38 protein-coding genes, 1 tRNA gene and 1 pseudogene are annotated in these 40,485 nt (G+C 36.3%); 20 read left to right on the forward strand and 20 right to left on the reverse strand.

All coding sequences use genetic code 11. The annotated features are described in order from the left end of the window. On the forward strand, positions 1 to 185 hold a 185-nt coding region (locus M983_RS17435), incomplete at its 5' end, for a hypothetical protein (protein WP_210433252.1). Further along, positions 158 to 361, forward strand: a complete 204-nt coding sequence (locus tag M983_RS18005; RefSeq protein WP_483826422.1) for a phage tail fiber protein — start codon at positions 158 to 160, stop codon at positions 359 to 361. The genes M983_RS17435 and M983_RS18005, both read left to right, overlap by 28 nt. A gap of 145 nt (positions 362 to 506) precedes the next feature. Here M983_RS18005 and M983_RS14650 read toward each other — a convergent pair whose 3' ends face one another. Continuing rightward, positions 507 to 1,178, reverse strand: coding sequence for a hypothetical protein (locus tag M983_RS14650; RefSeq protein ID WP_066752533.1), 672 nt, complete (start codon positions 1,176 to 1,178; stop codon positions 507 to 509). A 1,203-nt stretch (positions 1,179 to 2,381) separates the two neighbouring features. Continuing rightward, positions 2,382 to 3,254, reverse strand: a complete 873-nt coding sequence (locus M983_RS14655; protein WP_066752536.1) for a LysR family transcriptional regulator — start codon at positions 3,252 to 3,254, stop codon at positions 2,382 to 2,384. A 173-nt stretch (positions 3,255 to 3,427) separates the two neighbouring features. Here M983_RS14655 and M983_RS14660 point away from each other — a divergent pair, with 173 nt between their 5' ends. Beyond that, positions 3,428 to 4,525 (forward strand): NADH:flavin oxidoreductase, encoded by a 1,098-nt coding sequence (locus tag M983_RS14660; protein WP_066752539.1) that lies wholly within the window; start codon positions 3,428 to 3,430, stop codon positions 4,523 to 4,525. A 288-nt stretch (positions 4,526 to 4,813) separates the two neighbouring features. Here the strand turns inward: M983_RS14660 and M983_RS14665 are convergent, their stop codons facing one another. Further along, a complete protein-coding gene (locus M983_RS14665) occupies positions 4,814 to 5,812 on the reverse strand; it encodes a zinc-dependent alcohol dehydrogenase family protein (protein WP_066752541.1) in 999 nt (332 codons plus the stop codon). Between the two features lie 138 nt (positions 5,813 to 5,950). On the opposite strand from M983_RS14665, the pseudogene M983_RS17935 reads away from it, so the two are divergent. Continuing rightward, a pseudogene (locus M983_RS17935) lies at positions 5,951 to 6,130 on the forward strand (helix-turn-helix domain-containing protein); the annotation flags it as partial. A 63-nt stretch (positions 6,131 to 6,193) separates the two neighbouring features. Beyond that, the gene (locus tag M983_RS14670) at positions 6,194 to 6,850 is read left to right on the forward strand and encodes a substrate binding domain-containing protein (protein WP_245684051.1); all 657 of its coding nucleotides are present in this window, start codon (positions 6,194 to 6,196) and stop codon (positions 6,848 to 6,850) included. A 154-nt stretch (positions 6,851 to 7,004) separates the two neighbouring features. Here the strand turns inward: M983_RS14670 and M983_RS14675 are convergent, their stop codons facing one another. The 5 genes from M983_RS14675 to M983_RS14695 all read right to left on the reverse strand — a co-directional run bounded on the left by M983_RS14675 (position 7,005) and on the right by M983_RS14695 (position 10,315). After that, positions 7,005 to 7,541: a P-loop nucleotide/nucleoside kinase family protein gene (locus tag M983_RS14675; RefSeq protein ID WP_066752543.1), complete on the reverse strand. Its 537-nt coding sequence runs from the start codon at positions 7,539 to 7,541 to the stop codon at positions 7,005 to 7,007. A 218-nt stretch (positions 7,542 to 7,759) separates the two neighbouring features. Beyond that, positions 7,760 to 7,993 carry a DNA polymerase III subunit theta gene (locus tag M983_RS14680; RefSeq protein WP_066752545.1) on the reverse strand — a complete coding sequence of 78 codons (234 nt, stop codon included), beginning with the start codon at positions 7,991 to 7,993 and terminating at the stop codon, positions 7,760 to 7,762. Between the two features lie 166 nt (positions 7,994 to 8,159). After that, positions 8,160 to 8,236: transfer RNA gene (locus tag M983_RS14685), tRNA-Pro, on the reverse strand. An 87-nt stretch (positions 8,237 to 8,323) separates the two neighbouring features. After that, positions 8,324 to 10,063, reverse strand: coding sequence for an LPS biosynthesis-modulating metalloenzyme YejM (gene yejM / locus M983_RS14690; RefSeq protein WP_066752547.1), 1,740 nt, complete (start codon positions 10,061 to 10,063; stop codon positions 8,324 to 8,326). A 24-nt stretch (positions 10,064 to 10,087) separates the two neighbouring features. Further along, positions 10,088 to 10,315, reverse strand: a complete 228-nt coding sequence (locus M983_RS14695; protein ID WP_066752550.1) for a YejL family protein — start codon at positions 10,313 to 10,315, stop codon at positions 10,088 to 10,090. A 163-nt stretch (positions 10,316 to 10,478) separates the two neighbouring features. Between M983_RS14695 and yejK the strand changes: the two genes are divergently transcribed. Further along, positions 10,479 to 11,483: a nucleoid-associated protein YejK gene (yejK, locus tag M983_RS14700; protein WP_066752553.1), complete on the forward strand. Its 1,005-nt coding sequence runs from the start codon at positions 10,479 to 10,481 to the stop codon at positions 11,481 to 11,483. 83 nt (positions 11,484 to 11,566) lie between these two features. On the opposite strand, the gene rplY is transcribed toward yejK, so the two are convergent. Together rplY and radD are read right to left on the reverse strand one after the other, a co-directional pair. Next, the gene (rplY, locus tag M983_RS14705; RefSeq protein WP_066752556.1) at positions 11,567 to 11,851 is read right to left on the reverse strand and encodes a 50S ribosomal protein L25; all 285 of its coding nucleotides are present in this window, start codon (positions 11,849 to 11,851) and stop codon (positions 11,567 to 11,569) included. Between the two features lie 141 nt (positions 11,852 to 11,992). After that, positions 11,993 to 13,756: a DNA repair helicase RadD gene (gene radD, locus M983_RS14710; RefSeq protein ID WP_066752559.1), complete on the reverse strand. Its 1,764-nt coding sequence runs from the start codon at positions 13,754 to 13,756 to the stop codon at positions 11,993 to 11,995. 194 nt (positions 13,757 to 13,950) lie between these two features. Here radD and rsuA point away from each other — a divergent pair, with 194 nt between their 5' ends. The 3 genes from rsuA (at position 13,951) to M983_RS14725 (ending at position 16,719) form a co-directional block, all read left to right on the forward strand. Then, on the forward strand, positions 13,951 to 14,655 hold the full coding sequence (gene rsuA / locus M983_RS14715; protein WP_066752562.1) for a 16S rRNA pseudouridine(516) synthase RsuA: 705 nt from the start codon (positions 13,951 to 13,953) through the stop codon (positions 14,653 to 14,655). 36 nt (positions 14,656 to 14,691) lie between these two features. Further along, positions 14,692 to 15,876: a Bcr/CflA family multidrug efflux MFS transporter gene (locus M983_RS14720; RefSeq protein WP_066752565.1), complete on the forward strand. Its 1,185-nt coding sequence runs from the start codon at positions 14,692 to 14,694 to the stop codon at positions 15,874 to 15,876. A 495-nt stretch (positions 15,877 to 16,371) separates the two neighbouring features. Beyond that, entirely contained in the window at positions 16,372 to 16,719 is a 348-nt protein-coding gene (locus tag M983_RS14725; protein WP_066752568.1) for a YejG family protein, read from the forward strand. A gap of 76 nt (positions 16,720 to 16,795) precedes the next feature. Here M983_RS14725 and M983_RS14730 read toward each other — a convergent pair whose 3' ends face one another. The 3 genes from M983_RS14730 to M983_RS14740 all read right to left on the reverse strand — a co-directional run bounded on the left by M983_RS14730 (position 16,796) and on the right by M983_RS14740 (position 19,337). Beyond that, the gene (locus tag M983_RS14730) at positions 16,796 to 17,335 is read right to left on the reverse strand and encodes an AAA family ATPase (RefSeq protein ID WP_066752571.1); all 540 of its coding nucleotides are present in this window, start codon (positions 17,333 to 17,335) and stop codon (positions 16,796 to 16,798) included. Between the two features lie 300 nt (positions 17,336 to 17,635). After that, a complete protein-coding gene (gene mepS / locus M983_RS14735; RefSeq protein ID WP_066752574.1) occupies positions 17,636 to 18,250 on the reverse strand; it encodes a bifunctional murein DD-endopeptidase/murein LD-carboxypeptidase in 615 nt (204 codons plus the stop codon). A 373-nt stretch (positions 18,251 to 18,623) separates the two neighbouring features. Further along, positions 18,624 to 19,337 (reverse strand): phosphatase PAP2 family protein, encoded by a 714-nt coding sequence (locus M983_RS14740; RefSeq protein WP_066752577.1) that lies wholly within the window; start codon positions 19,335 to 19,337, stop codon positions 18,624 to 18,626. A gap of 360 nt (positions 19,338 to 19,697) precedes the next feature. Here M983_RS14740 and M983_RS14745 point away from each other — a divergent pair, with 360 nt between their 5' ends. Together M983_RS14745 and M983_RS14750 are read left to right on the forward strand one after the other, a co-directional pair. After that, a complete protein-coding gene (locus M983_RS14745) occupies positions 19,698 to 20,009 on the forward strand; it encodes a hypothetical protein (RefSeq protein ID WP_066752580.1) in 312 nt (103 codons plus the stop codon). 240 nt (positions 20,010 to 20,249) lie between these two features. After that, a complete protein-coding gene (locus M983_RS14750) occupies positions 20,250 to 20,576 on the forward strand; it encodes a hypothetical protein (protein WP_066752582.1) in 327 nt (108 codons plus the stop codon). Between the two features lie 168 nt (positions 20,577 to 20,744). On the opposite strand, the gene yeiP is transcribed toward M983_RS14750, so the two are convergent. The 5 genes from yeiP to M983_RS14775 form a co-directional block, all read right to left on the reverse strand. Further along, complete coding sequence (gene yeiP, locus M983_RS14755) at positions 20,745 to 21,317, reverse strand: elongation factor P-like protein YeiP (RefSeq protein ID WP_066752584.1); 573 nt, start codon at positions 21,315 to 21,317, stop codon at positions 20,745 to 20,747. A 146-nt stretch (positions 21,318 to 21,463) separates the two neighbouring features. Then, on the reverse strand, positions 21,464 to 22,705 hold the full coding sequence (gene mtr / locus M983_RS14760) for a tryptophan permease (protein ID WP_066752586.1): 1,242 nt from the start codon (positions 22,703 to 22,705) through the stop codon (positions 21,464 to 21,466). A 259-nt stretch (positions 22,706 to 22,964) separates the two neighbouring features. Beyond that, on the reverse strand, positions 22,965 to 23,384 hold the full coding sequence (locus M983_RS14765; protein ID WP_066752589.1) for an NUDIX domain-containing protein: 420 nt from the start codon (positions 23,382 to 23,384) through the stop codon (positions 22,965 to 22,967). 88 nt (positions 23,385 to 23,472) lie between these two features. Beyond that, positions 23,473 to 24,318, reverse strand: coding sequence for a deoxyribonuclease IV (nfo, locus tag M983_RS14770; protein ID WP_066752591.1), 846 nt, complete (start codon positions 24,316 to 24,318; stop codon positions 23,473 to 23,475). Positions 24,319 to 24,505: 187 nt separating this feature from the next. Then, positions 24,506 to 25,591: a YeiH family protein gene (locus tag M983_RS14775; RefSeq protein WP_245684050.1), complete on the reverse strand. Its 1,086-nt coding sequence runs from the start codon at positions 25,589 to 25,591 to the stop codon at positions 24,506 to 24,508. 192 nt (positions 25,592 to 25,783) lie between these two features. Between M983_RS14775 and yieE the strand changes: the two genes are divergently transcribed. From yieE to M983_RS14805, 7 genes are all read left to right on the forward strand, one after another. Further along, positions 25,784 to 26,677, forward strand: a complete 894-nt coding sequence (gene yieE / locus M983_RS14780) for a DNA-binding transcriptional regulator YeiE (RefSeq protein WP_066752595.1) — start codon at positions 25,784 to 25,786, stop codon at positions 26,675 to 26,677. A gap of 119 nt (positions 26,678 to 26,796) precedes the next feature. Further along, complete coding sequence (locus M983_RS14785) at positions 26,797 to 28,284, forward strand: amino acid permease (protein ID WP_066752598.1); 1,488 nt, start codon at positions 26,797 to 26,799, stop codon at positions 28,282 to 28,284. A 569-nt stretch (positions 28,285 to 28,853) separates the two neighbouring features. After that, positions 28,854 to 29,861 carry a FecCD family ABC transporter permease gene (locus tag M983_RS14790; protein ID WP_425415199.1) on the forward strand — a complete coding sequence of 336 codons (1,008 nt, stop codon included), beginning with the start codon at positions 28,854 to 28,856 and terminating at the stop codon, positions 29,859 to 29,861. Next, a complete protein-coding gene (locus tag M983_RS14795) occupies positions 29,861 to 30,649 on the forward strand; it encodes an ABC transporter ATP-binding protein (RefSeq protein ID WP_066752604.1) in 789 nt (262 codons plus the stop codon). The genes M983_RS14790 and M983_RS14795 overlap by 1 nt, the downstream gene beginning before the upstream one ends. Before the next feature lie 159 nt (positions 30,650 to 30,808). Continuing rightward, complete coding sequence (locus M983_RS14800; RefSeq protein ID WP_066752606.1) at positions 30,809 to 32,791, forward strand: ligand-gated channel protein; 1,983 nt, start codon at positions 30,809 to 30,811, stop codon at positions 32,789 to 32,791. Positions 32,792 to 33,356: 565 nt separating this feature from the next. After that, a complete protein-coding gene (locus M983_RS17940) occupies positions 33,357 to 33,566 on the forward strand; it encodes a hypothetical protein (RefSeq protein WP_074388182.1) in 210 nt (69 codons plus the stop codon). Then, a complete protein-coding gene (locus M983_RS14805; protein WP_066752609.1) occupies positions 33,556 to 34,932 on the forward strand; it encodes an APC family permease in 1,377 nt (458 codons plus the stop codon). Before M983_RS17940 ends, M983_RS14805 begins: the two co-directional genes overlap by 11 nt. A 143-nt stretch (positions 34,933 to 35,075) precedes the next feature. Here M983_RS14805 and M983_RS14810 read toward each other — a convergent pair whose 3' ends face one another. Then, positions 35,076 to 36,731: an alpha-keto acid decarboxylase family protein gene (locus M983_RS14810; protein WP_066752611.1), complete on the reverse strand. Its 1,656-nt coding sequence runs from the start codon at positions 36,729 to 36,731 to the stop codon at positions 35,076 to 35,078. Between the two features lie 149 nt (positions 36,732 to 36,880). Between M983_RS14810 and M983_RS14815 the strand changes: the two genes are divergently transcribed. Continuing rightward, complete coding sequence (locus M983_RS14815) at positions 36,881 to 37,768, forward strand: LysR substrate-binding domain-containing protein (protein ID WP_066752613.1); 888 nt, start codon at positions 36,881 to 36,883, stop codon at positions 37,766 to 37,768. 228 nt (positions 37,769 to 37,996) lie between these two features. Continuing rightward, on the forward strand, positions 37,997 to 39,757 hold the full coding sequence (dld, locus tag M983_RS14820; RefSeq protein ID WP_066752615.1) for a D-lactate dehydrogenase: 1,761 nt from the start codon (positions 37,997 to 37,999) through the stop codon (positions 39,755 to 39,757). 73 nt (positions 39,758 to 39,830) lie between these two features. Here dld and M983_RS14825 read toward each other — a convergent pair. Next, a partial coding sequence (locus M983_RS14825) for a DUF4917 family protein (RefSeq protein WP_157091975.1) occupies positions 39,831 to 40,485 on the reverse strand: 655 nt, incomplete at its 5' end.

Below are 40,485 nucleotides of genomic sequence, written 5' to 3' on the forward strand. Positions count from 1 at the left end.
AGCCTTGTTATAGTGACATGAGTTCATATACGGCATGGATAAATTTATGGGGTTCAAGTAATACAACGGTAGACAGTAACGGATTTATTAAGCGAGCCTCTCCATTATCAACATCAGCCCTGATGGCACATATACCACTAATTTCGCGCGTAATGATATTGAGGGTTACAGCGACGGTGATTTAATCGATATCCCTGATGATCGTTTTATTTCCGTGCGTGTACAGATGCCAGAGCAATCAATCTATAACGTGAGAATGCGCGAGATGGAAGAAGTGCAGAAAGCGGAAGATGAACGCAGACAAAAAGAAGAAGATATGAAAGGGCAATTCGGGTTAAGTGAAAATGACGAATTATTTTGATAATCAGGATACCAATAAGATATCAGAAATTGCTTAAATCGGGGCCGTTTTTTAATGTGGACGATGGTTAGGATATAAGATAAAAGTGATTTAAGCTTTCTAACCATCAAGAGTAACAAATATATCTGATAGGGATAAAATTTAATTATAATTCATCATGTGATCCATTATTAATATCAGGATCTAGAGATAATGGTGGTATTGGATTTAGATTTGGAGCGGTAGAAAAAATTGAATTTGTTACTTCATTAGTCTGATTATATGCTCTATAAGTATAGGTTTGGTAATTTACAACAGAAATAACACCTGCTTCAATTAAAGATAAAGGAACAATAATTTCTGTAACTTCTTCGTAGAGAGGTCCTTGATAGAGGTATCCTGCATTTCCAAGAGATTGTATCAAAGGCTCATTTTCAGGAAGATTAATACCAATTACACTTAGAGCCATCCTTACAAGTTGCGCTTTTACGTCCTCAGTAATACTACCATCAGATAACTCCGCTCCTTCCATTCGAATAATTCCGTTAGGAATAATTCCATTATCACCCTGACTAAAATCAATGTAAACAGCATTAACATATGCAGTTCCACTACCATTTGTATCTTGTACTACATCTGTCAGATACCCTTGTGCAATATCTAACTCTGGTGCAACATAATACCCAGACCAATCAGTTATAGGTTGACCATTATTAGCATTTCCGGTGAAAACAACCATCTCACGTTGCATAGGTGAATTACTCGTAGCTTTATAGCCTAAAAAGATACTAGTGCCTTCTGCTTGATTCCACGTTTCTATTGTAGCTGTTATTGGCATGTTCCCTCCTAAATACATAAGAATAATTAAGTATAATGTATTAAAATAATGAGGAATTTTACTCTTGATACTTACAGTTTAGGAGTAAAAAATATACTCTGTAAAGCTAAGCCTGTTATTTATTGCCTAGTAATAAATGTACATTTTCCCCATTGATGATGCTTAAGTAATGATTAAAGTCTAGGTGGTTCTGTGTCAGATTTCCACTCAATGAATCATAAAGCCATCTTTGTGTAATAAATTTATTTATTATTTTCGTTATAAAGCGCTATTGTTTGATTGAACATAAAATGGTGAGTTCCATTGAAGAAAATTCTCACTCATCCCAGCTGACCATTTGGTCTTTGTCACAAAGGGGAGGTGAGAAATAATCAGGATGTGGTTGATAGCTATCTTAGATAGTTGAGCTTTCAAAAGTACCTTAAGTCAATAAATAATTTTCGATACTATTTATCTACAACATAGCAGATGATTACCGAACCTCAGTTACTGTATCGGTCAAAATTTAAGTAACATAGTGTTCAGATTTAATAATAATGGCAACTTCCGTTTCACTCTCAAGGTAAACTACTAAATTAGTCATATCCCATGAGAAGGTAATTATCTTAAATTTGAGCTAATAAATTAACCAACTATAGCGTACTCACCTTCAATAAAATCTTCTCCGTCATTTTCGTATTTCACAAGATGACATTTGCCAGGTAAACTATATCGACTAACGACACAGCGAACACCGTGAGAACTACTTGATCCTTGATGTTTGTTTTGTCTTCATTTGTAGCTGGACGCTTTTTCTAGAAAACCATCTTTTACTGTGCTATCTAACATGAGAATACGTGAAATGGAAGAAGCGCAGAAAGTAGAATAGGAACGTAGACAAAAAGAAGAGGTGATGAAAGCGCAATTCGGGTTAGGTGAAAATGATGTATTGTTATAGATATTAACTGTACTGGCTCAAAATTAGAACTTATGCTGTTATAGCATTGAACTATATATGAGTCAGTAGTCTGCTTTATGCCAGAAGCGGACGATGAGCCTAACTCGATGATATGAATTTGGATAAAGTGGGATAATCATCTATATAATGTCTCAAAATGTTAGAATGGTTCAACGTTATCTGGATTTTAATTAATACTTTTTGGTGTCGTTATCATGGGCGTTTAATACGTTTCACCCACCACCTCTTTTATATTCTATTTATGTTTAGCCTAAAGATGATTTCAGATTTTCTATAAATGCATTTACACGCATTGGAATATATTGGTTCGTGGGAAGTAAAGCCCAGATGGATAGATATTGAGGTAGGACATCTGACAAACTGACTTCCACAAGCTTTCCTTCAGCTATCTCTTTTTTTACATCCCATAAAGTTAGCTGTGCTAGTCCCATTCCTTGTATACAAAGTTCTCTGACACCTTCCACACTGCTAGAGCTAAAACGCCCGTCAACAGTCATACTGGTAATGTGCCCCAATGATTCAAACGACCACTGTATAACATTCGCCAATCGTAGACAGTTGTGAAAGGATAGATCGTGCAATACCTCTGGCGTACCAAATTTTCTGAGATAATCTGGAGAGGCGCAAACTATCCTTGGATTATCTGAAAGCTTTCGAGCAATCAAACTGGAATCGCGTAAGGGGGCCACGCGAATAGCTACATCGATACCTTGGCCAACGATATCAACAACGTCTTCAGTCAGTTGTAAATTAATACGTAAGCCCGGATTGTTATTGAGCAGTGACGGTACAAGGGGCAAAATATAGCGCTGGCCAAACCCCGATGGCGCAGTGACTCTCAGTAAACCTGATACTCCCTTTGTATCCGATGAAAATAATGACTTGGCTCCTTTTTCTGTTTCGATAAGTGATCGAGCGTAGGGCAAAAACTCAGAGCCTTCTTGCGTCAGTGAGACTGAACGCGTAGTTCTTTGCATTAAACGAGTTCCAAGTTCCTGCTCTAGACTGGTAAGCCGGCGAGAGACGGCCATTGGCGAAATATCTAATCGTCTAGCAGCTTGTGCCAGACTGTTTGTTTCTGTTATCACGAGGAATAGATGAACATCGTTCAGGTTCATATGATTTTCCTAATTTTCTGCTAAATAATAATTGGCTTGCAACAATGAAATGAATATCTTTATTGCCATTATAACGAATATCGATATACAAGCTTATCATCTTGATACATTTATGCTTTATTTTGCTTATATTATATTTACTCTTGAATTTAATTATTTATCAGGAGAAACTAGTGAGTTCATCATCTCTGTTTAACGAATACCATATTGGTAATCTTCTACTTAAGAATCGTCTACTTGTTGCCCCAATGACCCGCGTGACTGCTTCGGAGGATGGGGTTGCCAGTCCGCGAATGAAGGCTTACTACGAAGATTTTGCTCGGGGTGGATTTGCCTTAATTATGACTGAAGGTATCTATATCGACAAAGCTTGGTCTCAAACTTATGCTTTTCAAGCGGGACTGGCTAATCGCGAGCAGGCCACTGCATGGCATACTATCTCCGATGCTGTACATCAGCAGGGTGGGCTCATCTTTGCTCAGCTTCAACATTCAGGCGCGCTGTCACAGGGTAATTATTATCTAGACGGAACGGTTGCTCCCTCTGCTGTTCGTCCGGTTGGAAAACAGTTACCATTCTATCGAGGTGAAGGAGAATATCCTATTCCGCACGAACTGTCCGAGGAAGAAATTCAGATAATTATTGAGAATTTTGCTGAAGCCGCTTCCCGTGCTGTTTGTGAAGCCGGTTTTGATGGTATTGAGATTCACGGTGCCAATGGATATCTCCTGGATCAGTTTTTTACCGATTATACCAATCACCGAAAGGATAAATGGGGGGGAGATATCGCTGACCGTCTCAGCCTCAGCTTGGCAGTTATCAGTGCAGTGCGTAAGCGAGTAGGAAAAAAAGTGCCTGTAGGGATCCGTATATCTCAGGGTAAAGTTAATGATTTTTATCATAAATGGGAGAATGGGGAAGATGATGCACGCATCGTTTTCTCGATGCTTGCTGAATCAGGTGTAGATTTTATCCATCTGACCGAATATGAGGCTTGGAAGCCTGCATTTGAGGGGAACCCACAGTCTCTGGTTGCCCTAGCCAGAAAATATGCGCCAGAGATGACTATTATTGCCAATGGTAGCCTTCATGATGTCAGTCGTGCTGAAGCCATTATACATTCTGGTGCTGATCTTATCTCTTTAGGGCGAGGGGCTCTTGCTAACCATGACTGGCCGAAGCGAGTCTGTAAAGGCTTGGACACCCAGGAATTTGACAGTTCTATTTTGGGCCCGATTGCTGACATTAAGGATTCAGAAATACTGGCATGAAGAGTGAATGGACATGCTGAAGGATTTTAGAAAAGAAAACTATATCTAGCCAGAAACATTTGTCAGTTTAAATTGTTTATTTAATAAAAAGGAGCCAGTCAGGCTCCTTTAGTCATGGTTGTCTATCTGTACAGCAGAATAATATTAGCGTTGATAGAGAATGTATCAAGGTATTCAATTGCATAATATTAGATCCGCTGAGTTTATAAAAAGATCAAACTCAGAATATGTTTTCCTCTGAAAGATTGTAGAAATTAGATAGACCTTAATTTTTACGAAATGAACTGATCAGTCTACGTCAATGACAATTTTGATAGCAGCACTAGTGTCTTCAACGGTTTTATGTGCTTCTAGAGCTGTATCGAGAGTAAAGTGACGCGCATCGACTACGGGTTTAATTTTTCCATCTTCGATAAAGCGGGTGAGCATGGTCAGAACTTCTCCGTGATGGGCGCGTTTTTCACCTGACAGCATCCGCAATAGCACAAAAACGGCAGAAAGTGTGGCACTTCTCAGGGATGAGGTAGTGATATCGTATTCACCAAAGGCACCACAGCTAGTGATATGCCCATAGTGCCTGACTGCGCCCAGAACTGAAGATAGCGCATCACCGCCAACGGTGTCGTAGATAATATCAAAACCTTTACCGTCTGTGTGCTCTTCAACATATTGTTCAACTGTCTGTTCACGATAGTTAATAGGCGTTGCACCTAACTGACGTACCAGATCACATTTTTCTCCTGAAGCAGTAGCATAAACATTGGCACCGAAGGCACGGGCCAGCTGAATAACCATATGACCCACTCCACCAGCACCTCCGTTGACCAGAACTCGATCGCCTTCACGAACATCAGCATGATCAACAAGCCCTTCCCAGGCAGTCAGGAAAACAAGTGGCAGTGCAGCTGCTTCACGCATGGTCAGATTTGTAGGTTTAATGGCAATCAGTTTTTCATCGACCGCTGCAAATTGTGCCAAAGAGCCCTGCAAGCCACGAACCCCACCAGTCAATCCATAGACTTCATCACCCGATTTGAATGCTGTAACTCCTTCACCTGTACTGATCACGATGCCAGCCATATCTGTACCTAGAATTGCCGGAAGCTCAGGCATGGCGTAAGGTGCCACTGCGGTTCTAATTTTAGTATCAATGGGATTTACACCGCTAGCTTTGATACGAACAAGAACCTGGCCAGGGCCTATGACAGGTCGCTGAATCTCAGTTTTCCTAAACGTCTGAACTTCATAGCTTTCAAGTAATAGCGCCGTCATTTTTGACTCTAACATAATATTTATCTCTTTGTTATTTACTGTTAAGAAAGGTTAGCAATGTATTTTGAAGATGAAAATGAAACTATGAGGATTTTAAAATTCCATTAAATGGAATAATATTATTGGATTTTTTGCTTTGCGGAAAAATGAATGATGCTAAACCAATTTGAATTGATAAAAATATTTTGTGCCACAGCTGAATCCCGAAGCTTCAGAGAGGCTGCTACCTTACTCGGAAAATCGCCACAATCCATCACACGCGCAATTAAAAAGCTAGAAGAACTTCGAGGGGAGATACTCTTCTACCGGAGCACTCGGAATATTCAAATAACACAAGAAGGAGAAGCTCTTGCACAGGAAGCTGGCACGCTTTTGAAGAGTATAGAACACCTCGTAATGTGTAAAAATCAGTCAGATGAATCACGTGTTTCAGGCCACATAAGCCTGACAATGCCTGCGTCATTCGGACGTCGCTGTGTCGTACCCGCGCTGAATATATTTCGTCAACTTTATCCTGATATCACGGTAACCTGCATTTTGACAGATTCTCATAGTGATGTCGTTGACGAAAAAATTGATATAGGTCTACGGACTGGGTTTTTAAGAGATAATCGTTTTGTTGCAAGGAAAATAAGAGATGTCAGGTTCTATATACTCGGTACGCCAGAACTGATTAATCGCACGGGAAGGCCGGTTGAGATTGCACATCTTAATCAAATGCCGGTCGTGGCACTACTCGATAACTGTTCTGGGCGCTTTTGGCCATGGACGTTTGATAACGAAAAACCGTTTATACCTGTATCACCTCGTTTCGTAACAGACGATCTTGATGTGTATTGTGATGTAGTGATTAATAGCGCGGGATTTGGTCAACTTGCTGATTATCTGGCTCTTCCTTTGATAAAAAAAGGGCTAGCACTTCCAGTAATGCAGGAGAAAAACCCCTCCACATGGGGACTTTATATCTATCGTCCCCAGAGAGGTCCTGTACCATCACGAATTCGTCTATTATTTGATTATCTTGTAGAAACATTACAGGTAGAAAATTTATGAAAAATGAGGAAATGGGATACTAATGATTAGCTGTAAAATGACTGGGCAAAATTGATGGTTAGACTTCTCGGTTACATTATTGATGTCAGCTCTTTACTCAAATCAGCCTCTTGAGTTTTGTTTACAGGTAGTTTAGTGCTAGAAGCGGACGTTACTAACTCCCTCCGTTTAAGGACTTTTCAAGTGGCGGGCATTGGGAAAGAACGTCAATGATCCACGAGACACATTCATCACGGGATAAACTGTATGAGTCTAAAATAAGGTGTTCTCTGTTCCATGGTTCATAATCTAATTCTGTGACACGCTTCCAGTCAGGCAAGGTTAATCCCTCGACTTCAGACACTCTGGTTTCAACTCGTTTACGATGCTCAATGATATCGGAACATATGATCTCAATTTCTAAAAAACCAGTTCTTGTGGATAAAGCTATTGCTCGATAGGCATCACGGGTTAACGCCAATGGATTCACTGAGTCAGCAACTACTGTTGCCCCTAATTGCAGGTTCTCCTTGGCAAGTGAGTAAGCGACAAAATAACCAGCAGGCCCCATTTCTCGATTATCTTCATCGGCTTTGCGTATGGCTTGCTCAATCGTGTCGATTCGCAAGTAAAGAGCATTTAATTGCTTTGCCAAAGCCTGAGCGATAGTGCTTTTCCCGCTTCCAGGCAAACCACTGAAGATGATTAGCATAACCTGTCCTTTAAATAATGAAATCTAACAGTATTGAAATACTTTGGATCCTGAATTATTGGGTTTCCTGAGCCTATTATGACAAGCGATATGACAAGAGTCGAAGAGTATTACTGTTCGTGTTAATACTTGGCGTGTCCGCACATCGCTCAAAGTGGACTGCTAAATTAGTTATATCCCATGAGAAGGTAGTTATCTTAAATTTGAGCTAATACTAATCACTCTGCCTTCAAATACTGCACCGAATTTGCATCAGGCAACTTCTTACTTCTCTCTCGATAAAACGCTAATCGTTCATTAAAGTACGCTCTCAAATATTCTGGCTGTTGTCTTTCTATTTCTATGACAACAACCGGCATGTTGAGGCGTTCTTTATATGCAATATCACTTGCTGATAGATCAACGTTAATCTTGTCTTTTTCTTCTTGCGTCAGTTCAGCGAGGTTGTTCATTTTATAAGTTTTATTAATGAATTTGAAGTGAATTATAGCATAGAAATAGGACGAAACTGAGCTTTAACAGGGGTAAATCTGATGGGAGTTTTACACCAGTTTTACACCACACAAATTTCAGGCACAAAAAAACCAACCATAAGTGGTTGGTTTTCTTAAATATTGTTGGTCGGCATGATAGGATTTGAACCTACGACCCCCGACACCCCATGACGGTGCGCTACCAGGCTGCGCTACATGCCGTTTATGCATCGTATATTACTGTTTTTCGCTACTAAAGCAACCCTTTTAGGCCTCAAGTGTTCTATTTTTGTACATTCCTATCAAGCACTAACGCTCAATAAAACGTTTTTGTTCTGCGAAAATCTGTAAAAGTAATTTTAAGTCAGGTTTTGCTGCATCTATCTCTTTACCAGATTTATCAAATAACGCATATCTTCCGTGTTTATCTATCAGCAAGGTATTATCTTGCAAAAAGACGATAAAAGTATCGTTATCACCAGTGAAAATCCAAGGGTGTCTACGATTATTAGCAAATAGGTCTTCACCTTGAGAATAGCTATCAGCAGGGCTAGTAACATGCAACACTCGTTGCATTAATGTTGTCATGATATCTTGATGACTTGTCATTTTATCAATCACTTGTGGTGCCATATTTGGCCAGTGAATAATAAGAGGGACCTCTGATTGATCTAAATTAAAGGTCTTTTTATCAAGCAACCATTGATTATTTTTGCTATCTGTATTTTCTTGATGATAGCTTGACGTAACAACAACAACAGTATTATCCAGTAAATTAGATTCTTTCAACGTATTGAAAATAGTTTCTAACTGGGCATTTAATTGTGCCCGTTCTGGTGCTTTATTAGGCTCTGCATTGATTTGTAAGAATGAGAACCAAGGCATTGATGCTTGATTATTTTTGAGTAACCAATTGCGCCAATTAGTTATAGTTGCTTCATTACTATCACGAAGGGATGTTGACACTGAAAAATCAGACAACACTGCCTGTTTAAATAATGGGCTTTGAAAGCCATTGACTGAAAATAATGCTAATTGATAATTACGATAACTTAGTGCATCAAAAAGCGCAGAGTTCTTTCTGCTGCTTAATACGCTATCTAAATATGAAGGTGATATACCGTAAAATAAGCCAAATAAAGCCGCATCATTATTAATACCAGAAGAATAATGATGAGAAAAGCTGACATTATTATTAGCAAATTGCTGCAAGCTTGGAAGGTCTTGCATTGCTTCATTACCTAACCCATCAACAACGATCATCAGTAAATTATAAGATGATGCCTCTTTATAATAACTTAACGGTGAAAGAGGGTAAGTTATACTTTGTGCTGTTGGATTACCTTCACGAAGCACACGTTGTTCGTATTCAGATTCATTAATAAAACCATGACGCTCTAAAAATTTACGTGCTGTCATTGGATAGGATAGCGGTAAATTGGCTCGTTGCATGGTAATAGGGCGATAGAAATTAGCATCAGCCCATATCGACATGGAATGTGAAAGTATAAAGCAGGTAATAAATACACTCGCTAAAGGTTTACCCCAGCGTTGACGATTTAAACTGCGTAATTTTTGCCAACTCCATGTAGCAAAAAGCATCTCAATGAGGAATATAATGGGAATACAAATAAAGATAAGTTGCCATTCTCTTGCCATTTCCCCTTCTACAGGATTAATAACTAAATCCCAAACTAATTGTGTTAAATGCAACTGAAATTGCTGATAAACAGCAAGATCAAAAATCAGGATAGTCAATCCAGCACTTGCTAACACGCAGGAAATAACGCGTAAAAGTCTCTGAGAGACGATAACAAAGGTAAGAGGGAATAAAATAAGAATATAGATAGCAAAGACAATAAAACTAAAATGTCCCATCCAACTTACAATGGCATAAAGACGACCGGTAAATGTGCCCGGCCAATCAGAGATAAACAGGTAACGACTTCCAAGCAATAGGCTTAGAATAATATTAAATAGCGCGAACCAATGCCCCCAACTTATCATTTGGGAGACTTTTTCGCGATAGGATTGAGGTTTCGTTACCATGTCTATAAATAATTTTCTATGTAATTAGTGAATATTACCTTCATCTATTGAAGCACGTAATGCTTGAACAAATGAATCTGCAATGAGCATTCGTTGGGCTGGTGCAATACTTGTATTTACTAAGTTTGTAACCAAATTTCCCAACACCATCAAAGAAAGATCTGTAGGAGTATGATGTTTTTCAAGAACGCTGACAAGTTCTGCTAGTAATTGCTCAACTTGTTCATCACTATAACGGGATTTTTGTGGCATAAAATCTAAATTCCTACTAAAGGGGTAAAACGCTATATGTTACCGCAAGGCAAGCGACTTTTCTGCTATTAAATTAATTAATTTTATAATCAATCTTACTTGATACTCCTAGTCGAGAGTGTTTGAATACGCGCACAAGAGATAAGGGAAAAAGAGGACATCCATGAGTCTAGATATTAGCCAATTAGTCTTACATCAATTAATTAAGCGTGATGAGCAGACATTAGAAGTCGTACTCCGCGATTCTGTTCTAGAAATTGAACCCGTTGTTCAAGAAATGATTGAAGAATTACACCGTGTTTATAGTGCAAAAAATAAAGCATATGGGTTGTTTAATGAAGAAAGTGAACTAGCCCAAGCATTACGTTTACAGCGTAAAGGTGACGAAGATTTTTTAGGATTTTCACGTGCAGCCACGGTTAGACTAAAAGATGAATTAGCAAAATATCCTTTTGCTGAGGGTGGTACGGTACTTTTTTGTCATTATCGCTATCTTGCGGTTGATTATCTTTTAATTGCTGTACTCAGTAGTTGCAATAGTATGTTAGTCAACGATAGCCTTGATATTTCTTCAACGCGTTATTTAGATATACCTCATGCAGATATTATTGCTCGTGTCGATTTAACTCAGTGGGAAACGGAGCCTGATTCACTACGCTATTTAACCTTTTTAAAAGGGCGAGTAGGGCGCAAAGTTTCTGACTTTTTTATGGATTTTTTAGGTGCACAAGAGGGATTAAATACTAAAGTGCAAAATAAAGGCTTATTACAAGCCGTAGATGATTTTTGTGAAGCATCAGAGATGAATAAGCAAGAGCGACAAACTTGTCGTGAACAAGTCTACAGCTATTGTAATGAGCAGTTACAATCAGGTGAAGAAATCGCGCTTAATCAATTAGCGGAAGAATTACCGCCTATTGGTGATCAGAATTTTGCGCAGTTTACAGAAGAAAAAGGATATGAACTGGCAGAAAGTTTTCCTGCTGATCGCAGTACATTACGTCAATTGATGAAATATGCAGGTAGTGGTGGTGGATTAACAATCAATTTTGATGCGAAATTACTCGGGGAGAGAATTTTTTGGGATCCTGCAACTGATACCTTGACGATTAAAGGTACTCCACCGAATCTGCGTGATCAATTACAGCGTAGAGCGTCAGAAAAATAATTAACACTTAGAAACAAATAACGCCACAAAAGTGGCGTTACATGCTCGGCGTCCCGAATAAAGCTCGAATGGTGGCTTATTAATTAAGCGCGCAGGAAGTCAATATGAGTAATTTTTGGTTTATACTCATGACGTTGCACTGCTTTAACTTTAACTTTAGTTTCTTTACCATCGATAACCAGGTTAATGAAATCAGCGTAGAACTCAGATTTGTGTTCTTGGTTGATAACTTCATTGTGGTCTAAATCGATAGATACTGGCGCTTCGCTTCCGCCATAAACGATAGCAGGAAAACGGTTAGCGATACGCAGGCGGCGGCTCGCACCCTTACCCTGCTCTTTACGTACTTTTGCATTAATAGTTAACATCTTTTTTCTCTTATAAAAAAGAAAATACATTACCTGTTACAGGCGACCCAGCAACAGGCTCGAGATTTGGTTTATCTAAAAATAGATAAAGCGGGGCGCATTTTAACGAAAAAGCGACAAAACAGCAAATATAAATCCGGATTAATACAAGGTATCCGCTTTACGATAGCGTCCGTTATAGTCAAAGATTTTATTTCTTATCTGCCAAAAGTGGGCTTTTTTATCTTTATGGGCGACAATAAAATCAGGGTGGCGAAATAAATTAAATTGTCGAATAACATCGTTAGCATTTTGCCAATGAAAAGGTACACCAGGCGCTCGTTGATGTTCACGAACAAACTTTAACTCAAAAATTTTGCGCTGAGCAGGAGTAGTTAAGCGAAAACGTTCTGAAACAGAGGTACCTTCTTCATCATAATAGTTAATTTTTAGCCACTCTCCTTTATCATCTTTTCCTTGCGAAAATTCCATACCACCGCAACGTAATACCAAGGCACCTTTTAGTTTTAATGCAGCTTTAAGCATATCGTCAGGATCAACTAATATTTCATCACAATGAATGCAACGTCGTGCTGCTATATCATTTTCTTCATTACAATGTGGGCAAAGTTTAAAGCGAAAGCGAAAATCACACTGTTTTTTTTGTCCATTTTCATCAAGATCCCAACTTTGGCAACGACGCCCATAATGTTCAATAATATGTTCATTTTCATCACTAATTCCCCAAAATGTATTGGCAAATTGGCAAATAGGACAAAAAACTTGTACAGGTTTGCTTTTAGGATTGGGTTTTTTACTGCCAACTTCAGGAAGATAAAGATCGTGAGGGTTTCCGGCATAATCCAAAATCAAGCATTCTGTTTTTCCTGGGTATAACCTTAATCCTCGGCCGATAATTTGCTGATAAAGGCTTACTGATTCTGTTGGTCTTAATATTGCAATTAAATCAACGTGAGGCGCATCAAATCCTGTCGTTAATACAGCTACATTCACCATATAGCGCAATTTTTGTTGCTTAAACTGTAAAATAAGTGCATCTCTTTCCTGAGAAGGTGTTTCTGCACTGACTAAAGCGGCTTGATGAGATGGAAGTAATGTCAGTATTTCTTTGGCATGCTCAACAGTTGCCGCAAATATCATGACTCCACGACATTGTTCACTATATTCGATAATTTGTGAGACGATGTGTGGCGTTATTCTTTTTTGTTTTTTTATTTCATAGCTAAGAGATTCTTGATTAAAAAGACCATCTTGGCTCACTTTGACTTGGCTAAAGTCATATTGCAAAATAGGCATATCTAATCGAGTTGGTGGTACTAAAAAGTGATGACTTATCATATAGCGTAAAGGTAATTCATAAATACAGTCACGAAAAAAGCAATTTTCATCACCTTTTATCATACCATGATAATGGTATTGATAAATCCAACCTGTTGGTAAACGATAAGGTGTGGCTGTTAATCCTAAAATACGTAGTTGAGGATTTAAGGATTGAAGTTGTTTAATGACTTGTTGATATTGGCTATCTTTAGATAAGCTTATACGATGGCACTCATCAATAATTAGTAAAGAAAATTGTTGATTAAATTCTGACAAGTTTCTTGCAACAGATTGTACACTGCCAAAAACGACCTTCCCTTGACTTTCTTTTTGTTGTAATCCCGCAGCATAGATATCCGCAGATAGACCGTAGGTTTCATATTTGCTATGGTTTTGTTCTACTAATTCTTTTACGTGTGCTAGCACCAATACTCTTCCACGAGCTCTTTTGGCAAGCTCTGCAATCACTAAGCTTTTTCCTGCACCGGTTGGTAATACAATAAGAGCTGGGGTATGGTGTTGCCGAAAATGGCGGATTGTCGCGTTTACCGCGTCGAGTTGATAAGGTCTAAGTGTAAAAGCCATAACTCTCTACAAGAAGTCAAACAAGGCAATAAGCGTAGCATTTTTTTATGATAAGCGCGAACAGCAACCACGTGATAAATCTAATATAAGAACGAATAGTTCATATGTTGATTAATTAGTTGTTTTATTGTGAAGATTCATTTTTAATAGATACCTCATATCAGATGGTATTCTTCCATTTTTCAGAGAAATTCATGCGATTAGATAAATTTTTATCCCAGCAATTAGAGATTAGCCGTAACTTAGTCTCCCGTGAGCTACGTGCAGGGCTTGTTACTATTGATGGTGAAATAGTTAAAAGCGGTTCAACGAAAATCACTCCAGAGCAAGAAGTTGCCTATGATGGCAACGTATTAACTCAAATTTTAGGTCCTCGTTATTTTATGTTGAATAAGCCAGTAGGGTATGTTTGCTCTACTGATGATCCAATTAATCCAACAATCGTCTATTTTATCGAGGAACCTTTAGCGCATAAATTACATGCGGCAGGGCGTTTAGATATTGATACAACAGGACTTGTTTTATTAACGGATAATGGTCAGTGGTCTCATCGTATTACTACACCAAAACACCATTGTGAAAAAACCTATTTAGTCACATTAGAAGAGCCTATTGCTGATGATGTGGCACTTAAATTTGAAAAAGGTGTGCAGCTCAATGGTGAAAAAGACCTAACAAAACCTGCAAAATTAGAAATTATTACCCCAACTGAAGTGAAATTAACGATTAGTGAGGGTAAGTACCATCAAGTCAAACGTATGTTTGCGGCAGTTGGGAATCATGTTAGTGCGTTACATCGAGAAAGTATCGGTGAGATAACATTAGATGAAAGCCTAGGTGAAGGTGAATATCGACCACTAACAGAAGAAGAGATTAACAGCATTCATATACCTCAATAATTATTAATATATTGTCTTTTTCTGGAGTTTAACTGCGTGCAACAACAACGTTCGTCATACCTTAGTCTCATTTTAATTTTGGGACTTATTTCTATGCTTATGCCATTAGCTATAGATATGTATTTACCTAGCTTACCTCGTATTGCTGAAGATTTTGGCGTGCCTGGTGGGCAAGTGCAAATGACATTAAGTATCTATATTTTGGGGTTTGCTATTGGGCAAATGGTCTATGGACCTATGGCTGATAGTTTAGGGCGTAAGCCTGTTATATTGGGCGGTGTTATTGTTTTTGCTTTTGCCTCTGCGGCATGTGCATTATCTGAATCTATTAATATGCTCATTGGCATGCGTTTTTTGCATGGTTTTGCGGCCGCGGCTGCGAGTGTGGTTATTAATGCATTAATGAGAGATATGTTTTCCAGAGATGAATTCTCTAGAAGTATGTCATTTGTCTCTCTAGTCATGACCATTGCACCACTATTAGCGCCATTATTGGGTGCTTTGGTTATGAAGTGGTTTTCATGGCATGCTATATTTTGGAGTATAGCGATAGCCGCAATTATTGCAGCCACACTCAGTGCGTTATATATCACAGAAACTTTACCTAAAGAGCGTCGCCAGCGTTTTAGTTTGCGTGTTACATTTGGGCAATTTATCAGCCTATTCAGAGCACAACGTGTCCTATGTTATATATTAGCATCTGGTTTTTCTTTTGCAGGCATGTTTTCTTTTTTAAGTGCTGGCCCTTTTGTTTATATTGAACTTAACGGTGTGCCTTTTGATCAATTTGGCCTGTATTTTGGTTTTAATATTATTTTCTTAATTATTATGACCAGCATTAATGGGCGATATGTGCGTAAATTTGGCGCATTGAATATGCTACGTTTTGGCTTAACGGTTCAATTTTTAATGGGACTGTTTTTATTGCTAGTGGCTGCTTTTAACTTACCGTTCTATTGTCTTGTCGTTGGTGTAGCGATGTATGTAGGCGGAATTGCCATGATAACGTCTAATGCCATGGCTGTTGTTCTTGATGATTATCCACATATGGCAGGAACTGTTTCATCACTTGCAGGCACAATCCGTTTTGGTGTAGCGGCATTAGTTGGAACAGTCATCGCGTTGTTACCCGCCAAATCAGAGTGGCCAATGGTAAGTTCTATGGCATTTTGTGTTATTTGTGCAATGGGCTTCATTCTTCTTGCTCGTCGGTTTAAATAACGACAATACGCTATATTTACTCAGTATTTATAGCGTATCTCCCCTAAATCTGTCTTTTTTCCTCTATAAAAGCATATTTTTTACTCATATTTATGGTTTATTGAATAAAATTACACAATTATTTTGATGTATATCAATACATAATGTTGTTTTTTTGTTAAATTAAATGGGGTTAAATTTAATCATTTCGAGTAGATGTTCTATGTTTATAATGTTTTTTCAATAAAAGTGAGAGATTGTTTTACTTTTACATGTAATATTTTATGCAATTATTTTATTTAGTTGATAAAATGTTAAATAAATGAAAGAATAATTGAGTTGTTAATCAGTATGAAAATGAATTTATACACATTCTACTGTGATACAAATAACTCGCTATACATATAGGTATCTAGTGAGTAACAATTTTTGATATGGCAAATGGGCAAGGCTCAATGCCTTATCAATAACGGTCTATAGAGAGTAATTGACGTGTTGATAAAACAGGATTGATTTGTGGATAATGTACAACTTTCAGTAGTTCACAAGTTACCGTTGAGTTATCGGTGGCTGGCTGGTTTTACAGGAACAAAAGTAGAAATACTGCCTGAAAATGAGGCTGGAAAGCAAAATACGTTAATTGGATTAAAATTACTCAGTCATGATGGCATGAGTTTAAATGAAGCAATTGAAAATCTACGTCGATATCTTAGTAACCTTAATATTGAAGGCAATATAATAGAGTGGGATGGTACTCCTTGTCTATTTTTACTAAGCGATGATGAAAGCGCTGCATTATGTTGTTTAAAAAATGCAGGCGTAGCGATTGCTGAGCCTTTTCCTTCTCATTATTCTTATTTATAGTGCTTCAACTTTTTATTAGTCTTTTTATTAGTATTTATAATTAAGGTATTAATAAGGAGAAGAGTGAGAAATAAAACTAGAATTGTGATAAAACGAAGTTAGCACGCTCTTCAATAGATAAGCATGGTATTTTAATTAAGTCATAACCATAGTATTGATATGCTTCTTTCATGGCATAATATGTGAGTTCTGCTTCTTTGAATGATTGTTTTCGTTCACTATCCTGTAAATAAATATCGTTCCAAGGTGGGATGATAAATACAGTTTCTATATAACGAAATATCTCAATCGCTTTTATCAAATGCTCAGAAATAGATAAATGATTTAAATTGAGATAACCTGCTATATCTGGAATACCCCTATCGAAGAAAAATAGCCCATTATAATTAGAAGCTTCATGCCATGAGCGTAATTCCCAATTCAACATTAATTCTGAAAAAGCACGCTGATCACCCCAAGGTAGCGCATTTCCACCAATGAGTGTTTGATCTTTAATAATGGCTCTTCCTGCTTCAATTAAAGTCGGAAAACCTTTTTTATTGAGCGCATTCAGTAAGCTACTTTTACCTGATCCTGGGCCACCTGTAATAACAACTCTTTGTAGTGTATTGGACACAATATCGTTCTCTATAATTGAGGAAAATTAAAAAATGAATTTAAGGATTTTGTAACAGATAAAAAGGATGTGAAAAATGCAGTCAAGTCTTGTTTAAAACACATACTGATAGTGAGAAACTTTATAGGAGAGGAGTAATAATAATATTGATATCAAATTAGAAATAGATATGAAAAATATAACAAACAAATAGGGGGAGACATAATACAGGTAGAAGAATATCAATGAGATATTACGAAAGACAAAGCCCCACGCTTAAACGTGAGGATTTCTGTACACGATAAGATATAAGGGACGTTTTTATCTTAAAGCATTTTGTGCATAGTTATTATTTGCAAGAGTAGTATCTTGGTTTTCAATTACTCTACGAGCTGCATAAAAACGCTTGTTCCAATATACATTACTCATCTCAGAGACAATAACACCGCTACTGGTTGAGGCATGAACAAATTTATCGTTACCAATATAGATACCAACGTGGCGCATTGTACGGCCAGTTTTAAATAGTACTAAATCGCCTGCTTGTAATTTTGAACGATTAATCTTAGTGCCAGAAAATTGTTGGTCTGATGTAGAACGAGGCAAGTCCATACCAAATTGATCACGAAATGTTCTTTGAACAAATGCGGAACAGTCGATACCATTTTTGGTATTACCACCGAGGCGATAAGCAACGCCTTTCCAGTCTGCATATTGGTCAAGTATCTTGGATTTAATATCAAGATTTTTCACCAATGATTCAAATTCATCTTGAGATGCTTGGGAAATAGAAGTGCTTGGAGATTTATTAAGTGGGGTATTGCTTGAATTCGCTAAGCGTGAATTTGCGTTCTGTGAGCTACATGCCGAAAGCGTAGCTACAACAATGAACGCCGGTATGAGCTTAAGCACTCTCATAAACGGTTTAGTTCTCATTGTGACAGATATCCCTTACATCCTTACGTGTATTAGATACACATGAATAATTCACCAAATAACCAGAGAATATAGTTTAACGTAACTCTAGCAACCCTATTGCGCAAAAAACGTGCTTTAGCGCACGTTTTTATTTTCATTAACTGAAACGAAATGCTGACTGAATAAAAGTGTACATAAAGAAAACTTAAATGGCGAGGGGAAACCCTCTTAATTTACAAAACATTAGATAATAAGATGCTAATACTTAAACTAGCCCACATTTTTTTGATGAAAAACACATATTTTTAGTAAAAATCTGAGTAAAAAAATAAGCGCATTAATATGCGCTTATTTTTTATCTATATAAATTTAAAAAATTCTATCAATTTATTTATAATTTCTTCTTGAAAGGAAGATATTTATCTAGTGAGTTAATAATGATATCGGATAATGGCGTTATCAATAACCAACTAGTTGTTATCAAGGTTAAAGGAATTGAACCCGCAAATATGTCTGTTACCCAATGTGCACCTGCTATAACGCGGGGTAAAGAAAAAATAACTGTAATTAAAAGTGCACATAAAAAAGAACGAAAAGAAAGATAACGCAGAATAAAACTACAGAATATGAGTAACATTAAAGCATGATCACCAGGAAAGCTATCGCCTGATGCGTCTTTCGTTGGAATTCCAGTTACTGCACCGACTTTATTTACATCTTGAAAATGAAGCGTAGGACTCGGTCTTTCAATAGGGATATTCTGTCCTATTTGATTAATAATCACCGCACTTATCACCATCACTAGACCAATAATAATGAGATGGCGCTTTCCTGCATAATCTTGTTTACGGTATGTATGGTAATAAATTGCGCCCATGGCAAGAACAATGACTAAATCAAATGCTCTATTATTAACATAAGCTATAAATGTCGCAAAAAAAGTGTTAGGCAACAAATATTGATTAAAATAATAAAAAATATGGGTATCTAGTGATATCCAAAATCCATTTATAGGATGAAGATACCAAGAAAAGAAGAGCAATAGCCCACAAACGTTAAGTAGCAAAATGACACCAATTTTTTGGTGGAGATTTGAAAGTTTCATAAATAATCTAATAGTCAATTTTGTATGTTAAGTAAATTCATGGATGATGGATTTACTGGCGTTGATTGGACTATAGTCAAAATAAAAAGAGAACTCTTTGCTTTAATTGCCTTTAACACTGAGTGCGTTAGTAAGTTAATGGGGTATTTCTTCTTTTGTCATTTCTTACATTTATATTGTTTAAAGTGAAATTATCAATATACATTTACGATAATCTTAATTTGATTGTTTTTTAATTTTTTTCGATCGTTAAATTAAATGAAAAGTTAAATAAAAAAATTAATGTGCCGATATTGTTTTTAGTTTTGCTGCATATTGATTTGATATTTTATCTATATTTCTATAAGCGAGAAATCGAATATGAAAAAAATAAATAGTGCAATAGCTTTTATCGCTTTATTATTAAGTATCTCCTCTTGTGCCAAGGAAAATAATATTATTGGTTCGGGCTCTATTACATTTGTAGGTGCTATAGTTGATGGGGGTTGCTCAACACAGTTAGATAAAAACAATTTTAAAACAAGTTGTTGGAACGGCGAAGAGATGAAAGAAACGAGTTATCAGCTATCGCCAAGCAAAAAAATTAATACTCATTTAAATAATAATAAAGGCACTATGGATATTAAATGGATTAACGATAAATTAGCTATCGTGAGTATTGTTTATAATTAAACTATTATGTATAGATATTAAATCAATATTTATAATATATCATTTTATTAGACTTGTAGTATTTCACTTAAGTTAAAATTTATTCGAATTATTATTTATAAATAACGCTAAGTAATAATTGATAGACATCAAATATTTTCCTTGTCGCTATTTAAATGTAACAATTTGTTGCTATTATGGATATATGTCGAGTAAGTATGATCCCCATACTTACTAGCGCAAACAAGAAGTGAGGTCGTTATGAAAAAATATCTGACCGTATTATGCAGTCTTCTCGTTTCCTGTTCGATATCATTCGCTTGGGCATCTGTACCAGAACAAACAATAGGTCAGATTTACTTAAGAGGCGCAATTGTTGATCCAGCTTGTGAGATGAGTTTTACTCTCGATAAAGCAGAATATCACTGCTATAAACACAATCAAGTGTTCACCTCAATACAACCTATTATTCCAAGCTCATTAACTCAATCACAATCTATGATTTTACCTCAAGATATGGGGAAGGCTGAAGTTCGTTGGATGGACTCTGAGCAGAAAAATGGGATTATTGATGTCCACTATTTTTAAGCGAAGAGGATAAATAACGGCTAGATCTCAGTATTTGGCGAAGAAGTATTGTATTAAAAGGCGTATTGTAATAAACAGGTCAAATAACCATTTAAAAGATATATTATCACGATTATCTGACCTATTTAGGACTTATTTAATTATACCGAGGAGGCGTATCAATCAATCTTAATCCGCACGCCCCATATAGCGTCGCTCTGCAATATGAATACGGATTTTATCGCCAGTAGAGAGATATTCAGGAACTTGAATAACTAATCCTGTCGGTAATGTCGCCGGTTTGGTACGTGCACTTGCAGAAGCACCTTTAATACCAGGAACTGTTTCGATAATTTCCATATCAACAGTTTGAGGAAGCTCTAATGCTAATACTTGTCCATCCATTGTTAATACTTGCATACCTGCTAAACCTTCTTCAGGAATAAACAGTAGCTCATCTTCAATTTGATCTTTTTTGAAGGTATAAGGTGTGTAATCTTCATTATCCATAAAGATATACTCATCACCATCAATATAGGAAAAACTGACTGCACGGCGTGTTAAGCTGATGGTTTCTATCATATCATCACCTTTAAAACGCTCTTCAACTTTTTGGCCTGTACGAATATCAGTAAAACGCATTTTATACAGAGTACTCGCACCACGTGCACTTGGCGCTTGAATATCAATATCTTTCACTAGCAATAATTTATTATTATAACTTACCGCCATACCGCGTTTAATTTCGTTGGCTTTTGCCATATAAAACCTTCCATAAAATAACATTGATGATAATGGCGACAAAATTACTCGCAGTATAGGCGCTTGGCAAGCGCTTCTCATAATTTTTATCAAATTAAAGAATTAAATAAAGAAACGAAGGCCAACAAAAGCTGGCCTAAGGTAAATTAGCGGTAGATAGGAAGTAAATTAAAACTTGCTAGTATATGAGCCGTAGCATTAATTAGACCGAATAAGATAATAAAGCCAACCATAAATAATCCACCAGGTGCTTTAAATCCTTTACCTGCATGTCGTTTACGACTTGCTTTCGCCATGAGAGCAGGAATGATAGCAGCCCAAATTGTTGCAGCAAGACCTGCAAATCCTATGGCATATAAGAAGCCATCAGGAAATACAATGGCGAGTATTGTCGGTGGAATAAAGGTCACTAAGGCTGTTTTTAAACGGCCCATTCCGTTATCAGAAAATTTAAAGAAGTCCGCTAAATAATCAAATAACCCTAAAGAAACACCTAAGAATGAACTCGCTAATGCCATGTATGAGAATAATTCTAATAAAAATGAGACTGATGCATTTGCTGTACTAATACGCATTTGTGCTAATAAATTACCAATATTCCCACCATCAGCAATCACTTGTTTGAAATCTTCACGAGGAATATTACCTTGCACTACAAACTGCCATAAAATATAAATAGCTAAAGAAATAAGCGTACCAATAAGTAAGCTTTTCATCACAGCCTTACCATCTTTACGATAGTAAGTTACTAATCCCGGTATATTGCCGTGATAACCAAAAGATGTCAGTAAATAGGGCAGAGCAGCCAATGCATAAGGTAAATATGATGCGTTACTATTATTGGTATTAAATAGCACAGGCATTTTTACTTCAGTAAATAGTCCACCAATTGCAAAAACAAAAGCAATAACCATTCCACCAATTAAAATAGTACTTAACCTATCTACAGCTTTTGTTGATAACCAAACAAAGAAAGCCACAATAAGCGAAAATACTAAGCCTGCAATAGCTTGAGGTAAGGTGATAATTTTCGAAAAATTCTGAACGATAATTGAACTACCAGCTGAAATATAAGCATAAGTCAGAATATAAAGAACAAAAGCAATTGAAAGGCCATTAATGGCGCTCCAGCCTTTACCTAAAAGATCTTTTGTTATCGTATGAAAGCTAGAGCCTAAAGGATAATGAAGATTGACTTCTAAGATCATTAACCCAGACATAAATAGGCAGAACCAAGTGTATATCAATAAAAAAATTGAGCCAGTAAACCAGACTCCAGAAGTCACAATAGGGATAGAAAACATACCTGCACCCACTGCGGTACCGGCAATAATCATAGCACCACCTAGCACAGATGGGCGTTTTGTTATTGATGTGGCTTCTGACATAGCATGTCCTTATTAAAAATAAACCAATGTACTAGCTTGATAGTATTGATGATACACGCTTGTTTTAAGACTGTAAATAGCGCTTATTATGCTAACTGGAGGAAAAATAGGATAAAAATAATACAGAAGGAAAATATTTTTCTACAAATCAATAGATTGGAAATCAATAAATCATCATGTTTAGTGAGTTTATTTATAATAGAAGCATTATTCTGAATATATTCTATCCAGAATAATGAGATGTCGTGATTAAGTTAGTTTATTGTGCTTGATAGAAGTGTTGACTTTGCCATAGTGCGATGGCATTGCGACTGGCCTCAAAATGCGGCTCAGGTAAATCTGTTGGTAAACACCAGCGAAGTTCTGAGCATTTATCGGGTTCCATTAACTTGGGTGTACCTTCTTGAAATTGTGTAACCATACAAATAGAAACGGTATGTTTTCCTTCTATTTTATAAGTTTCAAGATTATTGCTGATGCCAATAACAACAGGTTTTGGGATAATAATACCAATTTCTTCTTTTATTTCACGAATGGCGCATTGTTCAAATGTTTCACCAGGATCTACATGCCCACCAAAAATAGACCAATAGGGTGCATGTTTTCCACAACGTTTGCCTAATAATATTTCGCCTTTATCGTTGACGATAATTACACCAACTCCAACAACTACAGACATTTAGAACTCACTCCTTATTATTATTTTACATTAGAAAAGAACGAGAAAATAATTTTTATCAGTATTCTGTTTTAATATGATAAATTTCTTAGTTCTTTTCTTGTGATTTTAACCATGCAATTTCTTCAGGCCAAATATCTGGGTTAACGGTTTCTAATATAAGGGGAATACCATCAAAACGAGCATCTTGCATAATATAAGTAAACGGTATTCTGCCAATATTGCCTTCGCCTAAACTATGGTGTCTATCAACTCGACTACCTAATTCACTTTTAGCATCATTTAAATGCATTGCTTTTAAATATTGAAAACCAACAATTTTTTCAAATTCGCTAAATGTTTTGTTGCAATCTTCTACAGTACGTAAGTCATAACCAGCGGCAAAAGTATGACAAGTATCAATACAAACACCGACACGTGATTTATCTTCTACACCATCAATAATGGCGGCTAAATGTTCAAAACGATAGCCTAAGTTAGAGCCTTGACCTGCTGTATTTTCAATTACTGCGGTAACATTTTTTGTTTTATCTAATGTAATATTAATAGACTCAGCAATACGTTGCAGACATTGGTCAACATCTATTTTCTTTAAATGACTACCAGGATGAAAATTAAGTAATTCAATGCCTAATTGCTCACACCGTATCATTTCATCTAAAAAAGCGTCTCTCGATTTTTCTAAAGCTTCTTCTTCAGGATGTCCTAAATTAATCAAATAACTATCATGGGGTAGAATTTGAGCCGGTGAATATTGATAAAGTTCGCAATTCTTTTTGAATTTATCAATAACATCTGTTGATAACGGTGCCGCTTTCCATTGACGCTGATTTTTAGTAAAAAGCGCAAAAGCAGTCGCTTTTATTTCATGAGCACGAATGACGGCCTGATCAACGCCACCCGCAGCACTGACGTGTGCGCCAACATATTTCATTATTTCTCTCCTTTATTGTTATTTGGTTAACGATAACAAAAATATGCCTGCATAACATCCCATGGTAATGATATAGACAAAAGCGCAACACTAAGTTGCGCATTAAATAAACACTGTTTGTGATATATTATTGTTACGATATGGTTATTGGCCTAACCGACTTATATTACTTATATAATGAAACTACTTATATAAAGAAACTTTGAATAAGAAGATTAATCGCACTACCTCCTAGCGTTAACCAGAAAAAAAGCAATAAAGCGAGTAATAGAGGCTTCATTCCGGCTTGGCGTATTGCACTAATATGGGTTGTTAATCCTAATGCAACCATAGCCATTGCTAATAATACAGTATCAACAGTCACAATGACGTGAACTAGTGATACTGGGATTAAATTTAAAGAGTTAACACCTGCCATTGCAATAAAAAAAACGGCAAACCAAGGAATAGTAATTGGACTTTTTTCTTTTGTTTGATTGTTAGCTGTATTTCTTTTTTTGCTTAAATAAGTCGATAAAATAATTAAGAAAGGAGCTAACATCATCACTCGGATCATTTTACTAATTACGGCTGCATTTTCTGCTTCAGGACCTATTGAGTGTCCCACAGCGACAACCTGCGCGACTTCATGAATGGTTGAACCTGAAAAAATACCAAATGTTTCTTCATTAAAGGGTAACCATCCCATAAATGCATTTAAATGATAAAACCAAGGATAGAGAAAAATACCAATAGTACCGAAAATAACAACAGTTGATACGGCAACAGCAACTTGGCTTGCTTGCGCTTTTACCACAGGCTCTGTTGCCATGACGGCAGCCGCACCACATATACTACTACCAGCACCAATAAGCATGACGGTTTGCGTATCTAATGCAAAATATTTTCGACCGATCCACATTGCAATAAGAAATGTCGATGCCAGCATAACGGCATCAATAATAAGCCCTGTAGCTCCTACATCGGCAATTTGCTGAAAGGTCAGCCTAAAACCATATAAAATAATTCCAGCACGTAATAGATAATGTTTAGCAAATTTTACCCCATCTTCGCTATAAGGTTTAGCCACAGGATAAAACGTATTACCGATGATAATGCCAAATAATATAGCGAGTGTTAATGCACCTAATCCCATATTGGCAAACCAAGGAATATCACCAATATAAATAGCAAGAGCAGTTAATATCCCTGTTAATGCTAATCCTGGGATCCAACGATAAAGAGGTGTAAATCGTTTTTTTGCCAATATCTTTGGCTGACTTTGCTCTGACATGGAAAAACCTTTCTTATATGAATTTTGAATAAGCATATAACAAGAAATATTATTTATTAAACTCATTATATTTATAATAATTACCACTAAAATTAATATAAGTGATTTTTCTTAAATGTTCTTGGTGTGTTATGTATTTGTAGATAGTATGTAGCCAAGGTGATAGCAAGATAGCAATAAGGTGAAATGAGTATGCGAATTACGCTGCGACAATTAGAAGTTTTTACAGAAGTACTCAAAAGCGGTTCTACAACGCAAGCGTCACAACAACTGGCATTATCCCAATCTGCTGTCAGTGCTTCTTTAACCGATTTAGAGAGTCAATTGGGTGTACAGCTTTTTGATAGAGTGGGTAAACGCTTGGTGACAAATGAACATGGGCGATTACTTTATCCAAAAGCACTTTCATTACTAGAGCAAGCAACAGAAGTTGAGCAATTATTTCATGCTGGAAATGGAGCATTACGTATTGCTGCAAGTACAACGATTGGTAATTATATTTTGCCAAAAATGCTAGGTCATTTTCATCGTGATTATCCTAATATTCCGTTAGAAATGAATATTGGTAATACAGAAGATGTTGTGAAATTAGTAAGTGAATTTCGAGTTGATTTAGGATTAATTGAAGGGGCTTGCCAAAGCTCTGAATTAGTCAGTCAAAAATGGCTACTTGATGATATGGTGGTTTTTTGCTCGCCAGAAAATTCGTTAGCAAAAGAAAAAATAGTTACATTAGATTCACTGCAATCAGCCCCATGGATCTTAAGAGAAAATGGCTCAGGTACACGAAATGTGCTTAATCATATTCTTTTCTCATTATTACCAGGTTATCGCATTGAAATGGAACTAGGTAACTCAGAAGCGATTAAACACGCGGTAATGTATGGAATGGGTGTAAGTTGCTTATCACGTAGAGTTATCGAAGAGCAATTAAAGAATGGTTCATTAGTTGAGATAAAGCCAGAAGGTGTGACGCTTAAGCGTAATCTTTATTTGGTTTATCATCGACAAAAGCACCTTTCTGATGCATTAAAAAAACTGCTGACTTACTGTGATGCTGAACATTTAATCAGCAAGTTTGTGTAAATTGCTAATAATTGAAGCCCAATTATGAAGGTATCTTATAATCAGCGATCCTTACTATTCACAAACGGCAGATTTGTTACAATCCTCGCTAGGAAAGTGAATATAAAATTGGAAAGATAATGTCAGAACAACAATCGAGTACAGCCAAATCGGGCTCAGTACAAAATTTGCGTCGCGAATTAAAAGCGCGACATTTGGCGATGATCGCTATTGGTGGTTCAATTGGTACAGGACTTTTTGTGGCATCAGGCGCAACAGTTGCTCAAGCAGGACCTGGAGGCGCATTACTCTCTTACGCTTTAATTGGCATCATGGTGTATTTCTTGATGACAAGCTTAGGCGAGCTAGCTGCGTTTATGCCCGTTTCAGGGTCTTTCTCAACGTATGGTTCTAAATATGTTGATGAAGGTTTTGGGTTCGCATTAGGCTGGAATTACTGGTACAACTGGGCTGTCACCATCGCGGTTGACCTTGTTGCTGCACAATTAGTTATGCTTTATTGGTTTCCTGATGTTGATGGTTGGATTTGGAGCGCACTTTTCCTTGCTGTTATTTTTCTACTTAATTACATTTCTGTAAAAGGATTTGGTGAAGCTGAATATTGGTTCTCATTAATTAAAGTCACTACGGTGATTATCTTTATTATCGTTGGTATCGCAATGATAACAGGAATAATGAAAGGGGCTGAAAACGCAGGTTGGCATAATTGGGAAATCGGAGATGCACCTTTTGCTGGTGGTTTTGCTGCGATGATTGGTGTTGCAATGATTGTTGGTTTCTCATTCCAAGGTACTGAACTTATTGGTATAGCTGCCGGTGAATCAAAAGATCCTGGTAAAAATATTCCCATTGCTGTACGCAAAGTTTTCTGGCGTATCCTACTATTTTATATTTTAGCTATCTTAATTATTAGCTTAATTATTCCTTATACAGATCCTAATTTATTGCGTACGAGTGAATCTGATATTAGCGTCAGTCCATTTACCTTAGTATTTAAAAATGCAGGGATATTATCAGCCGCGGCTATTATGAATGCCGTTATTTTAACGGCTGTATTATCAGCGGGTAACTCTGGTATGTATGCCTCAACACGTATGTTATTTACGTTAGCAAGAGAAGGTAAAGCACCTAAATGTTTTGCTAAATTATCCAAAAATGGCGTTCCTCGTAATGCATTATATGCGACGACAGTTGTTGCTGGATTATGCTTTTTAAGCTCTATGTTTGGTAATAAAACAGTCTATTTATGGTTACTAAATACGTCGGGGATGACGGGTTTTATTGCTTGGTTAGGTATTGCGATTAGCCATTATCGTTTTCGTAAAGGGTATGTTGCTCAAGGTCGAGATCTTAATGCTTTACCTTATCGTTCAAGCTTTTTCCCTATAGGACCGATTTTTGCGTTTATTTTGTGCTTAACGATTACATTAGGCCAGAATTACCAAGCATTCTTAGAAGATAAAATTGATTGGTATGGTGCTATTGCAACGTATATCGGTATTCCACTTTTCTTAATTATTTGGTTTACTTATAAAATAGTGAAAAAAACACGTTTTATTCACTATAACCAAATGGAATTTCCTGAGCATATTGCGAATAAAAAGTAATCTAAATTACCTATAAAAAAGTAAAGTGTCTGTTTTGTGATGAAAATCACAATAAAACAGGCACTTTTTTATTTTATGTACAAATAATTATATCAATCTTATAAAAATTAAAATTATACTGTTAATCGCATTGATAAGTATTCTTGTTTGCTTTATTGTTAGCGCATAAATTTTATGTGGGCCAGTGATAAGCGTGCTATTGGTTGTAATTAAAATGCGCAATAAAATAAATCAAATATACATAACCCCTTCAATTACGCTATACAGCACATTTAACACTTACCGACATATAATAATTTATACAGCCGTTATTATTCACCGTATAATACTTCTGCGACTCATTTTTTTGTTTAATGCATTGTCGAATTTTATTACTCACATTTTGGGTTCTATAAAACAATTGATGAGTTGTACGTTAGGTTCTTCTCTCTATTTTCAACAGATAAGAACTGAAAATATACAAAAAAATACTAGGTACAACGGTTGATATGAGTACGATTTCAGAACAGCTAACCGCAAAAGAGCAGGAAAAAAAGAGCTCTGATAATGTGAAACAACATTATCGTAATATGATGAATAAACGCGTGTTATTGCTGGGTGTAATTATTTTAGTTATTTGTGGCTCCTTAATTATTGATTTTACCATGGGGCCTTCAGGATTATCGCTAGATAAGCTGTTAACAACGCTGTTTCAACCAGAACTTGTTGATGCAGGCTCTAGAGTAATTGTTTGGGATATTCGTTTACCTTATGCCTTAATGGCTGTGGTAGTCGGTATGTCTCTTGGGTTAGCGGGTGCAGAAATGCAAACTATTTTAAATAATCCACTAGCAAGCCCATTTACACTAGGTCTATCTAATGCAGCTTCATTTGGTGCTGCATTAGCTATCGTTTTAGGAATTGGTATACCGGGTATTCCTGATCAGTGGTTTATTTCAGCAAACGCATTTATTTTTGCTCTATTGTCAGCGTTATTACTTGATGGCATTACTCGTTGGACTCGAGTTCCCACCTCTGGTGTTGTGCTATTTGGTATTGCTATGGTGTTTACTTTTAATGCACTTGTTTCAATGATGCAATTTATTGCCACAGAAGACACCCTGCAAGGGCTCGTTTTTTGGACTATGGGCAGTTTAGCGAGAGCAACATGGGTAAAACTGGGGGTTATGACGGGGGCTTTTGCGGTCATTATGGTGATTTCATGGATGAGTTCGTGGAAGTTAACCGCATTGCGTTTAGGTGAAGATAGAGCGATTAGCTTTGGTATTGATGTTAAGCGCTTAAGATTAGGCTCATTATTACGGATTAGCATCTTAACCGCACTTGCTGTGGCGTTTGTAGGACCTATTGCTTTTATTGGTTTAGTTGCACCACATATTGCGCGCATGATGTTTGGTGAAGATCATCGCTTTTATCTACCAGCAAGCGCATTAATCGGTGCTTTGGTTTTATCATTAGCGTCAATCGCATCTAAAAATCTTATTCCTGGTGTCATTATTCCTGTTGGAATTGTCACTTCATTAGTTGGGGTACCATTTTTCCTCAGTATGATTTTGCGTCATAGAGGGAATATCTAATGATTGAAGGATTACAAATTCAAGATTTTAATGCAGGTTATGCTAAGCATCTTATTATTAAAGAATTAAATGTAGAGCCATTACCTAGAGGTAAAGTCACTGTTTTATTAGGGCCAAATGGCAGTGGTAAATCAACATTATTAAGAGCGTTAGCGGGATTAAATAAATCATCTGGTGTCGTTAAATTAGATGATCAGAATTTAACGACAATGAATTTTGCTCAACGTGCACAAAATGTTGTTTATTTACCACAAACATTGCCAGCAGGTGTACATTTGCATGTTTTAGAATCCATTATTGTTGCTCAACGTGCCTCAGGTGGATTGCATAATGAACATAGCGAAGCACAAGTTATGCATTTATTGAAACAACTGGGTATTGAACATTTAGCCTTGCGTTATTTAGATGAGTTATCGGGTGGTCAAAAACAATTAGTTGGGCTCGCTCAGTCATTAATTCGCCAACCATCATTATTGTTATTAGATGAGCCATTAAGCGCTCTCGATTTAAATTATCAATATCACGTGATGGATTTAGTGGCAAAAGAAACACATCGTCGAAATATTATTACGGTAGTTGTTGTGCACGATATAAATATCGCATTACGACATGGCGAACATATTTTGATGCTAAAGCAAGGACAATTAATAGCACAAGGCGAACCTAGTGAAGTGATCACCACAAATAACCTTGCAACGGTATACGGTGTAAAAGGCAGATTGGAATATTGTTCACAAGGAATTCCGCAAATAATTATTGATGGATTAGTGAATCAAATAGAGCAGTAAAAAATAAAAAGTAGTAATAGGGAATAAATAAATACGGATATAAAAATAATATTAATATAACTGTGGGTAATTAAGTTTATTTATTATCCTTTTTAGAGCAATTGTCGATCAATCCACCTATATAAAACTGAGAGAATATATATTCTTGGAGAATCGGGAATGGTAGTGTTACATAAAAATAAAATCGCGCTTGGCGTTGTTGCTGCAATTGCTTCAAGTTTTGTCATGACTGCATCAGCAGAAGATATTGAAAAACTCGTTGTTACCACAGCATCAGGTTTTAAACAAACGGTTGAAGATGCACCTGCTTCTGTTTCAGTTGTGACGCGTGAACAGCTAGAAACCAAAGCATACCGTGATGTTACTGATGCACTAAAAGATGTGCCTGGTGTATTAGTAACAGGTGGGGGTAGTAGCTCGGATATTAGTATTCGTGGTATGGATGCGAAATACACGATGATCCTGATTGATGGTAAACGTGTTGCATCACGTGAAACGCGTCCTAATAGTGATAACTCAGGTATTGAACAAGGTTGGTTACCACCATTACCTGCAATTGAACGTATTGAAGTGGTTCGTGGACCTATGTCTTCACTTTATGGTTCAGATGCAATGGGGGGGGTTATCAATATTATTACCCGTAAAGCGCAAAAAGAGTGGAACTTCAGTGTGCGTGCTGATTCTACTATCACTGAGCGTAAGAACGAGGGTAATACAGGACAAGGGAGCTTCTATGCAGCGGGTCCGTTAGTTGATAACTTGCTTAGCTTAAAGGTTCAAGGGCAATATTCTCATCGTGGCGAAGATAAAATTGTTAATGGTTATAATCGCCAAATCACAGGTAGCGGCGGTGGTACATTAAGCTGGACTCCTGATGAGAAAAATACGGTTGAATTTGAGTTCAAAAAAGAAAACCAACATCGTGATTCTCGTGTATGGCATTCTAGATCATCAGCACCAGGTCGTGGTGGTAAACCAGCAGAAAGTGACTTCTCTAAATATGAACTCACTCATTATGCTATCACACATGATGGTATTTATGACTTTGGTACCATGAACACTTATGTTCAACGTGATGAGAATAAAAATCCTGGTCGTAAAATGAATTATGATGATACGATCGCACGTAACCAAACCGTCTTTATGCTTGCTGATCACACATTAAGTGTGGGTGGCCAATATCGTTATGAAGAACTAAAAGACGAAGGGAATCACTTACAAGGTAATAAATTAGATCGCTATAGCTGGGCTTTGTTTGCTGAAGATGAATGGGCAATGACCAATGATTTCGCTTTAACTGGCGGTCTGCGTATGGACAAAGATGAAAACTTTGGTACTCACTGGACACCACGTGTTTACGGTGTTTGGCATATGGCTGATGAGTGGACATTAAAAGGTGGTGTATCCACCGGCTATCGTTCACCAGATTTACGCCAAGCGACTAATACATGGGGACAAGTTACGGGTGGCGGTCGTTTAGATGGCGTTATTTTTGGTAACGCTGATTTGAAACCTGAAAAATCAGTGACTGAAGAAATCGGTATTATCTGGGATAACAGAGATAATTTAAACGCAAGCATCACAGTTTATAACACTGATTTTAAAGATAAAATCATGGAAAAGCGTGTTTGTGAGAAAGACTCAGCTAGACCGTGTGAAGCAGAAGATGGGTTTGGTCATGTTTATGACTTTATTAGTACCCGCCAAAACGTTGATAAAGCCAATATGCGCGGTGTTGAAGTGACAGGTAACTGGATTATTTCACCACAATGGAATATTGCAGCAAACTATACTTACACAAGTACAGAACAGAAGAGTGGTGACTTTAAAGGTAAACCTTTAAATAAACAGCCTCGTCATATGGCAAATGCGACCTTAAACTGGGAAACAACACCAGAAATGGAAACATGGGCTCGCATTAACTTCCGCGGTAAAACATCTAATTATATGTCGCGTTCTGATATGGCGAAAGGTACACCGTCTTATGCATTTGTTGATATCGGAACAAGCTATAGTTTAACCAAACAACTGAATATTATCGGTGGTGTATATAACGTATTAGATCGTCGTATTAACTACGAAAACTTTAATACAACATTAGAAGGTCGTCGTTATAACATTGGTCTTAACTATAACTTCTAATTAATACCCTCTGTTAGTTTGTGTCGAGAAAGGCTCCTATATTGGAGTCTTTTTTCTTTTTATAAATAGACAATATGAAATAACAACCTGATTTTTAATCACTTATTTTTATAAAAATAGGGCTTAGGGTTTAACAATTTGTTCATATTAATCTTATTGTATCGTTATAAAAATAAGTATACATTATAATTATTATATATCAGTTAGTTAAGAGACTATCGAGCATTATTTTGTAAAAAATAAGACAATATTATTGCTGTATTTTTTATTATTATTACATAATATGCGTTAATAAAATGTAATAGAAAAAGTTACTGTTTCTTTTTAACCAAAAATATCGTAAAAAAAATCATTATTTCATGAAAATCTATTGCTATTTAAGTTTTAGGCGTGCAAAATGCGCCCACTAAAAATATGACTGATGCGTTTAAAGAGCATCGGTTTTTTTTTGCTTTTTGTTTATTACTACACCAAGAGGTCAGACTTTTTGAGTCTGAATAGATAACACATTTGATTAGCAGCCAGCCCCTTAGAGAAAGGGTTGTCGTGATAGAGGAATGCTAATATGATACAATTATTCTCTTTCGCAGTTGCGCCTAGCGGCACCTGCGGTAATGATGACTACGGGGCACGGCGTCTCCTACAAACGCTCATCTCCTCAAAAAATCCTTTCTATTCTGCCTATAGGCAGATGCGAAGTCTTCCCAGTAACTGTCGGTTGAGTTTATCGAGTACTCAGTACGAAGTTATGGGAGGGTTCGCTAATGTCAGATAACGTCATTTCCTCTATCGGTAAAAATCAAACCGGTGCTAATAATCGCGTTCAATTACGCAAAACATTAACCCTAATGCAAGTGGTTATGATGGGATTGGCATTCTTACAGCCAATGACTATCTTTGATACCTTTGGTATCGTTTCAGGCATTACTAATGGGCATGTTGCGACGTCTTACGCTATTGCATTAATTGCAATTTTATTTACAGCAGTCAGCTATGGAAAATTAGTTAAGCGTTTTCCATCAGCAGGTTCTGCCTACACTTATGCACAAAAATCTATAAATCCACATATCGGTTTTATGGTGGGCTGGTCATCTCTGTTAGACTATTTATTTATGCCAATGATAAATATCCTATTGGCTAAAATTTATTTAGAAGCCATATTCCCAGGCGTTGAACCGTGGATCTTCGTAGTGGTTCTTGTTGGCCTTATGACCTTCTTTAACTTACGTGGTATTAACGTTGTTGCTAACTTAAATACAATTATTGTAATTGTACAAGTTGCAGTAATGGTTGTATTTGTTGGGTTACTTATTTACGGTGTTCACAATGGTGAAGGTGCAGGGGAGTTATGGACAATTCGTCCATTTGCATCAGTAGATGCCCAATTAATACCAATGATCACAGGTGCGACAATATTGTGCTTCTCATTTTTAGGTTTTGATGGAATAAGTACACTATCAGAAGAGACACCGAATGCAGGTAAAGTTATTCCTAAAGCTATTTTCTTAACTGCATTAATTGGTGGTTTAATCTTTATCGCAGTTTCATACTTTTTACAGCTTTATTTCCCAGATATTTCAAGATTTAAAAATCCTGAAGAATCACAACCTGAAATTATGCTGTATGTCGCAGGTGCGTTATTCCAGTCAATTATCTTAGTCTTCTCTTGTGTGACGGTATTGGCATCAGGAATGGCGGCTCATGCAGGTGTTGCGCGTTTACTCTATGTCATGGGACGAGATGGTGTATTCCCACAAAAATTTGGTGAAGTGCATCCTAAATGGCGTACTCCTGCATTTAATATCTTGCTTGTTGGTTTCTTAGCACTCGGCGCGATATTCTTTGATTTGGTGACAGCAACAGCGTTAATTAACTTCGGTGCGCTGGTGGCATTTACCTTTGTGAATTTATCCGTTATTTCACAATTCTATATTCGTGAACGCCGAAATAAAGGTATTATGGATAATATTAATTATCTATTATTACCTATTATTGGTGCAGCTACAGTGGGTGTGCTATGGATAAATCTTGAGCCTCAATCGATGAAATTAGGATTAATTTGGGGTGCTGTTGGAATACTTTATATGGTGTGGTTGACTCGTCGTTTCCGTCATCCTATGCCTCAGATGCCTGAAAAATAAAGTACGTAGTCCTATTACTAAGTACATTTATTAGTGCTTTAAAAATGGCCTCACTATTGAGGCCATTCTTTTATCTTTAAAATATTATTTTTAAGTTTATCTATATTTGTATTATTTTCCTACTTCACTTGTTTTTTTATTCTTTAAAAGGAATAGAGTGCACTTTTAAATTCATTAAGTTTTTGAGCTAATTCTGATGATTCATATTTGTCAGTCACAATCTCAATATAGCAAGCACTTGTATTTGAGCTTGCAATTTTTAAAGCCTCATCTAATTCATTTGTTGAGGTCACTTTTTGGCAATACCAATCAGTAGCACCAAACGCTTGTGGTAATTGGTGATAATTCCATTGAGCCAAATCGTTATAATACGCATCTGGATAATCACATAATAATCTTTCGATTAAATAGCCGTCGTTATTTAATACTAAAATAATAGGTTTTAATCCAAAGCGAATAAACTGGCTAATTTCTTGTACTGTTAATTGATGTGAGCCTTCACCAGTCACTAAAATAATACGACTTTCAGGAGCAGCAATTGCAGCGCCAAAAGAAGCGGGTGTAGCCCAACCAATCGAGCCCCATAACGTTTGATTATGAATTTTAGCGTTTTCAGGTAACAGGGCAAAGCCTAACCCCATTGAACATGTACCTGTTTCCGAAAAAATAATGTCATTAGGTTTAAAAAAAGCTTCTAATTTAGGATAGAGATATTCTGCAGTGATTTTTTCGTGGTGAAATTGTGTATTATTATTTAAAGATTGAGCTTTAGGAATAGAATAAATTTTATAAGATAATGCCTCTATTAAGCGTGTTATCACATCATCCATATGTACCGAGGTAAACTTCTCATCTCCTATTTCAACATAATCAGGCATGATATTAATAAACTGTTCAGGGTTTATTTTTGCAGTAAAGCAACCTGTATTGAAGTCACTTAAAATAGCACCTATTCCAATAATATATTCGCTATTTTCAACAAAATTTCGCACCTGTGGTGTCATAAGCTGACCATCATACATACCCACATATTGAGGGTGAGATTCACTTAAAACACTTTTATCCATAAACATAGTGGCAAAAGGTAATCCTGTTTTATCAATAAGGGTTTGTACTTTTTCATCAACACCAAAGCGAGAAGATAAAATACCAGGAAGTACACAAATTTTTTCACTGTGAGTTATTTTTTTTATAATAGTGGAGATCGCTTTTTCTAAATTTTCTTTATTGCTAACAGATGAAACCGGTGAAACAACGGATGTATTTTGGGGGCTATTGATGGGCATTAATGCATAATCTGAAGGTATACCAATATAGACAGGACGACGCTCTTTTAAGGCAGTATTGATTAAACGAGCTGTTTCTTCGATACAATTATCAGGTGTTAATATCGTATGAGCACAAGCAAGGCGTTGACCTAATTCGTAAAAAACATCAAAATCACCATTACCAAGGGTATGGTGAACAAGCCGTTTACTATTTTGTACTCCACTTGCAGGCATACCCACTAAATGAAAGATAGGTAAATTTTCGGCATAAGCACCAGCAATACCATTAATTGCACTTAGCTCACCCACACCAAATGTAGTAGATAACGCCGCTACGCCTTTTACTCTTGCATAACCATCTGCGGCATACGCTGCATTTAATTCATTACAATTGCCAATCCAACGCATACGTTCACTATTGCAGACAGTATCTTCTATTGGAAAAGCATAATCACCTGCAACGCCAAAAATATCATGTATACCTAAGTCATATAAACTATTTAATAAGTACTTAATAACGGTATTGCTCATGTAATCTCCTGAAATCACAAAATAATAAGCTACTAAATAATAGCTAGATGGTTAGAATATGCTTAACTACTATCTTTATTTTTTTGATTATGTGAAATGGTTTATTATTATTATGGGTATAAACAAATGTAATAAGGTAAAATTTTCTTATGAATATTCGTTCGTTACGTTATTTTGTTGAAGTTGTGCAATTAAATGGTTTTAGTAAAGCGGCTGATGCATTGTTTATTACTCAACCAGCAATTAGTCGCAGTATTAAAGCATTAGAAGAAGAATTAAATGTAGAATTACTTGTTCGTGAAGTAAATGGAGTGCAATTAACGGATGATGGCGCAATATTATTTGAGCATGCCAAAATCATTATTTCTCAATTTAATAGTATGAATAAAGCGTTACAGGATAAATCAGGAAATTTAACAGGGGTATTAAATGTTGGTTTACCGCCTGTCATTGCTTCGACTTATTTTGCAGATATTATTATGGCATTTAGTTCTCAGCACCCTCAAGTTGAATTAAAAATACAGGAGTTAGGGACAAAGCAAATGGAGGAGGCGATGACAGAAGGTGCCGTAGAAACGGCCGCGGTGATGCTTCCTTTTAATAACAAAAACTTTGATTTAACGTTATTTGCAGAAGATCGCTTAATGCTATTAATTTCAAAAGATGACCCATTAGCGATAGAAAAAGAAATCTCTTTTAACTTACTCGTTAATAAAGCTTTTATTTTTTTCTCTGAGGATTTTCGTATTAATGATTTAGTACGTAGTGCTTGTCGAATTTATAATTCAGAGCCAATTATTGCAGGTCGAAGTAATCATTTAGATCTTATTATTGCTATGGTAAAAGCAGGGGTGGGGATTACTTTGTTGCCTGAGAGTATGTGCAGTAAAAATCCTGTTGATTCTTTAGTATTTATTCCCGTTATAGAACCTGAATTATCTTATCAATTAGCGCTTGCTAATCCTAAAAATAGTTATCAAAGTCGTAGCTGTCAAGCGTGGAATAATTTAGCACTAGAAAAATTAATAGTAAATTAAAGCGTTATGATTAATAGAGAGTATATTAAATATTTTTTTCATGGTTGAGATATAAAAATATAGAAGATAACTTCTTTGAAAAGAAACATCCTATTTTCTATAGTACTTGATTATTGCCGTATAAAAATGGGTATACTGGAAATACGTTAATATTTTATTAGTTTCCTCTGAGTATAATAAAGACTAATAAACCAAGTTATCAGGCAAGACAGAAATAGGATAGGGAAAATGAATGAGAATAATAGTTCAGCGAATCAACATTTTATTCGTAAGTTAGAAGGTATCGTTGGTAAGAAACAAGTATTAACTCAAGCCCATAAAACAGAGCGTTATCGAAAAGGATTTCGTTCAGGACAAGGTAATGCGCTAGCCGTTGTTTTTCCCGGTAATTTATTAGAACAGTGGCGTATTTTTAAAGCCTGTGTTGACGCAGATAAAATTATTATTATGCAGGCTGCAAATACAGGATTAACGGAAGGTTCAACACCGAGTGGTAATGATTATGATAGGGATATCGTTATTATCAGTACACTACGTCAAGATAAAATACAGGTACTTTCAGAGCACAATCAAGTCATCGCTTTTCCTGGCAGTACATTATGGCATTTAGAAAAAGTGCTTAAGCCACTAGGTAGAGAGCCACATTCTGTTATTGGCTCCTCATGTATTGGTGCATCAGTGATTGGAGGTATTTGTAATAATTCAGGTGGCGCACTTGTTCGTCGGGGTCCTGCATATACTGAGCTTTCTCTTTACGCTCGTGTTAATGAACAAGGTGAAGCTGAATTAGTGAATCATTTGGGTATTGAGCTAGGAAAAACACCTGAAGAGATCTTGACTAATTTGGATAATCGTCATTATCACGTTAAACAAGTACAAACCACAGAAAAACTCGCTTCTGATCATGAATATAAAGAGCGAATTCGTGATATAGATGCTGATACTCCATCACGATTTAATAATGATGAACGGCGCTTATATGAAGCTGCGGGAAGTGCGGGTAAATTATCTGTATTTGCAGTAAGGTTAGATACATTTCCTGCTGATCATCGTACTCAAGTTTTTTATATTGGAACCAATGAGCCTTCTGAGTTAGAAGATATTCGTCGCCATATTCTTAGTCATTTTGATAAATTACCTGTTGCAGGTGAGTATATGCATAGAAGCTATTATAAAATGGCTGAAGTTTATGGGAAGGACACATTCTTAATTATTAATAAATTAGGAACAGATAAAATGCCAGCACTCTTTTCAATGAAAGGTAGAGTGGATGCCATATTAAATAAAGTACCTCTATTACCTAAAAATATGAGTGATAGAGTAATGCAATTTATGAGTAAATTATGGCCTGAACATTTGCCCGCAAGAATGACAGAATATCGTGATAAATATGAACATCATTTAATGCTAAGAATGGCTGATGGCGGTATTGATGAGGCATCAACATTTTTAAAAGAATATTTTAAAAATGCCTCTGGCGATTATTTTGAATGTACAGAAGAAGAGGGAAATAAAGCATTCTTACATCGATTTGCGGCTGCTGGGGCTGCTGTTCGTTATCATGCTGTACATGCAAATGATGTTGAAGATGTGCTACCTTTAGATATTGCTTTACGCCGTAATGATAGAGAGTGGTTTGAAAAATTACCGCCAGAAATTGACGATAAAATATTATATAAACTTTATTGTGGACATTTTATGTGTCACGTAATGCATCAGGATTATATTATTAAAAAAGGCGTTGATGCTAAGGCATTAAAGGCAGAAATGTTATCGCTACTTGATAAACGAGGTGCTCAATATCCCGCTGAACATAATGTAGGTCATATGTATTACGCTAAACCGCCATTAGCTGCATTTTATAAACATAATGATCCTACCAATAGTATGAATCCAGGTATTGGTAAAACATCAAAATTAAAGTATTGGGGTGAAGAACCATGTGGATGTGGGAATACTCATAATGAAGACGGATTTAAAAAGAAATAAAAAACAATAGAAATCATCATATACCCCCAATAGAATTATTATCTTATTGGGGGTAATTTTAGAAATTTATATTTTAGTCATTAGCCCATAATTGTGCACTATCATGGGCAATAAAATAGACAGTCAAATCATCTGGATTGATATTATATTGTTGTAGCGTAGAATAAAAATAATTACAGGTATTTTGAACATTATTATCCATATATACAACTATTCCAAGATGTCTAATTTTATTAAATGGGATTTGTTTGAGGATATGTTCATCATGAGTTCCCATACTCCAACCTAAAATAAGAAGACTATCATTTATTGTCGGAATGGCTTCATGATAAATACGAGTAAGGTAATTACTAGAACGAATGGTTTTTAATTTATCCTCGCTAGTTCCTTCAGAGACAAAGAGCGGTGAATAATTATTATCATTCCAATTATTACTAATTTGGTCGATTAAGTTATTACTATTATTAATTGTTAATTTTAATTCTTCATCATTTTCATCTTTAGCTAAAATAAGATTACCATGAGGATAAAAAACAAGACTAGAGGTATTACCTCGATATTCACGGAAGTCTTCAAAATCCTCGTTAAAATATCGATGAGTAAAACAATCTTTAAAAAGAGGATAAGGATGATTATCGTTAACCTGCATAATCGTCCAATACAACATAATATCGTAGTTTAAGCTGAAAATAGTATTAAATTGTTTAATAAACTGGGCGCAATTATTT

The sequence above is a fragment of the Proteus myxofaciens ATCC 19692 genome, assembly GCF_001654855.1.
Classification (GTDB): domain Bacteria; phylum Pseudomonadota; class Gammaproteobacteria; order Enterobacterales; family Enterobacteriaceae; genus Proteus; species Proteus myxofaciens.

What these genes read in the sequence shown, in the direction of transcription:
- M983_RS14815 (WP_066752613.1), top strand. Translation starts at nt 36,881, where the DNA reads ATGAATATTCGTTCGTTACGTTATTTTGTTGAAGTTGTGCAATTAAAT.
- radD (WP_066752559.1), bottom strand. Translation starts at nt 13,756, where the DNA reads ATGGCTTTTACACTTAGACCTTATCAACTCGACGCGGTAAACGCGACA.
- M983_RS14775 (WP_245684050.1), bottom strand. Translation starts at nt 25,591, where the DNA reads ATGTCAGAGCAAAGTCAGCCAAAGATATTGGCAAAAAAACGATTTACA.
- yieE (WP_066752595.1), top strand. Translation starts at nt 25,784, where the DNA reads ATGCGAATTACGCTGCGACAATTAGAAGTTTTTACAGAAGTACTCAAA.
- M983_RS14795 (WP_066752604.1), top strand. Translation starts at nt 29,861, where the DNA reads ATGATTGAAGGATTACAAATTCAAGATTTTAATGCAGGTTATGCTAAG.
- M983_RS14740 (WP_066752577.1), bottom strand. Translation starts at nt 19,337, where the DNA reads ATGAAACTTTCAAATCTCCACCAAAAAATTGGTGTCATTTTGCTACTT.
- mtr (WP_066752586.1), bottom strand. Translation starts at nt 22,705, where the DNA reads ATGTCAGAAGCCACATCAATAACAAAACGCCCATCTGTGCTAGGTGGT.
- M983_RS14805 (WP_066752609.1), top strand. Translation starts at nt 33,556, where the DNA reads ATGTCAGATAACGTCATTTCCTCTATCGGTAAAAATCAAACCGGTGCT.
- dld (WP_066752615.1), top strand. Translation starts at nt 37,997, where the DNA reads ATGAATGAGAATAATAGTTCAGCGAATCAACATTTTATTCGTAAGTTA.
- M983_RS14810 (WP_066752611.1), bottom strand. Translation starts at nt 36,731, where the DNA reads ATGAGCAATACCGTTATTAAGTACTTATTAAATAGTTTATATGACTTA.
- nfo (WP_066752591.1), bottom strand. Translation starts at nt 24,318, where the DNA reads ATGAAATATGTTGGCGCACACGTCAGTGCTGCGGGTGGCGTTGATCAG.
- yejM (WP_066752547.1), bottom strand. Translation starts at nt 10,063, where the DNA reads ATGGTAACGAAACCTCAATCCTATCGCGAAAAAGTCTCCCAAATGATA.
- M983_RS14695 (WP_066752550.1), bottom strand. Translation starts at nt 10,315, where the DNA reads ATGCCACAAAAATCCCGTTATAGTGATGAACAAGTTGAGCAATTACTA.
- rsuA (WP_066752562.1), top strand. Translation starts at nt 13,951, where the DNA reads ATGCGATTAGATAAATTTTTATCCCAGCAATTAGAGATTAGCCGTAAC.
- M983_RS14750 (WP_066752582.1), top strand. Translation starts at nt 20,250, where the DNA reads ATGAAAAAATATCTGACCGTATTATGCAGTCTTCTCGTTTCCTGTTCG.
- yeiP (WP_066752584.1), bottom strand. Translation starts at nt 21,317, where the DNA reads ATGGCAAAAGCCAACGAAATTAAACGCGGTATGGCGGTAAGTTATAAT.
- M983_RS14785 (WP_066752598.1), top strand. Translation starts at nt 26,797, where the DNA reads ATGTCAGAACAACAATCGAGTACAGCCAAATCGGGCTCAGTACAAAAT.
- M983_RS14670 (WP_245684051.1), top strand. Translation starts at nt 6,194, where the DNA reads ATGTGTAAAAATCAGTCAGATGAATCACGTGTTTCAGGCCACATAAGC.
- M983_RS14765 (WP_066752589.1), bottom strand. Translation starts at nt 23,384, where the DNA reads ATGTCTGTAGTTGTTGGAGTTGGTGTAATTATCGTCAACGATAAAGGC.
- M983_RS14680 (WP_066752545.1), bottom strand. Translation starts at nt 7,993, where the DNA reads ATGAACAACCTCGCTGAACTGACGCAAGAAGAAAAAGACAAGATTAAC.
- M983_RS14650 (WP_066752533.1), bottom strand. Translation starts at nt 1,178, where the DNA reads ATGCCAATAACAGCTACAATAGAAACGTGGAATCAAGCAGAAGGCACT.
- yejK (WP_066752553.1), top strand. Translation starts at nt 10,479, where the DNA reads ATGAGTCTAGATATTAGCCAATTAGTCTTACATCAATTAATTAAGCGT.
- M983_RS14655 (WP_066752536.1), bottom strand. Translation starts at nt 3,254, where the DNA reads ATGAACCTGAACGATGTTCATCTATTCCTCGTGATAACAGAAACAAAC.
- mepS (WP_066752574.1), bottom strand. Translation starts at nt 18,250, where the DNA reads ATGAGAACTAAACCGTTTATGAGAGTGCTTAAGCTCATACCGGCGTTC.
- M983_RS14675 (WP_066752543.1), bottom strand. Translation starts at nt 7,541, where the DNA reads ATGCTAATCATCTTCAGTGGTTTGCCTGGAAGCGGGAAAAGCACTATC.
- M983_RS14745 (WP_066752580.1), top strand. Translation starts at nt 19,698, where the DNA reads ATGAAAAAAATAAATAGTGCAATAGCTTTTATCGCTTTATTATTAAGT.
- M983_RS14790 (WP_425415199.1), top strand. Translation starts at nt 28,854, where the DNA reads ATGATGAATAAACGCGTGTTATTGCTGGGTGTAATTATTTTAGTTATT.
- M983_RS14800 (WP_066752606.1), top strand. Translation starts at nt 30,809, where the DNA reads ATGGTAGTGTTACATAAAAATAAAATCGCGCTTGGCGTTGTTGCTGCA.
- rplY (WP_066752556.1), bottom strand. Translation starts at nt 11,851, where the DNA reads ATGTTAACTATTAATGCAAAAGTACGTAAAGAGCAGGGTAAGGGTGCG.
- M983_RS17940 (WP_074388182.1), top strand. Translation starts at nt 33,357, where the DNA reads ATGATACAATTATTCTCTTTCGCAGTTGCGCCTAGCGGCACCTGCGGT.
- M983_RS14665 (WP_066752541.1), bottom strand. Translation starts at nt 5,812, where the DNA reads ATGTTAGAGTCAAAAATGACGGCGCTATTACTTGAAAGCTATGAAGTT.